Below are 48,875 nucleotides of genomic sequence, written 5' to 3' on the forward strand. Positions count from 1 at the left end.
CCCAAATCCTGAAGTGCCACTGCAGAACTGGCGACCGTCATTTCTGCTTTGCGCTCTGGTCTTAAACCAATCCAGGTGAGTTCTCCCTTAGGCAGCTGTGTGACAAAGCGGGAGAAAAGTCGTTGTTGACTGTTCATGGGAGTTGTCCTTTTGGTTGTCATGAGAAGCCGGGGACCGACATGCAACTGAGTGACTCGTGAATTAGCGACAGGCGAGGCTGTCCCAGGTAGCCTGATAAATATTCAGAATGCGCTGGGCTTCAGAGGCATTGTCGCCCAGAGTACGGCGTTGATAGTGCGTTATCAATTTTGTCAGGTAACGCTGATGAACTTCGTTACCTAAATCCCAGTGGCTGCCGGTTTTGGATACGGTGGGTAAACCGTCGGTTTGCGGGTTCCAGCGAGCGCCAATCACTTCATAATCCCGACCTTTTTCAGTCACCATGGTTTCGTGCAAAAGCGCAAAACCCTGGTCGGCCAGATATTCTCTTAAATCAAACTGGGTCGTGGCGGGACAGAATAAAAAGTCCAGAGGCTGATCTGGATGTCGAGGCAGTATTTTCCGCAGAATCTCGACGCTGTGTTCGCCGCCCACGCCGGCAATGATAACCAGATGACGCTGATCTTCGGAAAACCTGAGTTGACTGGCGTCGGCGGCCAGAGCTTGATAGCGTGCGGCAGGATAGCAAGTCAGTCTTTGCTGCAGGTCTGTGATCAGGTGTGGTACCTGATCGACAAAATGCACCTGCTCACATAGTCCTCTGGCGAGTATTTTGATGCCAAGGTATCCGTGGTCACAACAACAGTCCCAGATACTAGTGTATTGCCCGCTTTTCTGAGCAGCCTCAACCCACTGATAGAGCGACCTTAGTCGTGCGCCCAAATAGGGGAGTTTCGGCATGACGGTGTCAGAAGCGTTCGGTGGCAAGGGCATGGTGGGTTATCAGTCTTGGGGCCATATCTTGGAGGCGTTAGGTTGGCAGGAACCGGAAGTGGCGCCATCTTAAGGAATTTACCCGGCTTTCGCTACCCGTGTGGTGAACGGCTGAGTGCCTGCTGGTATAGTCGCTCAAGGATATGCACCAAAGGTGGTTATAACAGCTAAGGTTAAGGTTTACAGACAACATTCAACAATAACCACAGCTCAATAACGGTCAGGAAGGGGCGGAAAGGATGGCAGGAACAAGTTTACTGGCGCTGATCGATGACATAGCCAGCATGCTGGATGATATTTCAGCAATGACCAAAGTCACGGCAGGAAAAACCGCAGGTCTTCTCGGTGATGACCTTGCGTTGAACGCCAATCAACTGACCGGTGTCAGGGCAGAGCGTGAATTGCCCGTGGTTTGGGCTGTCGCCAAGGGATCCTTGATCAATAAGTGTATTTTGCTGCCATTGGCGTTTTTGATTTCAGCCTTTATTCCCTGGCTAATTCAGCCATTATTGATGTTGGGCGGTGCGTATCTTTGCTATGAAGGCGCTGAAAAAATATGGCACTGGCTAAGTCATCGTTCGAAGAAGGGAGAGCCTGAAGCCGTAGAGAATACTCCCAGGCCAAAGCTTACGATGTCTGCCGAAGAGTTGCTGATCTTCGAGAAAGACAAAATTAAAGGTGCCATCCGCACGGATTTTATTCTATCCGCAGAAATCATCGTTATTGCTCTGGGAACGGTGCAGGAGATGTCATTAATGGGGGCCGTGGTTGTGGTGTCCCTGATTGCTTTTTTGATGACCGCGGGTGTGTACAGTGTTGTCGCCGGTATTGTGAAGCTGGATGACTTGGGGTTGTACCTGATTCAGAAAACCGAAGCGGATGATTCGGTGTCTGATTATGTGGGACGAGGCATTCTTAATTTATGTCCCTGGTTAATGAAAACCCTGTCAATCGTAGGCACTCTGGCGATGTTTTTGGTGGGTGGTGGTATTTTAATGCATGGACTTCACCCAGTGGCTCACTTTTTTGAGCACTGGTTTGACGCGCATCAGGTCGCAGCCTGGTTGACGACCGTTGGGATGATGCTGGTATCGCTGATTTTTGGCTGGGTTCTGGGTACCGTTCTGGTCTGGATCATGGGTCTTTTCCAGCCGTCGGCCAAGCACTGATGAATATTAAGCACTGATTAACATCAATCACCGACTAAAGCAGGGCCAGTAATGGATATGACCTCATTCAGCGTTTCTCGATGTGCCGCAATCCTCTTGTGGAGTGTCGTGGCTGTTCCCTCTGGGGCCGAGACAACCTCTTTAACCAATAACGCTGACAGTATTGATCGCAAAACGGTCAGCAATAATGAACGTAACAACGATATGGAGAACCCTATTGTGAGCAACTCTAACGTGAATATAGACGCTATTAACCTGATGCATCCCGAGCCCACGACCTATACCAGTGGTCAGCCGACCAAGGAACAGCTCAAAGACATGTCTGATTCCGGTATCAGACATGTGATTAATCTGCGACCCGATTCAGAAATGGATTGGGATGAACGTCAGTATGTTGAATCGCTGGGGATGACTTATGCTGTGTTACCCATTGCCTCTCCGGCCGACCTCACGACCGATAACGCCGCTGCGCTGGATAAGCTACTGTCGCAGGCCGGGGATGAAATGGTGCTGGTGCACTGCGCCAGTGGCAATCGCGTGGGAGCGGTAATCGCCATACGCGAAGGCAAGTTAAAGAACGTGGGCCTGGAGCAGGCGATTGAGACCGGAAAGCAGTGGGGGTTGACCAAGATGGAGCCTCAAACTCGTGAGGCCCTCTCAGAAAATTAATAGTCAGAAAATTAATAGTCAGAAAAAAGAATGGTCAGAAAAAAGAATGATCGGAAAATTAACGGCCAGAGGATGGGTGTCAGCTGACGAGTGTCGGTAGCTGGGATTCCAGATAGTTTAGGCACCATTAAAAAAGGCAGGGGGATACTCCTGCCTTTTTTGCGTTAACCAGCCTGGTTTACACCAGCTTAAAGTTAATCCGTTTTTTATCCAGATCAACTCGGTCAATCAAGACCTCAACCGGCTGATTAAGAATAAAGCTTTGTTCTTCTCCTTTCAGCATCATACGCTCAGGGTCAAACTTGAAGGCCTTGGGATCCAGTTTCACAAAACCGTTAATGCCCCAGTCGTTCAGTTTTACGGTAACGCCTTGCGAGGTGACCCGAAAAACCGTGGCACTCAAAGTTTGCTCCGGATTTTGTTGCTTGAACTCCTCCACAAACAGGCAGTAGAGCCATTGTTCCAGATCTCGACTGGCAGCGCGGGTAGTACCGATGCGTGCCTGCATTTCGTTTAACGCTTCCTGTGTCGGAGCTTCAACTGCGTCTCCGCCTTGCAGGATTGCACGCAGGGCGCGGTGGTTGTAGAAATCGTTGTAGCGTCGGATCGGCGAGGTCACTGTGGCGTAATGTTGCATGGCCAGACCCAGATGCGGTGAGGCTTCAGTGGTCAGAACACCCGCTTGCAGCATCAGTCGGAAAGCCGCCAGTTGTGGAGCCGCCTCTGGGTTCTGATGCAAAGTTTTGATCAATTCGCGATAACCGTCGAGGCTGAGTAGATCCAGCTCGGCCAGTTCCGGAAAGTCTTCAGCGATAACTTTGCGGATATTGTCCAACCGCTCACTGCGGAATCCCTTGTGAGAAGAGTAAATGCCGCTGTTGGCGTGCTGAGCAAAGAAATCACCTGCCGAGCGGTTGGTTGCCAGCATCGACTCTTCCACAATCTGTTGCGCCAGATTCCGGCTTTGACGCTTGATCTCTGCAATGTGTTTTTGATCGTTCAATACCAGATCGTAGTCGTCCCGCTCTTCCATTTTGAGCATGTGTTCACTGCGGTAATTGTTCAGTGCCTGACTGCAGTCCAGCAGCGCTTTCAGTAGCTCGTGGCTGTCTGCGGGAACCGCATCGGTCTGATCCTGTTCCAGAAACGCGGCCACGTTTTCATAGCTGAGTTTGTGGGCTGAGCGGACAATGGCAAATTCAAACTGTGTACTTTCAATGGTGCCGTCTTTGCTGATTTGCATCTGGCACAACAGTGCAGGGCGGTCTTCGCCGGGCATCAGGGAATAGGCGTTGTGAGACAGCTCTTCCGGCAGCATGGTAATGGCCTGACCGGGCAGATAAGCCGTGTTAGCGCGTTTGTATGCGGCTTTGTCCAGTGCCGATCCCGAGGCAATGGAAGAGGTGGGGTCGGCAATGGCGACTTTCAGCAGCCATCCTTGATCGTTGGCCTCGACTGAGAGGGCGTCATCCATGTCTTTGGTGGTGGCAGAGTCGATGGTGACGAAGGGTTGATCCTGCAGTGTGGTGCGGGATTGGTAATCTGCCAGCGAGTCCAGGGATTGTTGACGGATGCTGTCCAGCTGGGCCTGTTCCTCTTTCGTCCAGCGGGTCGCTAAGTTGTGCTTGTGGCAGACGACCTTATGTTCGATACCGACATCACCGGGTTTGCCCAGGATTTCGACGACCTTGGCCTGTCCTTTGCCATCTTCAAAAGGGTGGCGAGTCAGGCGACACACCAGAAAATCGCCTTCCTGTGCTTTGTTGCGAGCTTTGGGGGGCAGAAATACCCAGCGATTCAGTTGTGGCATGTCGATGGCGATAAAGTGGCCTTTACCGCGTATCAGGTACTGACCGATCAGAACCTTGGTGGTGGAACTGATTAATTTGTCCAGCTCGACCTCAATCTTGTTGCTGTCCGGATTGTCTTTCTTTTCGGTGACACTCACTTCTACTCGATCACCGGGCAGGACACGTGCCATCTCATCAGGTGCCAGGAAGGCTTCTCTGCCATCGTCCAGCGTGACAAAGCCGAAACGCCCCTGGCTGCCGCGAACAGTGCCTTCGGCCAGGTTTTTATCGGAACGGATGGTTTCTTTAAGCTGGTTCAGTTGTGACAGAGCGTTCAGATCAAGCATGAGAGGGGAGCATCTTATGGGAGGTCGTAGTAAAACTCGCAGTTGGCGGGTCGCTAAGGCGGCCATAATAGCAAATTCACCCTGCAGATAAAGTGACAGGTTGATGCAATGGTGGCTAACAGGGCAGTTAATTTCTCCGGTACCGAGAAAGACCGGGTGTATCTTCGGTATAATCGCGGGTTACGAGTAAAGCCCAGAGGTCATTTTCAGGGCTATTTAACGCATACAGGACGGTTGTTACCCTTATGAAAATCCAAACCGCGATTACCCAAAAGTTAGAGCAGCATTTCTCCCCAGCCCATCTGGACGTGGTCAATGAAAGCCACATGCACAATGTACCGCCAGGTTCAGAGTCGCATTTTAAGGTTGTTCTGGTGAGTGAAAGCTTTGAAGGTTTACGTCAGGTCCCGCGCCATCAACAGGTGTACAAGGTATTGAGCGAGGAAATGGCAGGGGAAGTGCACGCACTGGCGCTGCATACCTACAGCCCCGAAGAGTGGCAGGCAACGGGGTTGGCACCTGATTCACCTCAATGTTTGGGTGGTTCCAAGGCCGATCGCTAAACCTGTTATGACGTCAATTGGTGGTGTTCAAAAAATCATCAGTTGGCTACAATGGCGCCCTTTTTGATGGCCAGCGTCAGATGCTGGCTGAATATCCTGATATTTTATCGATGTTGAGTTAGTTAGACGTTATGAGTCAGTTTGTTATTGCCGCCCTCTATAAGTTTGTCTCCCTGCCGGATTATCAGGAGATGCGAGATCCTTTGCTGGAGCACTGTCTGCAGGCGGGTGTGAAAGGGACGCTTCTGCTGGCCAGTGAGGGTGTCAACGGCACCATTGCAGGCAGTCGGGAAGGGATAGACAGCGTTCTAAGCTATCTGAAAGCTGACGAGCGTCTGGAAGGGCTGAGTCATAAAGAGTCCATTGACGAAGAAATGCCGTTTTACCGCATGAAGGTCAAACTCAAAAAAGAGATCGTCACAATGGGGGTAGAAGGCATCGATCCCCGCCGAGTGGTGGGGACCTATGTGGATCCCAAAGACTGGAATGATCTGATTTCCGATCCTGAGGTAGTCGTTGTAGACACCCGTAATGACTATGAATATGAGCTGGGCAGCTTTCAGGGAGCCCTCAACCCCAATACCAAGTCGTTTCGCGAGTTTCCTCAGTATGTGGCAGAGAATATGGACCCTGCCAAGCACAAGAAGGTGGCAATGTTCTGCACCGGTGGTATCCGTTGTGAAAAGTCCACGGCGTATATGAAAGAGCAGGGCTTCGAAGAGGTGTATCACCTGCACGGCGGTATTCTGCAATATCTGGAAGACGTGCCTGCCCAGGAAAGCCTGTGGGACGGTGAATGCTATGTGTTTGATAATCGTGTGAGTGTGGATCACAACCTGCAGCCAGGCACTTACGACCTCTGCCATGGTTGTCGTGAACCCATCACCGACGAGGACAAGCTCTCAGACAAGTACATCGAAGGGGTGACTTGCCCCCGTTGTCATGACACCCAAACTCCAGAGCAGCGGGCGCGTTTCATGGAGCGTCAAAAGCAGATTGAACTGGCGCGTCAGCGCAACGAAGTTCACATAGGTGCTTTACCTCCTGAGCGTCAGGTTTCAAAAAATTCAAAAGACTGATCGTTTTAACTTTCTACGACTTCAACTCTGTCCTGTCTCCTTTGTATGACTGTTCAAAGGAGACAGGATGATATTCAGATATACGGCCAGTTATCAGCATTGGCTCTAGTTAGCTTACCAGCTTGGTCATTGTGACCAGGGGTCTATCTTGTCCAGACTTGGGACGGGCTTCTCTGCTTCACGCATGTCACTGTGGGCTTGATCGCAAAAATGTCGCTGTCAGATGTTGGGGGCAGAGGGATTTGTTTATTATCGCGCCGCTTGAAGCTCAGATATGGCCATGAAACCGCAGGATCTTTCGGCTTTTCGAGGGATTTGAAGGGTATTCACTGTACTATCGTGCCACTTAGTGGTCTAATTCTCGCCAGAATCGTACAAATTAAGAAGCAGCTTTACGGGTCTAAGTGTTTTTATTGCCCCCGTATTTATAAAGCCTGTTGTGTTAAATGCTGTTATTAATTCTGTAGGTGTTACAGATTTAAGATGTAGAGCCGTAGTTGAGAAGTAATGAATTTAGAAGCCTGGACCGTTGATTTAAAGAGCCTGAGTGCTACCCATGAAAGTGGCTTTCGATTGGAGATAGAAGGCAACCCGAAAGACCCCAGTGCTGTTCATCCTGGCAAGTTCCCCAAGGGACTCACTAGTATTGAGCAAGTGCGACTGGTTCGTTTGGGGGTGGAAGCTATCACAAAAGAGGCTAAAAATAGCCGGTCAACCAGACCTGTGGTTAAGAAGCCCGCCTATATCCCGCCGGCGAACAAGCCGAAGCGTGCGACACTATCTCTGAAGAAAAAGTCCGAAGACTCCCCGCCTGCCTGATACGGCTGATGTGTGCCCCGTTGTTCAAGTTGTAAGACGCTTATCGAAGGTCATTAAAAAGGCGCAGATGCGCCTTTTGAGATGGCTCTTGTGTGAGCCGTTTTGGTTGATAAGTCTGTCTCGTTTTAAGAGCTCTGCCAGCCTCGAATTGAGAACTGTCTATCGATATACGACCTGACCTTTCATTAGCATGGTGGTCTGGTGGTCATCGACCAGCTTGAACAGGTTGTCAAACTTGTCTGCCGCAACGTCCGTTGGGCTTCCGCCGGCATCTACACTGTATGTCACACCGCTGATCAAAGACGTCAGCTCATCAGACACAGAATCCATTGCTTCGAAAATTGACGCTGTGGTGGCGTCGTCCAGAAACAATCGGTTTTGTTTGGTCTGGCTCAGGTATTGATCACACTCTTTTAGCCAGTCTTCACGTTGATCCAGGAACTTGCGGATATTATTCATACCACCGCGGTGCTGGCTGACCAGTTGCTTATCCCGGTAACTCTGAAGGCTTTTGATGGAAGAGGTAATAAAGTCCAGTTTGATGTCGTTACAGTATTTTTCATTTAGGTAGCTGGGGAATTCGCCATCTGCCATGGCGCTACCGGCCAGAAGCAGTACAAATGGGGCGAAAAGCATTTTGATTTTCATAATCGGCTGCCTGAATTGTTTTATGGTTATTAGTGCCGCACTGCTTAGATCCCTTCGCGGCAATTCACGCTACACCTGTGATATACGTCACGTTACTGTCGCATGTCAACACTGCGCTGGCATGAAGAAGCACATTCGGCCTAATTAGACCTCTTTTGGCTGTAAATGACTTTTCAGTCTAAAGTATCGGCAAACTGGTAGAGGGCATGGTGATTACTGACCAAAGACCTCTATCGGGTTGTCATTAAGGTGTTATGCAGTTGGCGATTTAAGTCAGGCAGGAGGCTTAAACCGGGTCTGGCCGTTTGTCTCCGAAGTGATTGAGAAGGGCGGGAATAAAGCGTTGGAATGTTCCGGTCATCAGAGCGAAGTCGGCGTCAAACTGCGCGGCTTTGTCACCATCGGCACTGTCCTGAGCCTCGCTGATGAGCTCTTCACCAAACTTTAGGCGTTTGATCGACAGGTCGTCTGCGAGCATATATTGCAGGCATTCATCCCAATTCAGAGCGAGTTTTACCGCTTGCTTGCCGGCATTCAGGTGAGGCTCAATTTCCTTGCCCAGCAAATCCTGCTTTTTACAGCGAACGATGCCGCCTTCTTCGCGCTGTTCCCGCAGCTCACATTCATCACCCAGCTCCAGATCTTCTGGCAGAGGTTCGCCTTTCAGCCAGCTGGTCATGACAACGGCGGGTGATTCGGTGACCTGAACAGGCACTACCGGCAGGCTGCCCAGGGTGTCGCGAAGTAGCTTCATCCATTCTTCGGCTTTTCCGTAGGATCCGCTGTCGATACACAGCCAGCCGTTTTTGATGTCGATATAACCAAACGTGCGGTGGGTTTTGGTGAAGGCCTGGGGTAGACAGTCGAAGATAATTTCTTCTTTAAGCGTCTCTTTTTCTTTGCGATAAACCCGGCGATCTTCTTTTGCTTCAATGATCTTAACTTTGTCTTCCACTTTCTCCCGAATCACGGAGGCAGGCAGAACTTTTTCTTCTTTGCGCGCGCACAGCATAAGACAGCCATTGGCGCTGTGGTAGAGCTCCTGACTGATGTCGCCCATGGGGCTTACCCAGCCGTAACGACTCGTTTCCTGACGACCACAAGGCGTGAAGGCCTGAGGTTGTAGTAACTCCGCAAGCTGTTCGACATCGGTTTCGAAAGGGCTGGTGAAACGGTATAGCAGAAGATTTTTAAACCACATAGATAACCTGTTTGAACATCTTGAAGGAGTGCGGAAAAAGGCCGCGCATTATGGCCTAGCCAGTAACTGACTACAACCAACCTTGCAGGTAAGTGGTGAGTGTTTGTGAAAGCTGTCGATAGACGAGGAGGCTGCTAAAAAATCACCAGAGAGGTGGTTTATTGATCGCCAGTCATGCCATGCTGATAAGCAGACCAGAGCCTCCATGCTTCTATAATTCTCTATTATTTATGGCTAGCTATTTTCTATCGCTAACCATTCAGAGCCTGACCGACCAGTGACCCCATCGCATCCGAAAGAGGCAGTTTAAGGGCTGCGGCGTGGCCGTCTTCTGACATTTTGTTCCAGGTTTTACGGATGATGTCGACGATTTTTTCATCGCTGTGTTGAGCGGCAAAGTCTTCCAGGTGATAGGTCAGAAACACCAGGCAGGCAATGTCTTCCAGAGTTTGAGCTTCCGAGTCGCGTTTAAGCTGTTTCTTTTGCAGTAGGCTTTTGGCGCGTTCTTGTTCGTCTTCACTGTAGCCACAATCGGCCATCAGTTCGGCGGTTAGCGTTGCGTGAAATTTAGCCAGTTCTGTGCGCCAGCGCTTGTAGCCCGGACGATCCATGGGGTAATCCCGGCGGGCAATGGCCCAGCGCTGGATATGCTGTGCACGACAGGCGATTTGCAGAATTTCGGAAGCGTCGGGCTGAAAAGACGCCAAACACTGTGACATACGTTGCCCATAGAGCCACTCTTTCGCTACAGATTGCCCCTGATGTTCTACAGTATTGGGATCTTGCTGATTTTTGTCATCAATGGCACTCAAAACCTGTTGTAAGCGATCATCTTGGGTCATGGATTTTCTCTGCCTGTTTTTGCCTGTAATCGGTAGCCAATGTATGACGACATGATAGGGAGTTTATAGATAATGGGTATTTTCGGACTTTTTGCATTAGTTGTAAAAGATTTAATCCAGATCAAGAACTTGCGCGGTTGATTCATGTGTAATGGCGCCAGTTCAGAAACAACATCCTACTGAGAGAGAATGAAACATGAAAAAGGCATTAATTGTATCCTTGGCTGCAGCAGTTTCTGCAATCACTTTTCCTGTCTGTGCCCAAACTTATCAGGCCGGTGATTGGGTTGTGCGTGCTGGTGCAACCGAGGTTGCTCCTGCTGAAAGTAGCTCCGCTTTAACACTTGATGGCACTGTTTTACCTGCACCACTCAGTGGGAACTTGAAGGTGGACGACGATACTCAGCTGGGTTTAACCGTTGAATATATGATTACCAATAATGTGGGTATTGAACTTCTGGCAGCAACGCCGTTTTCGCACACCGCAACTGTGACCAATGCGACGGCGCTTCAGGGGCTGGATGTGGCTGATATCAAACACCTGCCCCCCACTCTGAGTGCGGTGTACCACATTGATTTGGGCAATAATTTTCAACCTTATTTAGGCGTAGGCATCAACTACACGACTTTCTTTGATGAAGATACCACCAGTGCAGCGGATGCAACCTTTGCTACTTTGGGTTTGACCGGAGGTGATGTAGAAATGGATGACTCCTGGGGTGCATCGTTCCAAGTGGGTTTTGATTATCACTTGAATCAAAACTGGTTGGTAAACGCCTCAGTGCGCTGGATCGACATTGATTCGACCGCTACTATTAAGTTCGATAACGGTTCCGAGATTGAGTCGGATGTTGAGATTGATCCTTATGTCTATACGCTTTCTGTCGGCTATAAGTTTTAATTTGTGGTAGCACGTCAATCGGTGAAACTAGTGATTAAACAGTAGAACGAATAAACCCGGCGTTTGCCGGGTTTATTGCTAGATGGCTGAGCGATCAAAAGCTCGGTCTGATCAGACGATGGACTCAGCGTGAGCGATTCTTTTCAGTCCTTCCATATCTAAAATCTCAATATCTTTCTTATCAACACGTATCAGCTCGCTTTTTTGCAGACGCCCCAGAACCCGACTCACGGTTTCAATGGTTAGGCCCAGATAGTTGCCCATATCGGAGCGAGACATGGGTAGTTGGAAGGCGGTGGCTGAAAGTTGTCGGTGATGATTCCGCGTGGAAATACTCAGCAGTAAAGAGGCAATACGTTCGTCAGCGCTGTTTTTGCTGAGTAGTGTGATGAGTTGTTGATCAGAGGTGATCTCTTTGCTCATCAATTGGAAAAAGTGACGCTGCAGAGTAGGGAGCTTCAGACTCAAACCTTCCAGTTGCGAGAAGGGAATCTCACACACCGCCGAGGTTTCCAGCGCAATGGCGGAATTGGTGTGATGATTTTGAGCAAGGCCATCCATACCAAGAATCTCCCCGGGCAAATAGAAACCGGTGACCTGTTCCTGTCCGTCATTGGTGATATTCAATGCCTTGATGGAGCCGGATCTAACTGCGTAGACGGACTCAAACTGATCGCCAGATCGATAGAGGTATTCACCTTTTTGCAGCGGACGACCGCGTTGAATAATGTCATCAAGCTTATCGATATCATCGATATGCAGACTGATAGGAAGGCAGATGGCGCTCAGTCGGCAGTCACCACAGGACACCAGAGGGTTGTGGTGGCACTTTTTCTCGTTGCCGGAAGTTGTTGGAATTGTATTGCTCATAACATCAGCTCTGACAGGCTTACGCAGAATGACGGTTCTGCAAATTTGCCGATATTGTCCTACAGGGCTGGGGGTTAGGTAAAGAGGTCATACACCTAGTGTGAAGAATATACTCCAGCGTGGGGATCTTGAGCGCGCGCGCCGTAAAGCGTGTGCTGCGACGGGTCGCAATCAGGATTAGGGTATGCTGGTGTCAAATATTTGGCGGGTTAAGGGTTTTTCATCACCGCCACCAGAAAAACCAGGTGGCGACTTAATTGTCTGTTTCATCCATATTGCCGTTCTCATCTTTATGGCCATTCCTAACCGTTCGTGGGGTTAGTGACTTTTTTGCTTTTAGGTCTCCAGTGCCCTTGATTGGGTGAGGATGTGGCGACGCGATTACGTTCTTTCCAAATCTAAGGTTGATGGTTAAAGGATGTTTGGCTGAATTGTTGATGCAAGCCCATACACAATGCTGTTAATTGGAGAATGCCAAAGGTTGTCAATGTCAGAATATTATCCTTAATTTCAAACAGGGAATGGTTGGGATCAAAGTGCATCCTCGATATCAGTGAATTTAGCAGTTGAGCTAAATCCAGTTGGTAGCGTTGCTTGAAATAGCTCAGGTCCAGTTGATGGTGGCACAGCAGTTGGTTAATGGCCTGCTTAATGTGAGGATGGGTTGATTCAATCGTGTACTGATCAAAGTCGTGGACAAGATATTTGTCCAGTGCATCTGGATTTGTTGAGCGCAGGTTACCTATGGCACTGGCATTGCCCGGCCCTAGTCCTAGCGAATCACTGACATTCTGGCAATTGTAACCCAGCGAATTGCGCAGCAGGTGGTTTCTTTTTTGGGCACTTGCTAGCGGCGATTCAGGGCTGACAAAGTGATCATTGCCCAGCACCTCATACCCCAACTCGGTCAGGCTCCAAAACAACTTTTGAAAGCCGGTACTATCCGTGGCCGTAGACTTATTCACAGGGGTAAATACAATGCTGTCTGGTTTTCTTCCAATTTCCTGGAGGGCTTGATTCATAATGTCTGAAGGAGATATCGGTAGAGATTGCAGCTGGATTCCAAAATGTTGGAAATTAAACCCCTGAGCCAGTGATGAGCAGTATCGTAGTGCCTCGGCGTTTAATGATTCGTTTGGGGCGAAGATAAATTCAATTGCGTTAAACCCTAAACCTTTAAAGAGGGCCAGACGCTCTGCTTCGAGCTCGTTCATTTTAAAGGCTACGCAATAGAAGTTTCCCATGCTGTTACTGAGCTCAAACTGCCTGCCGAGGAAATACATTAACTGGGTTACGTCCGTATTATCGAGTAGGTTGTGAGGGATTTCCCACCTCAACCAGGGAGAGTGACGACCTTTGAACTCTCGCTGACGGTAGTTTATTTCCCGGAGTAGCCCATCCAGTAGAACTGGATTTGTTTGAGATTGCATTGAGGGCGTTGGCACAATGTTTCTCGGCGCAGAGAGGTACAACCCTAATGATGAGCGATTCAGAGTGCTCACCGTCGAGGCCGTTGAAGGGGCAGCTTTCACTTGATGATCACTCACGGAAGCTTCCCAGTGATAACTGGCCGGCAAGCAACTTTCTGAAATCGAAGACTCAGTTGAATAACACGGTTGTTGGCAGCATGCGGTCATAGAATCACCGAAAGGTAGCGGGTTGGTTAGAAAGTAGTCTATGCGGATGGAGGCTGGATCATCTTGATGCAGGTCAAGAGAGGTGGGGGTAACCCGGGTTGCTGGCACTTGAAACAGCTGATTTAATTGCGGTAGCGAGTCGTGGCAGAAACTCATGGCTATTCAGGCTTTACTACTGAGGTGTTTTGCCGCATGTTGGGCAGAGAAGTTGTTTTGGTTGGCGCGTGGTTTCTCTGCTGTTGACGTGAATCAACAGCAACTTCTTCAGATGGACTACACTACAAGTCACAAATTTACATTTAGGGAAGCCTATAAATATGTCTAAGCAGGATACATTGTTTGTAATTGTTGATCCTACCCAGAAAGAACACGCCGCTTTGGAGCGTGCAGTCATCACCTCTCGTTTGCGTGACGTCAGTCCCAAGCTGAAAGTTTTTGTCGCGGTGGACTCGGCGGCGGTTTCTCTGGATGCTGAAAATCCGGATCTATACCGAACCAGCGAGTGGTTTGAGAATCTTAAAAAGCCCATGATAGACGATGGGCTGGACTTCACTTTGGTCATTTGCTGGTCCACGCAGTGGCATGAAGCGGTTCTTCAGGCGGCTAAAAGGACCGAAGCGGATTTGATTCTAATGCCGGACTATTCCGCGAAGGAAACCCGCAATCGATTTAGTGATGCTAAATGGCAGGTGTTGCGCCACGCGACCTGCCCAGTACTGATCTGTCGCCCAGGAGCAGACAGTCAGCGCAAGGTGGTTTTGGCCGCTGTCAAAATGCAGGACACCTCTCCACAGTACACTGAGCTGTGCGATAAGATTATTGCCCGGGGTAAGTGGATGGCCGAGCGTTACAATGCTGACTTTCAGGTGGTGAATGCCTACGCGGATTCATTAAGCTACCCGGATCGCGGCAATATGGTGCGCAAGCTGGGTATCGATTCAGATAAGATCCATGTGCGTCAGGGGTCTCCCGACGAGGTGGTTGCGGATGTTGCGGAAGAGGTGGACGCAGACATTATCGTCGTCGGGACGCTGAAGCGTCGCGGTGTCATGTTGGCCATGCGGGGTAATACGTCTGAGCAGGTGATGGGGCGTGTGCGACAGGACATTATGACGCTTAACTAATTGATAGTTATAGAGCACAAAAAAAGAGGCATCGTGCCTCTTTTTTTGTTTGGGTTTTTACTTTCCGGTTATTAGCTCGGGAAAGAAAATTGCACACCCTCACGAACACCACTGGAAGGCCAGCGCTGAGTGATGGTTTTACGGTTGGTGTAAAAACGCACACCGTCAGGACCGTAAGCGCTCAGGTTACCAAACAGTGAACGCTTCCAGCCGCCGAAGCTGTGGTAAGACACCGGTACTGGCAGGGGAACGTTGATGCCAACCATGCCCACCAAAATGTTGTCGCTAAAGTAGCGAGCGGCTTCACCGTCACGGGTAAAAATACAGGTACCGTTGCCGTACTCGTGATCGTTGATCATTTGCATGGCCTCGTCCATGGTCTCTGCGCGCACGACCAGTAACACAGGGCCGAAGATCTCTTCGTCGTAGCACTTCATGCCTGGCTTGACGTTATCGATCAGGGTACCGCCAACAAAGAAACCGTTTTCAAAACCGGCAACTTGTGGATCACGACCGTCAACGACAATGGTAGCGCCTTGTTCTTCGGCACTATTGATGTAACCGTTGACCTTGTTTTTGTGCGCTTCAGTGATCACTGGGCCAAAGTCGTTATTGGCATTGTCGTAGGCACCGACTTTCAGGTCTTTCATGGCTTCGGTCATCTTCTCGATTAGGCTGTCCGCTGCCTCATCGCCCACGCAAACGGCAACCGACAGCGCCATGCAACGCTCACCGGAAGAGCCAAAGGCGGCGCCGGTCATAGCGGCTACGGCATTATCCATGTCGGCGTCCGGCATGATGATGGCGTGGTTTTTCGCTCCGCCCAGAGCCTGACAGCGTTTGCCGTTGGCGCTGGCCGTTGAGTAGACGTATTCAGCTATCGGTGTGGAACCCACAAAGCTGACGGCCTGTACGCGAGAATCGGTCAGCAGAGTATCTACCGCGATCTTGTCGCCGTTGACGACGTTGATGACGCCTTCTGGCAAACCGGCTTCCTGCAGCAGTTGAGCCACAAACAGAGTGGATGAAGGATCACGCTCCGAAGGCTTCAGAACAAACGTATTACCGCAGACAATCGCCAGTGGATACATCCACAGAGGCACCATGGCAGGGAAGTTAAACGGCGTAATACCGGCAACCACGCCCAGTGGCTGCATTTCGCTCCAGGAATCAATGCCTGGGCCTGCGTTGCGGCTGTGTTCACCTTTCAGCAGCTCAGGCGCGTAGCAGGCGTATTCGACGTTTTCGATACCGCGAGACAGTTCGCCCATGGCGTCGTGGGAAATCTTGCCGTGTTCTTCACCGATCATGGCGCAGATTTGTTCGGCGTGCTCTTCCAGCAACTGCTTAAAGCGAAACATCACTTTGGCGCGTTTAGCCGGAGGTGTATTGCGCCAGGCTGGGTAAGCAGCCTGTGCTGCAGCAATGGCTTCTTCGACGGTCTCTTTAGCAGCCAGAGCAACTTGTTTGGTGACTTCGCCCGTTGCTGGGTTAAAAACGTCTTGTGTGCGCTCAGCGGCTTCACTGAGAGTACCGTTGATCAGGTGTCCGACGATGCTCATAAATACCTCTTGCTTCATTCTGTTGATAACCCGCTGACGAATATGTCGGCGGGTATAACGGGTTATTGGATTTAACAAACTGCTTGGTTTTTATCCTTTGGCGACCTCATTGATACTGTCACCGAGGGCACTGACCAGAGTGTCGACTTCTTCTGGGCTGGAGATAAACGGCATGCCCAGTTGGATGGTGTCACCGCCGTAACGTACGTAATAACCCTTGTCCCACATTCTCATGGCAATTTGGAAAGGACGCAGCAAAGGTTCGCCTGGAACAGCCTCGATGGTGAGGCCGGCTGCCACACCGCAGTTGCGGATGTCAGTAATCAGCGGAGTGCCTTTGAGTTGATGCACGCGGTCTTCAAGAATCGTAGCCAGTTCAGCGGAGCGCTCAATCAGCTTCTCGTCTTCAAGAATATCCAGTGCCGCCAGCCCGGCAGCACAGGCGACCGGATGGGCGGAGTAGGTGTATCCGTGTGGCAGTTCAACGGCGTAATCCGGGCCGCCTTGCTCCATAAAGGTGTCGTAGATTTCTTGCTTGGCGATCACTGCGCCCATCGGCACGGCACCATTGGTGAGCTGCTTGGCGGTATTGATGATGTCCGGTGTGACACCAAATGCCTCGGCACCGGTTTTGGCACCCATACGGCCAAACGCGGTAATCACTTCATCAAAAATCAGCAGAATATTGTTCTGATCGCAAATCTCACGCAACCGCTTCAGGTAGCCTTTGGGGGGAGGCAGTACGCCGGCAGAACCGGCCATTGGCTCCACAATCACCGCAGCGATGTTGGAGGCGTCGTGCAGGGCAATCAGTTCCAGCAGCTCATTGGCTTGTTCGGCGCCTTCTTCTGGCATGCCTTTAACAAACTTGTTCTGCGGCAAAATTGTGTGCGGCAGATGGTCGGCATCCACAGCGTTGCCGAACAGAGCGCGGTTGCCGCCGATGCCACCGACGCTAATACCGCCGAAGTTCACACCGTGATAGCCCTTGGAGCGACCAATCAGCTTGGTTTTGGTGGGCAGGCCTTTTTTGCGCCAGTAGGCGCGGGCGATTTTCAGCGAGGTTTCGGCAGATTCGGATCCGGAACCGGTAAAAAACACACGGTTTAGGCCCGCAGGCATGAAATCGGTGATGCGGTTGGCCAGCTCAAAGGCTTTGGTGTGGCTGAATTGGAACGCCGGGGCGTAATCCAGTGTGGTCAGCTGCTTGCTGACGGCTTCCGCAATTTCAGGGCGACAGTGACCGGCACCACAGGTCCACAGACCGGACAGACCATCAAATATCTGGCGGCCATCAGCACTGGTGTAATAACAGCCTTGTGCACCAGTAATAATGCGTGGATCTTTCTTGAACTGGCGATTGCCGCTGAAGGCAATCCAGTGTGAGTCCAGCTGTTCTGGGCTCAAACCTGCAAACTTGTCGCTCATGATGGTATCTCCGGATGAGGATCGAATCAGTGTGATTTAACTCAATTTGGAGGGAGTCTAGTAGAGATATTAAGTTTCATAAATTGCATATTATCTATCTTTAGTTTCATCATTGTGAAACATTATGAGGTGGCGTAAAGTACCTTTTCTAACCGACTGGGTGTATCACTGACAGGAATCGCGCTATGGGGCGTAAACAAACGGCTTTACTAGGGCAATTGAGCGACATTGACCTGCGTTTGCTACGGGTGTTCCGGGCTGTGGCAGAGGCGGGGGGCTTTTCCGCTGCTGAGCTGGAGCTGAATGTCGGGCGTTCCACTATCAGCCGTCATATTAAGGATTTGGAGGTTCGTCTCGGCGTGAGCTTATGCCGCCGTGGACGGGGCGGTTTTGCCCTGACGGATGAAGGCCGGCAAATCTATCAGGCAACTTTGCGTCTGCTGGGATCTCTGGATGCCTTCCGGGGGGAGGTGGCGGACGTACACAAGCGCATGACAGGGCATATCTCCATCGCGCTGTTTGATAAGACGGCTACCAATCCGGATGCCCATATTGACGATGCCTTGCGGCGTTTTGATGAACTGGCTCCAGAAGTGAGTCTGGACATCCATATCGAGCCTATTAACGAGATCGAACGGGGGGTGATGGAAGGGCATTTTAATCTGGGGGTGATTCCTGCTCACCGGAGTTCACCCAGTTTGGCTTATCAGCACCTGTTCTACGAGCAAATGTATTTGTACTGCGGCTACCGCCATCCGCTGTTTGATCTTCCGGAAATCAACCTTACGGACGACGATATCCGCAATTCCAAATACGCAGGGTTGGGTCATCACTCACCGAATATGGAGGTGGGAAATCGTTTGGGATTGCAGCGTGATGTGACTGTGAACGATCAGGAAGCAATCGTTCATTGTCTACAGTCTGGTCGATACATCGGCTATTTGCCGGACCATTATGCGGATACTTTCCTGAGGCAGGGCAGTATTCGGGCCATCGGGGCAGAGAAGTACCAGTACCGCTGTGACTTTGTGGCCATTCACAGGCTTTCTCCCAAGCCTTCCAGAATTGTCGCCACCATGCTGGAGTGCCTGCTGGAGGCTCACGGCCAGTCTGTTTGATTCGTATTTCCTGTTTCTTCATGTTCTTGTGCGACTGCTCAGCTGTTTTTGTCTTCGAAATCATCTAAAAACTAGCCTTTTAGGGCGATTCATTCTTAAAAAACTGCGGTTAGGTATGGCTTTGAAGAGGTAAAACCTTCAAGGCTGTCATAAGCTTGAAATAAAAGAAGTTAGGAGTTATCTCATGCCATTTCCTTTCAAGTTTATCAGTTCATTGCAGCGTAAGAGTCGCAGGGTATGACTCTTCGGGAGCAAGAGAAGCAGCAACAACAAAAGCAGAGACAGATTGTACAAAACAGCGAACAGCGAAAACCTTCTTCGCAAGAGAGCCTGAAACCTCAGGACGATCTAAAACAACAACACGATATTATTGCCAGTCTGCCACCGCATCTGCGTCCTTTTGCTGCCCTGCAGTACTACGAACGGTACACGCCACGAGATCAGGCAGTGTGGCGATTTTTACTGCATCAACTGCGGGAAAATCTGACGCGTTCTGCAGAATCGACCTACCTCGAAGGCCTGGAAAAAACCGGCATTAATCCGGACTATATCCCTCGTATTGAAGAAATGAACGCCTGCCTGAATAAGCTGGGTTGGCGAGCGGTGGTTGTTGATGGTTTTGTGCCTCCCGCCATTTTTATGGAGTTTCAAGCTCATCGTGTGCTGGCGATTGCAGTGGATATGCGCTCCATTGAGCATATGCTGTATACCCCGGCGCCGGACATTGTGCATGAGTCAGCCGGACACGCACCGTTTATTATCGATGTGGATTACGCGGAATTTCTGCAGCGTTTTGGTGAGCTGGGTATGCGTGCGGTTGCCAGTAAAGGCGACTTAAACGTCTATGAGGCGATTCGTTCACTTTCAATCCTCAAAGAAAACCCCCGTTCCACGTCAACCCAGATCAATGCTTCTGAGCGGGCACTTCAAGAGGCGATTGACGCGAACTATCCGCCTTCGGAAGCCGCACTCTTGTCACGCCTTCATTGGTGGACCGTTGAGTATGGGTTGGTGGGGGCTCCGGATGATTACCGTATTTTTGGTGCAGGTTTGTTGTCATCACTGGGCGAAAGCATGAACTGCCTGGATGATGATAAGGTCACCAAATTGCCTCTGACGGTGGATGCTGTAAACATCGAGTACGACATTACCCGTGAGCAACCGCAGCTGTTTGTGACTCGCAACTGCCGGCATTTAAGTCAGGTTCTGGAAGAGTTTGGACGGCAGATGTGCGTTAACCAGGGCGGGGCAGATTCTGTATGGCAGGCGATAGACGCGCAGACCATTAATACTGCGGTTACCAACGCCGGTGTCGAAATCAGTGGTTTGTTTACGGAAGTGCTGACGGATGCGGTGGGCAATATTACCTATCTCAAAACCACCGGACCCACACAATTGGCGTATCAGCAAACAGAATTGCCCGGACACGGTACGCAAGCACATGAAGCGGGTTTTGGCTGTCCGATTGGTCGGCTGCAAACTATGGAGCGGTGTTTGTCATCCTACACCGTGGATGAGTTAAAGCAGCATGGGATCAGCCAAGACTCTTGGGTTCAGCTGGATTTTCTCTCTGGGGTGCGGGTGAGTGGGCGTTTAACCCAGCTTCTGCGCAGGGATCAGAAAAATCTGGTGTTTACCTTTGAGGAGTGCACGGTCACCGGTATTGATGGCGAAGTTTTATTTGATCCCTCATGGGGTGTGTTTGATATGGCCGTGGGAGCAGAGGTGGTATCTGTTTATGGCGGCTCTGCAGACAAGGATACGTTCCCGATGTTTCATTCCGCATCAGCATTGCAGGGGACGGCAGATGCAGATCCGGAACCAGGTTCCTATTACGAAGGATTGCAGCGGTTGTTTTCTTTTTATGAAAATATTCGGAATTTTCGCGAGGCTTTTCCGGTTGATGGCGGTCGGCAGCGGGTAGAAGAGTGGATTCTGAGGCTGCAGTCCTGCGATCGGGGTGAATGGTTAATGGTATTTGAAGTACTGGAATTGGCTCTGATGTATGAGGTGGACGATGAGCTGTGTCAGGTGCTCATCGACCGTTTGGTGCAAATGGAATGTCAGGGATGTGACAATCAGAAACGTCTGATTCAGTACGGTTTAAAACGGCTGCGCACTCAATTTTCGGATTCGGCGTAAGCTTTGCGTACTTCCTCTGCAATGATATTAACCCCTTGTTTTACGATTGTACCGCCTTGAGCGTAAGACACGCGGATGCATTCGTGTTTGTGTCTCCAGTCGTCATCAATACCGATAAAGAAGTTGTGGCCTGGCACGACCAGGACCCCGCGTTTCTTCAGGCGTTCATAGAGCTCCTGGCTGCTGATCGGCAAACCATCGAACCACAGCCACAGGAAGATAGCGCCTTCGGGCTTGTGTATGTGGTAGGGCAGATCGCCGAGCGATTCCTGAAACCATTGCACGGTTTGTTGTGATCCTTCACGGTAGAAGGGCGCCACGTGGTTTTGCGACAGGGTAAGAATCTCTCCGGTACGAAACAGCTCTTTGGCCAGTGCGGGGCCCAGCGTTCCGCAAGCCAGGTTCACAATGGTATTGGCATTGGTATAGGCGTGAATGATTTCTTCGTTGGCAATTACGATACCTGTGCGGACGCCGGGAAGTCCAAGTTTCGACAGACTCAGTGCCAGAATCGTGTTTTCGTTCCAGTGGGGTTTGGCCTCGGTGAAAATAATACCCGGGAAGGGAACGCCATAGGCTCCATCGATAATAAATGGAATGTCGTGGGCTATCGCAATCTCGTCCAGATGTGCAATTTCTTCATCGGTGAGCACATTGCCAGTAGGGTTGGTGGGGCGAGACACGCACAGAGCCGCCGTGGTTTCATCCGGTTGCAGTTGAGAAAAGTCCACGTGATATTTGAACAGATGGTCGTCCAGCAGTTCGATACTGGGGCGAGTCGCACTGAAAAAGTTGTCGCTCAGGCCGACATCGCCATAGCCCAGATATTCCGGAGCCAGCGGCAAGTGAATTGAGCGCTGGCTACCATCAGCCATAGTCCCCGCAAACATATTGTAAAGGACGAAGAAGGCGGATTGGCTGCCATTGGAGACGGCAATGTTATTGGCGGTGATTGACCAGCCAAATTGCTTGTTCAGAAATGCGGCCAGTTGCTCCAGAAATTCCCGATCACCCTGTGGTGACTGATAGATGCCAAACAGACTGTGCCGCTGTTGAGGGTCGGCCATAATACTTTCCAGCCGCTGCTGAAAAATCGATTCGACTTCTGGTAGCCGACCGGGATTGCCGCCTCCCATAAAAATCATGTCGGGGTTCTCATTCAGAGCGGATCCCAGATCGTCCATCAATTCGACGATGCCTGAGTTTCCCGCGAACTTTTGTCCGAATGCTGACAGTTTCATGACTTTTACCCCTAAAGCTCGAAGCCCCTATTGTAACACGATGGGCCATCACGCCAGTAAATTGTGCGCGATTTGCCCTTTTGCGGCCCAACGGATTAGTCTACTCTCACATGTGAAATACACCCTGTTTTCCAGAGAGGATTACACGTTATGCCTCAGCAAGATCTGCGTGTCAGTGTGGTGCAGCACTCACTGGCGTGGCAAGACCCGGAAGCTAACCGCTCCCGTTTTGGCGAGATGATTCTGAATGACACCAAAGATTCCGATCTGGTGGTGTTGCCAGAGATGTTTACCGCAGGCTTTAGCATGGATTCCAAGAAGGTCGCGGAGCCGGCAAAGGGCGATACTCTGGTTTGGATGGAAGAGATGGCGCGGACTACGGGTGCCGTGATCACCGGCAGCTATGCCGTCGCTGACGAAGAGGGTGGTTTGCCCTATAACCGCCTGGTGTGGATGCGCCCAGACGGTAGCTATGAAACCTACAATAAACGCCATTTGTTTCGCATGGCGGGAGAAGATAGCCGCTATCAGGCGGGCGGTGAGCGCATCATCACCGAGCTCAAAGGGTGGCGTGTGTGCCCGCTGATTTGTTACGACCTGCGTTTTCCGGTCTGGTGTCGCAATCGCAACGATTATGATCTGTTGGTGTTTGTGGCTAATTGGCCGGCTGCGCGTGCTTTTCCGTGGACGCAATTGTTAAAAGCCCGTGCCATTGAAAATCTGGCCTGTGTTGTGGGTGTCAACCGGGTGGGTGAGGATGGTAATGGCCACGCTTATTCCGGCGACAGTATTGTGCTGGATGCGAAAGGCAAGGCGCTGGTGGTGCCTGGTTCCGACCGGGGGGTGTTCAGTGCAACCTTGTCTGCCGATGAGTTGAACGCTTTCAGAGAGAAGTTTCCGGCGCATCTGGATGCGGACGACTTTGAGTTGTTGTGAGCTTATGAGCCTGCAAGAGGGTGAAGATAGGTAGATTCCCTTAGGGTATCGAGTACAATACGCGCGCTTGAATGGTCTTTGAGCTTTACCGTTGGAATGGCGTTTGAGCCTTACCGTCGAAATAGCTTACCGTCGAAATAGATAGAAACAGAGATAGAGAGAACTACCATGTCTGGATTACTGCCTGATATCGACCCTGAAGGGTTGCTGGAATATTCCGTTGTATTTACTGATCGCTCCCTGAATCATATGTCGCAGGCTTTTCAGCAAGTGATGCGTGATATCTCGGGCACCTTAAAAAGCGTCTATAACGCGGAAGCGGTTGCAGTGGTTCCCGGTGGCGGAACTTACGGAATGGAAGCGGTCGCAAGGCAGTTTGCAACTAATCAGAAGTGTCTGGTAATCCGCAATGGCTGGTTCAGTTTCCGCTGGAGCCAGATTTTGGAGATGGGGCAGATCAGCTCTGATGTTCGGGTGTTAAAAGCTGCACCGGTGAGCGACAGTCCGCAGGCTGCTTTTGCACCGGCACCGATTGAAACGGTTGTGCAGACCATTGCCGATGAGAAACCTCAGGTTGTCTTCGCGCCTCACGTAGAGACGGCATCCGGTATGTTGTTGCCAGATGACTACATCAAAGCCATGGCGGATGCGGTACATGCTGTAGGTGGCTTGTTTGTCCTGGATTGTATTGCCTCGGGTACCTTGTGGGTTGATATGAAAGCGCTGGGGGTGGATATCTTGATCAGCGCCCCGCAGAAAGGTTGGAGTGCATCCCCTTGCGCGGGTCTGGTGATGTTGGGCGAAGAAGCCCTGAAGCGTATTGAGTCGACCACCAGCACCAGTTTTGCCTGCGATCTGAAGAAGTGGCTGCAAATCATGCAGGCCTATGAAAATGGTGGTCATGCTTACCACGCTACTATGCCTACTGATGCGCTGACCAAGTTTCGTGACACCATGAAAGAATCTGAAGCTCTGGGGTTCGATAACCTCAAGCAGCAACAAATCGAACTCGGTCGCCGTGTGCGCGAACTGCTGTCCGAGAAGGGGTTTAACAGTGTGGCCGCCAAGGGGTTTGCAGCGCCGGGCGTGGTGGTCAGTTACACTGCTGAAGCCGATATCCACACGGGCAAAGCGTTTCTGGCCCAGGGATTACAGGTCGCCGCAGGTGTGCCTTTGCAGTGCGATGAGCCTGCGGACTACCAAACTTTCCGTATCGGTCTGTTTGGTCTGGATAAGTTGGGTAACATTGATCGTACGGTCGCCTATCTGGACGAAGCACTGTCCAAAGTGTAAGCCGGATAAACAACACTAGAAGATGATCTGAGTGCCAAAAAGCCTCCTCCTGAGAGATCGGGAGGGGGCTTTTTTCGTTTTTGCGGGTCTGACCTCTCGATAGCAGGCCTGCGGGAGAAATTGTTAGCTATAGTTCAGCATATGAAGCGGAAAAAAGCAGCTTATATGTCTGATAGAGTCGAACCTGAAAGAGCCGAAAAAGCCCCATTACACACAGATCCCCGTTTTGTCTTTGATCGTGACGAGAGGGAAACCTTCCACAGCCTGTTTCACGGTGATAGCCCTCTGGCGCAAGCTCGCCAAACGGTTAATGCCTATTATCGCAAAGATGAAGTTGAAGTGGTCAGGCGCCTGTTGGATGGGTGTGCGATGGACGAGCAGTCGCGCATTCGCATTGAAGCGCAGGCGCGTCACTGGGTAGAAAATATTCGTGAATCGTCTTCTCTCAGTGCCCATGTGGATGAATTTCTCAACGAGTTTTCCCTGTCTACCGATGAGGGCGTGGCGCTTATGTGCCTGGCTGAAGCCTTATTGCGAGTTCCGGATGACTACACCATAGACCGTTTAATACACGACAAATTGTCTCGCGGAAACTGGTCTGAGCATCTGGGGCAGCGGGACTCTTTTTTTGTCAACGTATCCACCTGGGGACTTTTGTTAACCGGTAAGTTTACCGATTACATTGCGCCTGACGAGACGGATACAAAGGGAAGAAGCGGTCAGCACAGTAGCTTTTGGCATCACACATTAACCACAACGCTACGACGTATGGGGGCTCCTGTCATTCGTGCCGCTTTGCGTACCGCCATGCAGGTCATGGGGTCGCACTTTGTAATGGGTAAGGACATGGCCGATGCGTTGAAGCGCTCAAAGCATCAGGAACTTAAAGGATATCGCTACTCCTACGATATGCTGGGGGAGGGTGCTCGTTGTCAGAAAGATGCGGATCGCTATTTGCAACGTTACCAAGATGCGATTGAGATGTTGGGGCAGGATGAATCGGACAATAGCAGTTACGATGGCGTGAACCCCGTGGCCAGTGCCGGAATCTCCGTCAAATTGTCAGCGTTACACCCGCGCTATCAGTGGTCGCAACGCGCCCGGGTTGTACAGTCTCTGGTTCCAAAATTAAAGCAACTCGCGTTGCAGGCGAAGACCCATAACATAGGTTTGACCGTCGATGCCGAAGAGGCAAGCCGTCTGGAGCTTTCTCTGGATATTTTTGAGCAGGTTGCGAAGGATCCCGATCTGGAAAGCTGGGAGGGATTGGGGCTGGCGGTACAGGCTTATCAAAAGCGGGCACTGGTGTTGATTGACTGGGTGCAAATTCTGGCGAAACAGTTAGAGCGAAAAATTGTTGTACGTTTGGTAAAGGGAGCTTATTGGGATTCCGAAATTAAATGGTCTCAGGTAGAAGGGCAGACTGATTACCCTGTGTTCACCCGCAAAGCCGCAACGGATGTATCCTATCAGGCTTGTGCGCTCAAGCTTTTATCTTATCGTGATTTTTTGTACCCACAGTTTGCGACTCATAACGCGTATACCGTGGCAACGATTTTAGAAATGGACAGTTCCTTATCCGAATCAGCTGAAAAGACCTCACCCAACAGCCTGTACCGCTCAGGTTATGAGTTTCAGCGATTGCACGGTATGGGTGAAAGCCTTTATGAGCAAGTGATGAAATCCGAATCAGTTCCCTGTCGGGTCTATGCTCCTGTAGGTGAGCATGCGGACTTGTTGGCGTATCTGGTTCGGCGCTTACTGGAAAATGGCGCAAACAGTTCCTTTGTTAATCGTCTTTTGAATTCCCATGTGTCGGTGGATACTCTACTGGAGGATCCCCTGAAATCTCTGTCGGCACGTCCCGAGTTGCGACACCCCGATATCCCTTTGCCAGAAAACTTATACCGTTTTAAATCCTTGTCAGGTAGCAGAAAGAATTCACAGGGTCTTGATTTGAGTGATGCATCGACTCTCTTTCAGTTGGAGGAAGATCTGCAGCAATGGTGGCAAGATAAGGCCGCGGGCAGCCGCTATCACACCAGAGTCATGCCTGATGACAGTGACACCATTGATAATAAACTGGCATTGGCGCAACAAGCTTTTCAGGAATGGTCGAAAACCCCGGTGAAGAAGCGTGCACAACTCTTTCGTCAATTGGCTGATGTTTTCGAGAAAGAATGCACCAGTTTGATAGGGCTTTGCATTCAGGAGGCAGGTAAAACCATCGATGATGGTGTCGCCGAGGTGCGAGAGGCCGTTGATTTTTGTCGATACTATGCGGATCAGGCAGAAGACTTGACGACAGATTCGGATGTTGAAGCCAGGGGCGTAATGCTGTGTATCAGTCCGTGGAACTTTCCTCTTGCGATTTTTACTGGGCAGGTTTCGGCTGCACTGGTCGTGGGAAATACGGTGCTGGCAAAACCGGCAGAGCAAACGCGCAAGATAGCGTTAAGAGTTGCTGAGCTAATGGAGCAGTGCGGTTTTCCGAGGGATATTTTCCAGATTATCATCGCTCCAGGCAAGCTGGTTGGAGAACAGTTGCTACCGGATGAAAGAATTCAGGGGGTTATGTTTACCGGATCAACGGCAACCGGACATACACTGTCCCATGCCTTGGCTAATCGTTCGGATACAGGCATTCCACTGATTGCAGAAACTGGAGGCCAGAATGCGATGATCGTAGATTCCACGGCCTTGCCTGAGCAGGTGGTGGACGATGTGATTATGTCGGGATTTCGCAGTGCGGGGCAGCGCTGTTCATCTTTGCGTGTACTGTTTCTGCAGGACGATATCGCCGACTCCATGATCTCAATGCTCTGCGGCGCCATGGAAGAATTAACCATCGGCAATCCTGCATTATTGTCGACGGATATTGGTCCGGTAATTGACGAGAATGCCAAGAAAAAAATCCTGATGCACTGTGGATATTTAGACAGTCTTTATGAAGATGGTCTTACGCAGCAATCACAGCATTTAGACTCGGCGGACGAATCTAGCAGGGGACGCCCTGATATGGGTGTGAATCCCGATACACAGGTATGGGCGAAATTGCACTTCCGTTGTTCTGTCCCAGAGGGTCTTGAAGGCACATTTGTGGCGCCGCATCTGTATGAAATTTCAGACTTGTCGGTGCTGTCTGAGGAAGTGTTTGGTCCTGTGGTGCATGTGATCCGTTATGCAGCAAAAGACCTGGACAGGGTGATCGATCAAATCAATGGTCTGGGGTACGGTCTGACATTAGGTGTCCATTCCCGCATTGAATCGGTTGCGGAGCATATCGCCGATAAAGCCCGAGTTGGGAATGTTTATATCAATCGAAATATGATTGGCGCGGTGGTGGGCGTGCAGCCATTTGGCGGTAGAGGTCTTTCCGGAACCGGTCCAAAAGCCGGAGGGCCACAATACCTTGGGCGTCTGGTGCAGTTTTCGTCGAATCCCATCGACGAAGATCGGGAAAATCATTTAAAAGAAAACCATGAGTTGGGTGCTGTCTGCGTAGAGAATGCTCACGTGGCACCGCGCCTCTCTGCTTTTCGCGCCTGCATCCGCAACTGGCAGAGTCATCAGCAACGGGATCCCTGGTTGCAGTCTTTATTGAATGATGCCTTGCCAGAGCTACGTCAGTTGAATGCCTTGGTAGGGTGCGGTTGCCTCAACCCGACGCTGTTGCCAGGGCCTGCGGGTGAAATCAATCAATTGGTACTGGAGCCCAGAGGCAGGGTAGTTGTGGTACTGGCAGAGCATGGCAGTGTCAAAGAGGCTCTGTTGAGCGCCATGAGTGCGCTTTTAGTGGGGTGTGATGTGACGGTTCTTGCGGATACGGAATATCAGTCCCGACTTGAGACCCTGTTTGCGTATTGGGGTGAGTGTTCAGACAATGATTCTGCTGAAAACGACGGTGAGCACGATAGTTCAGACAATGAGTCATCAGAAACTGTCACATTACCTGCTCTACAGCTAGAGCCGTTGTCGGATCTGCAACCCGTGTGTATGAATTCGGATGTTAAAGCCGTTATGTTGAGCGGCCCTGCATCGCTGGAGAAATCCATAGAGCAATGGTTGGCGCAACGAGAAACCGGCATAGTGGCTTTGATTGGCTGTGAGCCGATAGAGCAGAGGTTGCTTCGACTTACTGAAGAAAAAACCATCAGTATTAATGTTTCGGCGGTGGGTGGTGATACGTCGTTGATGTCGCTGTCTTAGTCCCGGATCCGGTGCCAAGGGGGAGTCTATGGCGAAGCATCTGGCCCAATTGTCAGCTCCTGTTGTTTTAAGGGGGTGTGTCTGAGGCGAACCTGATAAATGTCCACGCGCAGGGCAGTTTTTGATGTCAAACGTGGCCTCAGAGCCCGTTTTCCTATACCCTTGCACCCCTTGAATTCAGTGGCCTCAGAAGTATTTTCCTGTTATGCGTCGTCAGGACTTTTATTATCAACTCCCCGACGAGCTGATTGCTCGTCAACCTGCCCCGGAGCGCCGGGGCAGTCGTTTGTTACGTCTGGATGGTGAGACTGGTTCAATCCAGCACGGTCAGTTTCCGGATCTTCTCAACTGGTTAAAGCCCGGTGACCTGATGGTGTTTAACAATACCCGGGTGATTCCTGCACGGGTATTTGGGCAAAAGCCCACCGGTGGTCAGGTTGAAGTGCTGGTGGAGCGTGTCATTGATAGCCACCGCGTGCTGGCTCACACCCGCGCCAGTAAGTCACCGAAAATCGGTACTCCGATTATTCTGGAAGACGGCACTGAGTTGATGGTGGCGGGGCGTCATGAGGCCTTGTTTGAGCTGAAGTTTCCCCAGGATCAGCCCGTTCTGGACGTGCTGGAGCGCATTGGTCATATGCCGTTGCCGCCCTATATTGATCGCGATGATGTGGATGATGACCGCGAGCGGTATCAGACGGTCTACAGCGATCAGAGCAAAAAAGGAGCCGTCGCGGCCCCCACAGCTGGTTTGCACTTTGATGATCAGCTGTTAGAACAGTTAAAAAGCCGAGGCATTCGTATTGCTTTTGTGACCTTGCACGTCGGGGCGGGGACTTTTCAGCCAGTACGGGTCGATAACATCAAAGAGCATCAGATGCACAGCGAGATCATGGAACTGGATGCCGAGGTCTGTGATTTGGTGAAAGAAACCAAGGCGGCTGGCGGCCGGGTGATTGCTGTGGGTACCACCAGTGTTCGCTGCCTGGAAACCGCTGCCCAAAATGGCGAGCTGAGCCCGTATCAGGGCGAAACCAACATCTTTATCTATCCTAGTTATCAATATCAGGTCGTGGATGCGCTGGTGACAAACTTCCACCTGCCAGAATCCACCCTGTTGATGCTCGTCTCTGCGTTTGCAGGCTATCGCAATACCATGGCGGCCTACGACGAGGCGGTTGCTGAACGCTATCGCTTCTTTAGTTATGGCGATGCCATGTTTATTACCCGCAATCCCAACGCTACCACTGAGGAAATCTGTCGTGAGTGAGGTTGACGTTAACGCATCCGAAGGGAATTCACCTTGCGGGGATTCGCCTTCAGCTCAGCGCGAGTGTTTCATGAATTTCGAGCTGGATACCACCGAAGGCAAGGCTCGACGTGGTCGTTTGAAGTTTCCGCGCGGGGTTGTGGAAACTCCGGCTTTTATGCCGGTGGGAACCTATGGCACGGTGAAAGGCATGTTGCCCCGGGATATCGAAGAGATTGGTGCCGATATCATTCTTGGCAATACCTTCCATCTGATGCTGCGTCCGGGCACCGAAGTGGTAAAAGCCCACGGCGACCTGCACGATTTTATGCAATGGCAGGGGCCGATACTCACCGATTCTGGTGGCTTTCAGGTGTTCAGCCTGGGGAAGATGCGCAAGATCACCGAGCAGGGCGTGACGTTTCAGTCTCCCATTAATGGCAGCAAAGTTGAGCTCAATCCTGAGATCGCCATGCAGGTTCAGCGGGATCTGGGCTCAGACATTGTCATGATCTTTGATGAGTGCACGCCGTACCCGGCAAGTGAAAAAGAAGCCCGTGATTCGATGGAGCTGTCCCTGCGCTGGGCCAAGCGCAGTAAAGACGCACATGGCGACAGCCCCTCGGCACTGTTTGGCATTGTGCAGGGTGGGATGTACGAGCATTTACGCACCGAATCGCTGCAGGGACTCAGTGAGATTGATTTTGACGGCTACGCGATTGGTGGGTTGTCCGTCGGCGAACCGAAAGAAGACATGATCCGGGTGCTGGATCATTTAACGCAAGAGATGCCGGCGGATAAGCCCCGTTACCTGATGGGTGTTGGCAAGCCAGCCGATATCGTGGAAGCTGTGCGCCGCGGTATTGATATGTTCGATTGCGTGATGCCGACAAGAAATGCCCGAAATGGTCATTTGTTCACCAGTGAAGGTGTAATCAAAATCCGCAATGCCAAGCATCGTCATGATACCGGGCCGCTGGATGCGGAGTGCGATTGCCACACCTGCAGTAATTTCAGCCGCAGCTATCTGCATCATTTGGACAAGTGTGGTGAAATTCTCGGTGCTCAGTTGAATACCATTCACAACCTGCGTTTTTATCAGAATGTGATGTCTAGCCTGCGTTCAGCGATTGCCGAACATCGGTTGGATGATTATTTACAGGAATTTTACGGCAAGCAGGGATTAGAAGTCCCGTCTCTGTAATTTAAAGGTACTTCCTCTGTATTATTAAAAGTACTACCTCTGTAACGGTAGGGCTGTAAAAGTAAGTGACCGGGTAAAGCATTGTAAATTTCAAAGCTGCCCATATGTCTTGGTAATCCGACTGTATAAAGTGTCGGGTTTATCAAAATAATAGAACACAATTCAGACAAGCTAGACTCAAATCGCCATTTGGAACTTCATATGTTGAATCGTTACCCTTTATGGAAATACCTGCTGATTCTGGTCATCGCCGCAATTGGTGTGATCTACGCAGCGCCCAATTTGTATGAACCTGATCCCGCTGTGCAGATCTCTGGCCAGTCCGGAGCAACCGTGATTGATGAGCGCACGCTCAGCATGGTGACCAAAGCGTTGGATGAGGCGGGCATTGAATATTTTGGTGAAGAGTCCAACGGCAAGAGCGCTTTGTTGCGTCTGGAGAACCTGGATCAACAGCTGTCTGCCAAGAAAGCCATCCAGCAGAAGCTGGGTTACAACTACGTTGTCGCTCTGAACCTGGCACCAACCACACCTGAATGGTTGCGTAGCTTTGGTGCCGAGCCGATGAAACTGGGTCTGGATCTGGCCGGTGGTGTTCACTTTTTGTTGGAGGTGGACACCAAATCAGCGATTGCCAAGCGTCTTGAGTCCACCGTCAGCGAGATGAAAAGCAAGCTGCGAACCGAGAAGATCCGTTACCAGTCAGTTCGCCTTTCGGACGACAACGTGATTACCGCGTCTTTCAAAACCGCTGACTTGCGTGACCGTGCGAGCAGTGAAATCCGTTCTGAGTTCCCCAATCTCACCCGTGAGAGCGTTGATGAGTCCAATCGCTTTTTGGTGAAGTTGGCCATGTCTGAACAGGCAATTGGTGAAATTGAAGACTATGCCGTCAGCCAGAACTTAACCACCTTGCGCAATCGTGTGAATGAATTGGGTGTTTCTGAGCCCATCGTGCAGCGTCAGGGCAGAAATCGTATTGTGGTGGAGTTGCCGGGTGTACAAGATACTGCGGAAGCCAAGCGTGTTATTGGTAAAACAGCGAATTTGGAGTTCCGTCTGGAGGCCAAACCTTCTGAGTTGGTAACCCGTAAAGAAGCGTTCCCGTTCCGCAGCGAGCTGGATCAGCGCCGCTTTGGTGATGCCTTCTTGGAAAAGAAGCTGATTATCTCTGGTGATCATGTGGCGAACGCCAAATCCAGTTTTGATAGCCAGACCAGTCAGCCCCAGGTGAACATCACTCTGGACAGTTTTGGTGGTACCAAAATGCACCGTTCGACCCGCAGTAATGTTGGCCGTCGTATGGGTGTGCTGTTCATCGAATACAAGACCAAGATGGACTATGAAGTCGATGAGTCGGGTGAGCAAATTGCTATTCCAACCCAGATCATTGAGAAGAAAATCATCAGCCTGGCGACCATTCAGAGTGCGCTGGGTGTTCAGTTCCGAATTACCGGTCTGGATAACACGGCGGAAGCCTCGGAACTGGCACTGCTGCTGAGAGCCGGTGCTTTGGCGGCACCGATGTACTTCGTGGAAGAGCGAACCATTGGTCCGTCATTGGGGGCTGAAAATATTGGTGTCGGTGTGAAATCGGCTCAAATCGGCCTGGCGCTGGTTCTGGTGTTCATGCTGCTGTATTACCGGGTCTTTGGTTTGGCGGCAAACGTTGCGCTGGCACTGAACATCGTTTTGTTGATCGCGTGTATGTCGATTCTGGGCGCTACACTAACACTGCCGGGTATTGCGGGTATTGTCTTAACCGTGGGTATGGCGGTGGATGCCAACGTGCTGATTTTCTCGAGGATTAAGGAAGAGATTGCCAATGGGTTACCGCCGCAGTCGGCCATTAACTCGGGTTTCGATAGAGCCTTTACTACCATTCTCGATGCCAATATCACGACGCTGATCGTCGCGGTGATCCTGTATGCCATTGGCTCCGGACCGGTTCAGGGGTTCGCCGTGACCTTATCCATCGGTATTCTGACTTCCATGTTTACCGCAATTATGGGAACTCGTGCACTGGTTAACCTGATTTATGGCGGTCGTCGTAAAGTCGAGAAGTTGTGGATTTAAGCAAGGTAGTTGCCGGCCACTGTTTTTACAGTTGCTGCATATTTTAGAACCAGATTCATGATGCCGCCTCGGCGGCACTCAAACGGATACAGAGAAGATGTCAAAAGAAGCGAAAATTTATAACTTCATGGGACGGCGCAAGCTGGCAGCTGGCTTTTCTATTGTCATGTTGCTTGTGGCGCTGGGCTCGCTGGCGATTAACGGTTTGCAGTTCGGTCTGGATTTTACCGGCGGTACTCAAATCGAAGTGGGCTATGAAAAGCCTGCCAACCTACAGGATATCCGCGACCGCTTGGAAACCGCAGGGTTTGAAGGGGCAGTGGTGGTGTTCTTCGGTGAAGAAACCGATGTCCTGATCCGATTACAGCGTGCGGTTGATCCAGGGTTGGGAGATGAAATTCTGGCCGCCCTCAAAAAAGACACCGCATCTAATATGAGTGTTCGTCGGGTTGAATTTGTAGGGCCTCAAGTCGGTGAGGAGCTGAAGAATGACGGCGGTATTGGCATGTTGTTCGCTCTGGCTGTGGTCATGTTGTATGTAGCCATGCGCTTCCAGTACAAGTTCTCGGTAGGCGCCGTGGCCGCCCTGATCCATGACGTCATCATTGTCCTTGGCGTTTTCTCAGTGCTCCATCTGGACTTCGATTTAACCGTATTGGCCGCCGTGTTGGCGGTGATTGGCTATTCATTGAATGATACCATTGTTGTGTTTGACCGAATTCGTGAAAACTTTCGCAAGTTACGCGGTGAGACTCCGACAGAAGTCATTAATGGTTCATTAACCCAAACCCTGGATCGAACCTTGATCACATCAGGGACGACGATCATGGTTTTGCTTGCGTTGTTTTATTTTGGTGGTGAGATGATCCATGGCTTCGCGACAGCATTGCTGATTGGTATCTTTGTCGGTACCTACTCATCGATTTATGTGGCCAGTAATGTGCTCCTGAGTATGAACATTTCCAAAGAGGATTTGATGCCTCCTGTGAAAGAAGGAGAGGATCTGGACGAAGTGCCCTGATCCACCTGTGTTGATTTCTCTCCGATCCTGAGCGCCTTTGCCCAGGATCCTGAAACGCTCCTCTACAGGGGCGTTTTTTGTTTGTGCTCTAGTCATTCAGCTTCTGATCTTGTCTTACCATTCCTTAAGTCTTCCTGCTTTTCTCTGCCGCTCTTTTGGGCATTCTTTTCTTGTTGGTGTCAGTCATTTCACGCTTTGAGTGCATCGCGAGTGTGGTGGTGTGTTTTGGGGGGGGGCACCGGATGCTTCGTGCTGCAGACGTGGTGAGATCCACTATGTCCGTAATGGTGCGTTTTTAGGGAGCGCTTTTAGTTTTAATGGCTCAGCGGAATTCAATGTCTGGGTGAGTTGCTCTTAAAGCCTCTGATTATCGCGGTTTTTCAGTGCCCACAATAAAAATTTATCAGGGGTTTTTGTGGTGCATGGCAAAGCGTCAAATTAGAGCATGGTTCTATTTTGGGGCGGCGAGTACATATAAACCCTGAAAAACGGCCTGTTTTTTTGGCACGCCCTTTGCTATTTAAATAACAGTTAAGAGTTATACGAGTTAACAGTTAAGAATAACTGTAAGAGTAGAATAAATATAACGTTTCACTCCAGGCGAAACCCGTCTCAGTCGGGCAGTGAGAAACTGAGATTACCTTTTAGATTTATGGAGAAATGTTATGAAGTTTTATTCCAGACGTGTCATTAAGCCCACGGATTTAAACCCTTCCAATGTGCTGTTTGGCGGTGCGCTGTTGAGCTGGATTGATGAAGAAGCTGCTATTTTTGCGGCCTGCCAAATGAAAACTCAGCGTCTGGTCACCAAGTTTATTTCTGAAATTAATTTCACCAGCTCTGCCAGAAGCGGAGATGTGATTGAGTTTGGTCTGTCAGTAGCGCACGTCGGGCGGACATCATTAACTGTGAAGTGTGTTGTACGTAATAAGGTGACACACGAGTCGATCATTGAAATCGACAAGATGGTCTTTGTGGCAATGAGCGAAGATGGCGTACCTGAGCCTCACGGCGCTACCACTGAAGCGGCTGTTGCGGCCTAGAAACTTATTCTCTGAGCTTGCGCCCTGTTCGCAGGGCCCTTTTTTTAAGAATTTAGCTGTGTGTGGTGAGGTTAGCCAGGCACAGGAAACCGACTCTCTCCGAGCTTGTGGCCCTGCAGACAGCAGGGCTTTTTTTTGTCGGTCATTTGGGGGAGAGCAGTTTCGGCGGTTATCAGATTTTGCCCATGTGTTTGCCGACGATTTGGAGGAGAGGCTTAAAGACTTTGGGGGGAGCGCAAACAATGTTGCCGCTATCCATCGAGGTATTGCCGCCTTTAAAGTCGCTCACGAGTCCGCCAGCTTCTTTCACCAGCAGAATTCCTGCAGCCACATCCCACGCTTGCAAGTTCATTTCCCAGAAGCCATCAAACCGGCCAGCAGCCACATAGGCCAGGTCCAGTGACGCTGCACCAGGGCGGCGAATACCGGCAGTTTGACCGGCTATTTCTTGCAGGGCTGCGAGATAAGGTGTGATGTTTTCAAAGGCGTAGCCGTTGAAGGGAATGCCGGTGCCAATCAGTGCACCACCCAGGCCGCGACGTTCGGAAACACGAATACGGCGGCCGTTTAAGGCAGCACCTTTACCGCGGCTGGCAGTAAACTCTTCACGGGACATGGGGTTTAATACCACGGCGTGTTCGATCTGCCCCTTGTAAAGACAGGCGATGGATACGGCAAAGTGGGGGATGCCGTGCAGGAAGTTGGTGGTGCCGTCGAGAGGGTCGATGATCCACTCGTAGTCTGCACCCTTGCCGCTACCGGCGCTGTGCCCTGTTTCCTCACCCCAAATGGCGTGATCGGGAAACGCTTTACGCAGATGGTAAATCACTTCTTTTTCGGCAGCTTTGTCCACTTCAGAGACAAAGTCGTTGCGGCCTTTTTCTTCGAAGGCAACAACATCAACACGTTCCAGAGCGCGCTCAATGAGCTCGCCAGCCTTGCGTGCAGCACGCAGGGCGATATTCAGCATGGGTTCCATAGGGCACCAACCGTTAACGGCAATCAATGTGAAAGAGCAGACACCGCAAGATCGCAGCGCCTCAAAAAGGGGGCGGAAGTATAACAGTCTGTTCGAACTGTGAATATACCCGCCGGGCGCTAACTTCGGGATTTGCGCGTCTCACTGCAATATCTGGCTATTAGGATAGAAGGCAATTTGTTAAACTGCGCGCCTTTTTCCCTGAGCTATTACCTCTGACCCACGATTTCGCTGATAATTTGGATTAAACATGTCCGACGCGCTGCTGCAAAAGATACGAATTGTACTGGTGAACACCAGTCACCCTGGCAACATTGGCGGTGCTGCACGCGCCATGAAGAATATGGGCTTGTCCCAGCTTTATCTGGTGGAGCCCAAGGAGTACCCGGCGGATAAAGCCGTTTGGCGCGCCGCAAACGCTCAGGATGTTCTTGAGGGTGCCATTGTTGTGGATACGCTGGAAGAGGCTGTTTCCGGTTGCGGGCTTGTGGTTGGTACCAGTGCCCGCGAGCGCCGTATTCCCTGGCCGTTGGTCACGCCTCGAGAGTGTGGTGATCGGGCGGTGGCAGAGGCTCAGCAGCACGATGTGGCTATCGTGTTTGGCCGTGAAGACCGCGGTTTAACCAACGAAGAGCTGCACAAGTGCAATTATCACGTCCATATCCCTTCAAACCCGGATTACAGCTCGCTTAATTTGTCTTCGGCGGTGCAGGTACTCGCCTACGAGGTGCGCATGTCCTGGTTGGCCCTGAAAGAGGGCAAGGCCGTGCACTTTGATGACTGGGATCAGCCGCCTGTCCAGCACCAGGAGCTTGAGCATTACTACGAGCACCTTCAGGCCACTCTGGAGCGGCTTGGCTTTCTTGAGCCTGGCAACCCCCGGCAGACCATGACTCGCCTGCGACGCTTATACAGCCGTATTCGTATGGATAAAATGGAACTGAGCATCCTCAGAGGCGTGCTGACTTCAGTTCAGAATTACATCTTCCATACCGACAACAAAATCAAAGCCCTGACAGACGCCGAAAAGAAGGAAGATTAACCTCTTTTTCTGTCCTCAAGTAATACCATACTAAATTAGTAGGTTATATACTTGACCAAAGAGGTTGGTTTTTACATAATTCGCGCCCTGAAAAGCCCACAGGATAGGTCTATGCGTCTTACAACCAAAGGTCGATACGCTGTCACTGCCATGCTGGATTTGGCCCTCAATGCTGAGAAAGGCCCGATCAGCCTGGCGGATATCTCCAAACGTCAGGAGATTTCCCTGTCGTATCTGGAGCAATTGTTCTCCAAATTACGTCAGCAAGCTCTGGTGGGCAGTGTTCGTGGGCCGGGTGGTGGCTACAAGCTGAGTCGCGAAGCACAAGACATTTCTGTGGCTGAAATTATTGACGCGGTGAACGAGTCCATTGATGCCACCAACTGTGGTGGCGTGGGCAACTGTCAGCATGGTCAGGTGTGCCTCACTCACTATCTATGGTGTGACTTGAGTGATCAGATACACGATTTTCTCAGCGGTATCAGCCTCGCCAGTCTGGTAGCTCGTCAGGAGGTGCGCGAAGTGTCTGATCGCCAGAATACGGAGCAAAAACTGCAGCTCATCGCAGCAGGGGAAATGTGAGTCTCATGAAAGCCCCGATTTACCTGGATTACGCTGCCACAACGCCGGTTGATCCTGCTGTCGCAGAGGCCATGGGTGCATGTCTGACTATGGATGGCACTTTTGCTAATCCGGCATCACGTTCCCATGTCTACGGCTGGCAGGCGGAAGAGAAGGTCGAAATCGCCCGCAGTCAGGTGGCTGATTTATTGAGTTGCGATCCCCGAGAAATCGTTTGGACCAGCGGCGCAACCGAGTCCAACAATCTGGCCTTGAAAGGCGTGTTTGAAAAAGTGGACTTCCGCGGACACTTAATTACCTCTCTCTCAGAGCATAAAGCGGTGGTTGATCCGGCTCGCTGGCTGGAAGAGCGAGGAGTGGCCGTGACCTGGTTAACTCCCGACAGTTCTGGTGTGATTGATGCAGAACAAGTGAGGGCGGCGTTGCGGCCCGATACTCGCCTGGTCAGCTTGATGCAGGTGAATAACGAAACGGGTGCCGTTACAGCCATTGCTGATATTGGTGAAATCTGCCGGCTAGCCAGTGAAGGACAGGAGCACGATGTCCTGTTGCACGTGGATGCGGCGCAATCGGCTGGCAAATTGCCCGTCGATGTCAGCCAGCTGAAAGTGGATTTTCTCAGTTTGTCTGCCCACAAGTTCTACGGCCCCAAGGGCGTCGGCGCTCTGTATGTTCGCCGCAAAGTGCAGCCGCAGCTGGCGCCGGTTACCCACGGCGGCGGGCACGAGCGGGGCATGCGCTCCGGCACTTTGCCGACTCACCAGTTAGTTGGAATGGGTGAAGCGGCAAGAATGGCGCGCGAGCAGCTGCCTGACGATATGTCTCGCCTCGCAGAGTTGCGCGATCGCCTGTGGGATGGAATTGCAGATTTGCCGGGCGTCCGCCGGAATGGTTCGGTAGAGCAGGTCAGTCCGGTACACCTTAATGTGTGTTTTGCCGGAGTCGATGGCGAGGCGTTGCAGTTGTCCTTGCGTGAGTTGGCAGTATCTTCCGGCTCCGCCTGCACATCAGCCAGTATCGAGCCATCGTATGTATTAAAAGCCATGGGGCTGAGTGACAGTGATGCACACAGTTCCATTCGTTTTTCGCTGGGAAGGTTTACCACCGAGCAAGAGGTGGAGAGAGCCATTGCCCATATCCGTGAGGTGATTACTCAACTGCACGGCAGTTGACGATTGCAGCGGTAGCAACATTTGAATTCAGCCAGCGGGCAGGAACCGTCCGGATGGCCAAAAATTTAAAACGCCGTTTAAAGAGCGTTGCCTGTGACACATGGATGTCATAACCGTGAATAGCGAGTTAAAGCATGACTGAGCAAATTGAAAAAGCGCTACAGCGTGAGTATGAGGCCGGTTTTATTTCGGATATCGAATCCGATACGTTTGAGCCGGGTCTGAACGAAGACATTATTCGCCGTATCTCCGCGATGAAAGAAGAGCCGGAGTGGATGCTGGAGTGGCGATTGAAAGCCTACCGTAGCTGGCTGGAAATGGACGAGCCAGAGTGGGCTCACGTTCATTATCCGAAAATCGATTTTCAGTCGATATCCTATTACTCCGCGCCGAAAAGCATGAAGGATAAGCCTCAGTCTCTGGACGAAGTGGATCCTGAGTTGCTGAAAACCTATGAAAAGCTCGGTATTCCGCTGCACGAGCAGATGATGCTGGCGGGCGTGGCCGTGGATGCGGTATTTGATTCGGTTTCTGTTGTTACGACTTTCCGTGACAAGCTGGAAGAAGCGGGCGTGATTTTTTGTCCTATCAGCGAAGCGGTGCACAAGTACCCTGAGCTGCTGAAAAAGTATTTAGGCAGTGTTGTACCGCAGCGTGACAACTACTACGCGGCGTTGAATTGTGCGGTATTCACCGACGGTTCTTTCGTGTACATCCCCAAGGGCACGAAATGCCCGATGGAATTGTCCACTTATTTCCGCATCAACGAACAGAACACCGGTCAGTTTGAGCGGACATTGATTGTTGCTGACGAAGGCAGTCAGGTCAGTTATCTGGAAGGTTGTACGGCACCACAGCGCGATGAAAACCAATTGCACGCTGCAGTGGTTGAACTGGTGGCGCTGGATGACGCTGAGATTAAATATTCAACCGTCCAGAACTGGTATCCCGGTGATGAAAACGGCAAGGGCGGCATCTATAACTTTGTGACCAAGCGCGGTATCTGCCACACCAACGCCAAAATCTCCTGGACTCAGGTAGAGACCGGTTCGGCAGTGACCTGGAAATACCCAAGCTGCATCCTGAAAGGGGATAACAGCATAGGTGAATTCTATTCGGTGGCTCTGACCCGTGGTGCGCAGCAAGCGGATACTGGGACCAAGATGATCCACCTGGGCAAAAATACCCGTTCTACGATCATCTCCAAAGGGATTTCCGCCGGTAAGAGCAACAACAGTTACCGCGGTCTGGTGCGTATGAATCCAGGAGCCGAGGGAGCCCGTAACTTTACCCAGTGCGATTCTTTGCTGATTGGTGACAAGTGCGGTGCACACACTTTCCCGTATGTGGAAAGCCGCAACCCTACGGCGATCGTCGAGCACGAAGCGACCACATCTAAGGTCTCTGACGACCAAATGTTTTTGTGTCAGCAGCGCGGTATTGATCCCGAGAAAGCCGTATCAATGATTGTGAATGGTTTCTGTAAAGAAGTTTTCAAAGAGTTACCTATGGAATTTGCCGTGGAAGCGGGCAAGTTGCTGGAGATCAGTCTGGAAGGCTCGGTGGGCTAAACCTGCCGTCATCCTGTTTGCGAACAAAAGACTGATTTACACGGTTAATGAGGAATTAAAGATTATGTTGTCCATTAAAAACCTGCACGCCAGTGTTGAAGAAAAAAACATTCTGAAAGGACTGGAGCTGGAGATTAAACCCGGCGAAGTTCACGCCATCATGGGACCCAATGGTGCCGGTAAAAGTACGCTCGGTTATGTGCTGACTGGTCGTGAAGGCTACAGCGTAGAGCAGGGTGGTGCCGAGCTGGACGGCGTCGATCTGTTGGATCTTGATGCGGAAGAGCGCGCCCGCGCCGGTTTGTTCCTGGCGTTTCAGTATCCGGTGGAAATTCCCGGCGTCAGCAATCTGGAATTCCTGAAGGCGTCTGTGGATGCAGTTCGTGAAGCTCGTGGCGAAGAAGCGCTGAGCTCTAAAGACTTCCTGAAAATGGCTCGTGAAGCCAGTAAGCAGGTCAATTTACCTGCGGATTTCCTGAAGCGTGGTGTGAACGAAGGATTCTCGGGCGGCGAGAAAAAGCGCAACGAAATCCTTCAGATGCTGTTGCTGAAGCCGAAACTGTGCATCCTGGATGAGTCCGACTCCGGTCTGGATATTGATGCGTTGCAAGTTGTGGCTGAAGGCGTAAACAGTCAGCGCTCACCGGATCGTAGCTTTATTGTGGTAACTCATTATCAGCGTCTGCTGGACTTCATCAAACCGGATTATGTTCACGTGCTGTCCGAGGGAAAAATCGTGAAAAGCGGCGACTACTCGCTGGCGCATGAGTTGGAGCGCGAAGGTTATGCCTGGTTGAAAGACCAGCCCACAGCCGATGAAGTGGCAGAGGGGTAAACCATGAGTAATTGGTTAGAAGGAGCCGTCACACGCGCCGAATTGGTGAGTGATTGGCTAGCGCCGCAGCGACAGACATCGTTGGCATTGTTGCGTGAAGCACAGTGGCCAACCCGCAAAACGGAAGCCTGGAAGTATCTGCCGATCAATGTTTGGGATCGCACAGAATTACTGGCTGAAGCGGATGCTGCTTCAGATGCTGCGGTAGAGACTATAGAAGGCCTGAACAGTCTGGATCTGGTGTTTGTGAATGGCAAGCTGGAGTCCTCGTTGAGTGGAGATTTGCCCGCTGGTCTGACTGTTGTGTCCTTGGCGGATGCGTCGGCCGACGCACAGGCTTGGGCGCGTGAGACCTTCACAGCCGTGAAGCCCGAGCGTCACCTGTTTGGTTTGGTGAATGACGTGCTGGCAACTCAGGGTGTACTGATTGATGTTGCTGACGATGCCGTCATTGAACAGCCTGTCCGAATTGTCAACGTACTGACACAGGGCCATGAGTCACACACCCGTGTGCTGGTTCGTCTGGGCAAAAACGCCAAAGCCTCAGTGGTAGAGCAGTTTGTGGGTAATCAACGCAGCAAGAATACCGGATTTGCGGAATACAAAATCGGAGAGAGTGCTTACCTGGAGCATTATCGCTTTGCGTTGCAAACCGGAGAGTCACTGAGTATTGGTGGCAGCCACTTTGAGCTGGCAACTCGCGCGGAGCTGAACAGCAGTCTGGTGGGATTTGGCAGCACCTTGCAGCGTATCGACGTGGACGTAACCCACGCCGGTGAACACGCGTTTGCCAAGTTGAATGCGATCTATCTCTTGGATGGTAAAGAGCTGTTTGATTTGCACAGTACCATTGAGCATGCAGTGCCAAACGGCACCACCGAAGAAAATGTACGCGGTATTGTGGCGGATAATTCCCGGGCGGTGTTTAATGGTCGAATTCATATCCACCGTGACGCTCAAAAAACGCTGGCCGAGCTGAACAATCGCAACCTGTTGATGTCAGATCGTGCAGAGATTGATACCAAGCCTGAGTTGGAAATTTACGCGGACGATGTTCGTTGTGCTCACGGTGCTACTGTTGCGCAGATTGATAAAAAGGCGCTGTATTACATGCAGACCCGAGGGGTCAGCCGTTCTCAGGCGCAGATCATGCTGAACTTTGGTTTTATCAATGAGTTGGTGGATCAGATGCCTAATGAGGCGTTGGCAGAATGGTTGCGCCCACAATTGCGCGATCGATTTGCCAATATGGAAGTGAAGTGATGGGAGGTCAAATGACGTTTGACGTAGCAGAGTTACGCAAGCAGTTCCCCATCTTGTCGCGAGAGGTTGATGGCAAACCTCTGGTGTATCTCGATAATGCGGCGACCACGCAAAAGCCGCAGTGCGTGATTGATTCGATCGTGGATTACTACACCACTTGCAATTCCAATGTGCACCGTGGTGCTCACCGTCTGGCTGACGAAGCCACTCAGCGCTACGAGGGCGCCCGCGATATCGTTGCTCAGTTTATTAATGCTCAGGCGCGCGAAGAGGTGATCTGGACCAGTGGTACCACCGAGGCGATTAATATCGTGTCCAACGGTATCGGTCAGATCCTTAAAGCGGGCGATGAAGTCGTCGTCACTGAAATGGAGCACCACGCCAATATCGTCACTTGGCAGCAAGCCTGTAAGCGATCAGGAGCCACGTTAAAAGTGGCACCGGTTAATGATCTGGGTGAGCTGGATGTGGCCGCGTTTGAAGCACTGCTGACGTCCAATACCAAGATGGTGGCGTTCCCGCAGGTGTCCAACTCACTGGGTACGATTAACCCGGTTAAAGAATTAACGGCCAAAGCCAAAGCCGTTGGTGCCTGGGTGTTGATCGATGGTGCGCAGGGCGTTGCTCATGGTCCAGTCGATGTACAGGATCTGGGTTGTGACTTTTATGCGTTTTCCGGCCATAAATTGTTTGGTCCTACCGGTATCGGCGTTTTGTGGGGCAAGGCTTCACTGTTGGCGGAGTGGCCTGTATGGCAGACCGGTGGCGAAATGATTTCGGAAGTGACTTATCAGGACGCTCAGTGGAATGTCTTGCCGTATCGCCTGGAGGCGGGCACTCCCCATATCGCGGGTGTGATCGGTCTGGGGGAGGCAATCCGCTGGTTTTCCCAGCTGGATATGGACGCTCTCAAAGCACACGAGAAAGCCTTGATGGATAGTGCCACTGCTCAGGCAGAAGCGTTTGAAGGCCTGACGATTATAGGCCAGGCTCGTGAAAAAACCGGTGTCTTGAGCTTTCTGATGGACGGCGGTCACCCGGCGGATATCGGCTTCCTGCTGGATCGACAGGGCATCGCCATTCGTACCGGGCATCACTGTGCAGAGCCGCTTATGACTCGTCTGGGTGTGCCGGGCACTGCGCGAGCTTCGTTCTCCATATACAACACTCTCGAAGAAGTGGATGCGCTGTTCGAGGCATTAAAAAAGGTCAGAATGATGCTGGCCTGATCCGGTTCGCCGGAAGCATGTAAAGTAAGAAAAGTAAGAAAGGAAATCCCACCATAGGGTGGGTGTCGTTGATGATAAATGTGGCCATAAGTGTCGGCTATGAACGCTGACCAAGAGGTTGAAAAATGACAGACATGAAAACACCAGAGATCTTTGATCCCAACGCGCCAGCGGTCACCATGACTGACGCTGCGATACGTCATTTTGAAAAGAAACTGGGAACTCAGGAAGGCAAAATTATCCGTTTGAGTACGGAAACCAGTGGCTGTACGGGCTATGCCTACGTGCTGGATTTTGCGGATGGGCCCGAAGAGGGGGATGAAGTCTTGGCCCCCAGTGACAAGATAACCCTGTCCGTGGCACCTGATGCCGTGAATATTCTGCGCGGCACCCAAATTGATTTGGTGGTCGAAGGCATTAATCAGGTCGTGAAGTTTAATAACCCCAACGTTGTGGCTGAATGTGGCTGTGGCGAAAGCTTTAGTGTGAGCTGATATGCAGCAAAGTATGGTGGTGACCCGTCGGGATTGCCCTGCGAGGCGTGTTCCGACTGGCGAGCCGGCGGTCCTGAAAGAGGGCCAGTTCCTCACAATCAATCAAAGTCTGGGCGGTAATTTTACGGTTACCTGGCAGGGCAACATGTTCCGCATTGATGGAACCGATGCTGACGCCATTGGTCAGGAAGTAGAATTGCCTGATTTCAGCGACGATGGCAGTGGCAAGATCAATGAAGATCAACTGTGGGCTGCGCTGGATTCAATTTACGACCCCGAAATCCCCATCAGTCTGGTGGAGCTGGGCCTGATTTACGGAGTCGATGTGGATCAGGACAGCGGCAAGGTTGATGTCCGTATGACCCTGACTGCACCTGGGTGCGGCATGGGGCCTGTACTGGTGGGCGACGTCGAATATCGCGTAGGCAAGGTGCCTAATGTCAAAGACGTGTCTGTCGAGCTGGTCTTTGATCCCCCCTGGTCCAGGGACATGATGACCGAAGAGGCTCAGCTGGAAGCCGGTTTGTTTTTCTAGCACCTATTAGTATCCATTTAGCGCCTGAAAGTTGAAATATTGATTGAAAACAGAGGTTTAGCAGAGAATATGGCATTGCCAACCACCGACGAAATCCTGGATGACCTGTCGTTTTTTGACGACTGGGAAGAGCGTTACAAGTACATCATTGACCTGGGAAAAGACCTGCCAGAGATGGAAGAGTCGCTGAGAACCCCGGAGCGCTTGGTGAAAGGCTGCCAGAGTAATGTCTGGATTGAGGTTGATCGTGAAGAGGATCGCCTGCAGTTTGTGGTGGATAGCGACGCGGTGATTGTACGCGGCTTGCTGGCTGTCGTTATGGCGGCTTACAACGACAAAACCCCCTCTGAAATCACCGGATTTGATGTTGATGATTATTTTCAGACGCTGGATCTGGAACGTCATCTGAGTCCGACTCGCGGCAATGGCCTGAAGTCTATTGTGGCGCGGATTCAAACTATTGCCCAAGCCTCTCAGGCTTCTGCGGGCTGAAAATCCGCACTTAAGTCTGGGCTTCGCCGCTCCTGTATGGCGGCTGGTTCCTTTCTGTCGGGCAGGGTGGCCTGCACTGTCCCGAAACCCCCATTTTTGTTGGGGATTTCGTATTAAATTCATGGATTTACGCGTATAATTCGCGCGTTTTGTGATTCGGGAAGTGCATTCTGCTGTTTTTGTGGCCGGATATGCCTTCCGAGCTTTAAGTGCCTCCATCCGGAGGTGATTTTATTTACTCTATTTCGACTGTTTCGGAGACCCAAATGGCCGTTGAACGTACCCTGTCCATCATCAAACCTGACGCTGTTGCCAAAAACGCAATCGGTGAAATCGCAGCTCGCTTCGAAAAAGCCGGCCTGAACATTGTGGCGATGAAAATGCTGCAACTGGACGATGAAAAAGCAGGCGGTTTTTACGCTGAGCACAAAGAGCGTCCTTTCTTCGCTGATCTGGTTGGTTTTATGACCTCCGGCCCTGTTGTTGTACAGGTTCTGGAAGGCGAAAACGCCATTGCTGCTAACCGTGATCTGATGGGTGCTACCAACCCGAAAGAAGCGGCTGCTGGCACTATCCGTGCTGACTTCGCAGAGACCATCGATGCTAACGCTGTTCACGGTTCTGACTCTCCTGAGTCTGCTGCTCGTGAAATCGCATACTTCTTCGCCGAAGGCGAAATTTGCCCACGTTAATTCGTTGGTAATACCCATTTGGTGAATGATTCAGGTAATCAACCATGACAGATTCTGTTACTGCGACAGCCAAGACTGAAGTCAGCACGGACGCGAACAAGACGGAAGAGAAAGTAAATCTGCTGGGCCTTTCGCAGGCCAAGCTGGAAGCCTTCTTTGAGTCTATTGGCGAGAAAAAATTTCGTGCGACTCAAGTGCTGAAGTGGATTCACCAAATGGGCGTTGATGATTTCGACAATATGACGAACATCAGCAAAGCCCTCCGCGAAAAGCTCAAGCGTATTGCGGAGGTGCGTCCACCGGAAGTGATTCAGCAACTGGATTCTGCCGATGGCACGCGTAAATTCCTGATCAAAGTGACGGGCGGCAGTGCCGTAGAAACCGTTCTGATTCCCGATGGGGAACGAGGCACCTTGTGTGTGTCTTCTCAGGTGGGCTGCTCTCTGGATTGCAGCTTCTGTTCGACCGGCAAGCAGGGCTTTAACCGCGATCTGACCGCAGCCGAGATTATCGGTCAAGTGTGGTTGGCGGCGAAATCCTACGGTCAATTTGGCGAAGATCGCCCGCGTATCATTACCAATGTGGTGATGATGGGGATGGGTGAGCCGCTATTGAATTTTGATAACGTTGTCGATTCCATGAATCTGATGATGCACGACAACTGTTATGGATTGTCCAAGCGACGTGTGACCCTGAGCACTTCGGGTGTGGTGCCCGCACTGGATCGTCTTGGGCAATACACCGATGCGTGTCTGGCAGTTTCTCTGCACGCACCGAACGATGAGCTGCGCAACGAACTTGTGCCCATCAACAAAAAGTACCCAATAGCCATGTTGCTGGACTCCGCCAAGCGCTATATCGACGGTTTGCCAGACAATCGCCGCAAAATGACGATTGAGTACACGCTGATTAATCAGGTGAATGATAGACCGCATCATGCCCATGAGCTGGTGCAGTTGCTGAAAGAGATCCCTGTCAAAATCAATCTGATTCCGTTCAATCCCTTTGATCAATCCGATTACCGTCGGGTGAGTAACAACGCTTTGCGTACCTTTCAGGATATTCTGATCAAGGCGGGCTTTACCACTACTGTGCGCACAACTCGTGGTGATGATATTGATGCGGCCTGCGGACAGCTGGCCGGTGCTGTGAACGATCGAACCAAGCGCAGCGAACGCTATCGCAACCAGCAGGCCCTGGCGGCCGAGGAAGCAGTACGCATTGTCAATCAATGAGGGTTGTTAACTCGTGAAGTTTGCACGGGTTTACCTTGTCGCCTGATATATCATAATAACGATACGATTCACGAGGACAGGTTAGATACCTACAGGCCATTTTATGAAGATGTTGAGTGATACGGGGTTTACCACATTTCTACGCAAGAGCGTGACGGTTGCTCTGATTGTGTTATTGGCTGGTTGTGTCACCACCACAAACTCTACACAACCCAAGCCAGATCTTGATCAGGCAGAGAAGACCCACATCCAGGCAGGGCTGGGTTATCTGCGTCAGGGCGACAAGAAGTCTGCCCGTCGCCATTTTCAAAAAGCGCTAAAGATCAATAAGAGTTCTGAAGGTGCCTATAACGGCCTGGCGTACCTTTATTGGATGGAAGGCAACACAGAGCTGGCTGAAGAGAATTTTGAGAAAGCATTAGCCATCGACCCTGAGTTCTCACAGGCTCGAAACAATTACGGTACTTTTTTGTATAGCCAGCAGCGTTATAAAGCCGCGGAAGAGCAATTTGAAAAAGTCAGTCAGGATTACAGCTACGATAATCGCTATGTGGGATTGCTGAATCTGGGCCGAACTAAGGTACAGCTAGGTAAGCCGGATGAAGCGGTTACGGCTCTGAAACAGGTTGTGGGCATCAACAATCAGGTCGCAGCCCCTTATCTGGAGCTGGCAGATATCTATTTTGAGAAAAAAGATTACACCGTGGCTCGTCATTATCTTGAGCAATACGGCAAGCGTGCCCGGCAGACGCCGCGCAGTTTGTGGTTGGGTATTCGTATCGAACGAATCTTTGGCAATAAAGACAAGGAAGCCAGTTACGCACTGGCGTTGAAAAATCTGCACCCATACTCGCCTGAATACCTGGAATACAAGAAATCGATCAGTGAGTGAGGTGACAGTGAGTGAGGTGACATAATTTATGGCATCAGATTACGACGACATGACTACGGCCGAACAATCTCCCGGCAGTCAGTTAAAGGCTCTGCGGGAAGCAGCAGGGTTCAGCCTGACGTATGTGGCAGAGCAAATGCGTCTGTCAGAGACCTATATCTCCTATCTGGAGCAGGATGACTTTAATAAACTGCCCACCGAGCCTTTTGTCATAGGCTATTATCGCGCTTACGCTCGCATATTGAATGTTGCTCCTGAGGGATTGATTGAGTCTTACCGAGCTGACCGTCAACAACATACAGACAGTGCCGAGTTTGCTTCCGATCATGAGGGGCACGAACGGGATTATTCTTCAAAAGCATACAAACCCTTAAAGCCGGGTGAGCAGGGCGGGAAAACGAAAAAGTCTGATAATCGCCTGTACGCGATTATTTCTCTCTTGCTGGTTGTGACCTGGATTGTGGTATCTCTTTTATCGGAAAATGAAGGGCAACCAGAGGTTTCAGAGGCCGTAGAGAACGCCCAGACTGAGCAGCTACCGCCCCGTGACGCTGATCAGACCTCCGAATCTCCAGCAGTTGTGACGGATGTAGAGCTCTCTCTAGCCGTAGCTGACGATAGCTCAAGCCCCATTGAAAGCGATGACAGTGATCCAGAGAGCCAATCGTCTCAGGTCATTGGGACTGCAGAGACTGAAATCGCGGATTCTAAAACGGCTCAGATAAACAGTGAGGCAGTTGAACGTGTC

Annotated in this window: 42 protein-coding genes; 31 read left to right on the top strand and 11 right to left on the bottom strand. The window is 51.1% G+C overall.

Annotated features, from left to right (window positions below; all coding sequences use genetic code 11):
• Positions 1 to 201: 201 nt before the first annotated feature.
• Positions 202 to 933, bottom strand: coding sequence for a tRNA (adenine(22)-N(1))-methyltransferase TrmK (locus tag ACTG33_RS02385; protein WP_439133579.1), 732 nt, complete (start codon positions 931 to 933; stop codon positions 202 to 204).
• 239 nt (positions 934 to 1,172) lie between these two features.
• On the opposite strand from ACTG33_RS02385, the gene ACTG33_RS02390 reads away from it, so the two are divergent.
• Positions 1,173 to 2,102 carry a DUF808 domain-containing protein gene (locus tag ACTG33_RS02390; RefSeq protein ID WP_439133580.1) on the top strand — a complete coding sequence of 310 codons (930 nt, stop codon included), beginning with the start codon at positions 1,173 to 1,175 and terminating at the stop codon, positions 2,100 to 2,102.
• 108 nt (positions 2,103 to 2,210) lie between these two features.
• A complete protein-coding gene (locus ACTG33_RS02395) occupies positions 2,211 to 2,771 on the top strand; it encodes a phosphatase domain-containing protein (RefSeq protein WP_439133581.1) in 561 nt (186 codons plus the stop codon).
• A 178-nt stretch (positions 2,772 to 2,949) separates the two neighbouring features.
• Here ACTG33_RS02395 and ACTG33_RS02400 read toward each other — a convergent pair whose 3' ends face one another.
• Positions 2,950 to 4,908 carry a VacB/RNase II family 3'-5' exoribonuclease gene (locus ACTG33_RS02400; protein WP_439133582.1) on the bottom strand — a complete coding sequence of 653 codons (1,959 nt, stop codon included), beginning with the start codon at positions 4,906 to 4,908 and terminating at the stop codon, positions 2,950 to 2,952.
• A 245-nt stretch (positions 4,909 to 5,153) separates the two neighbouring features.
• Here ACTG33_RS02400 and ACTG33_RS02405 point away from each other — a divergent pair, with 245 nt between their 5' ends.
• The 3 genes from ACTG33_RS02405 to ACTG33_RS02415 all read left to right on the top strand — a co-directional run bounded on the left by ACTG33_RS02405 (position 5,154) and on the right by ACTG33_RS02415 (position 7,369).
• Complete coding sequence (locus tag ACTG33_RS02405; RefSeq protein WP_439133583.1) at positions 5,154 to 5,471, top strand: BolA family protein; 318 nt, start codon at positions 5,154 to 5,156, stop codon at positions 5,469 to 5,471.
• A 131-nt stretch (positions 5,472 to 5,602) separates the two neighbouring features.
• Complete coding sequence (trhO, locus tag ACTG33_RS02410) at positions 5,603 to 6,550, top strand: oxygen-dependent tRNA uridine(34) hydroxylase TrhO (RefSeq protein WP_439133584.1); 948 nt, start codon at positions 5,603 to 5,605, stop codon at positions 6,548 to 6,550.
• Between the two features lie 507 nt (positions 6,551 to 7,057).
• Positions 7,058 to 7,369: a hypothetical protein gene (locus ACTG33_RS02415; protein ID WP_439133585.1), complete on the top strand. Its 312-nt coding sequence runs from the start codon at positions 7,058 to 7,060 to the stop codon at positions 7,367 to 7,369.
• 159 nt (positions 7,370 to 7,528) lie between these two features.
• On the opposite strand, the gene ACTG33_RS02420 is transcribed toward ACTG33_RS02415, so the two are convergent.
• The 3 genes from ACTG33_RS02420 to ACTG33_RS02430 form a co-directional block, all read right to left on the bottom strand.
• Positions 7,529 to 8,017, bottom strand: a complete 489-nt coding sequence (locus ACTG33_RS02420; protein WP_439133586.1) for a hypothetical protein — start codon at positions 8,015 to 8,017, stop codon at positions 7,529 to 7,531.
• A gap of 286 nt (positions 8,018 to 8,303) precedes the next feature.
• Positions 8,304 to 9,218 carry a recombination-associated protein RdgC gene (gene rdgC, locus ACTG33_RS02425; RefSeq protein WP_439133587.1) on the bottom strand — a complete coding sequence of 305 codons (915 nt, stop codon included), beginning with the start codon at positions 9,216 to 9,218 and terminating at the stop codon, positions 8,304 to 8,306.
• Between the two features lie 251 nt (positions 9,219 to 9,469).
• Entirely contained in the window at positions 9,470 to 10,060 is a 591-nt protein-coding gene (locus ACTG33_RS02430) for a DUF4202 domain-containing protein (RefSeq protein WP_439133588.1), read from the bottom strand.
• Positions 10,061 to 10,256: 196 nt separating this feature from the next.
• Between ACTG33_RS02430 and ACTG33_RS02435 the strand changes: the two genes are divergently transcribed.
• The gene (locus ACTG33_RS02435; protein WP_439133589.1) at positions 10,257 to 10,961 is read left to right on the top strand and encodes an OmpW/AlkL family protein; all 705 of its coding nucleotides are present in this window, start codon (positions 10,257 to 10,259) and stop codon (positions 10,959 to 10,961) included.
• A 111-nt stretch (positions 10,962 to 11,072) separates the two neighbouring features.
• Here ACTG33_RS02435 and fnr read toward each other — a convergent pair whose 3' ends face one another.
• Positions 11,073 to 11,831, bottom strand: a complete 759-nt coding sequence (fnr, locus tag ACTG33_RS02440; protein ID WP_439133590.1) for a fumarate/nitrate reduction transcriptional regulator Fnr — start codon at positions 11,829 to 11,831, stop codon at positions 11,073 to 11,075.
• A gap of 398 nt (positions 11,832 to 12,229) precedes the next feature.
• A complete protein-coding gene (locus ACTG33_RS02445) occupies positions 12,230 to 13,075 on the bottom strand; it encodes a hypothetical protein (RefSeq protein WP_439133591.1) in 846 nt (281 codons plus the stop codon).
• A 710-nt stretch (positions 13,076 to 13,785) separates the two neighbouring features.
• Here ACTG33_RS02445 and ACTG33_RS02450 point away from each other — a divergent pair.
• Positions 13,786 to 14,592: a universal stress protein gene (locus ACTG33_RS02450; protein WP_439133592.1), complete on the top strand. Its 807-nt coding sequence runs from the start codon at positions 13,786 to 13,788 to the stop codon at positions 14,590 to 14,592.
• Positions 14,593 to 14,663: 71 nt separating this feature from the next.
• Here the strand turns inward: ACTG33_RS02450 and ACTG33_RS02455 are convergent, their stop codons facing one another.
• Positions 14,664 to 16,154, bottom strand: a complete 1,491-nt coding sequence (locus tag ACTG33_RS02455; protein WP_439133593.1) for a CoA-acylating methylmalonate-semialdehyde dehydrogenase — start codon at positions 16,152 to 16,154, stop codon at positions 14,664 to 14,666.
• Positions 16,155 to 16,244: 90 nt separating this feature from the next.
• Positions 16,245 to 17,582, bottom strand: a complete 1,338-nt coding sequence (locus tag ACTG33_RS02460) for an aspartate aminotransferase family protein (protein ID WP_439133594.1) — start codon at positions 17,580 to 17,582, stop codon at positions 16,245 to 16,247.
• Between the two features lie 185 nt (positions 17,583 to 17,767).
• On the opposite strand from ACTG33_RS02460, the gene ACTG33_RS02465 reads away from it, so the two are divergent.
• On the top strand, positions 17,768 to 18,700 hold the full coding sequence (locus ACTG33_RS02465) for a LysR family transcriptional regulator (RefSeq protein WP_439133595.1): 933 nt from the start codon (positions 17,768 to 17,770) through the stop codon (positions 18,698 to 18,700).
• Between the two features lie 237 nt (positions 18,701 to 18,937).
• Positions 18,938 to 20,842, top strand: coding sequence for an aromatic amino acid hydroxylase (locus ACTG33_RS02470; protein WP_439133596.1), 1,905 nt, complete (start codon positions 18,938 to 18,940; stop codon positions 20,840 to 20,842).
• On the opposite strand, the gene ACTG33_RS02475 is transcribed toward ACTG33_RS02470, so the two are convergent.
• The gene (locus ACTG33_RS02475; protein ID WP_439133597.1) at positions 20,821 to 22,083 is read right to left on the bottom strand and encodes a valine--pyruvate transaminase; all 1,263 of its coding nucleotides are present in this window, start codon (positions 22,081 to 22,083) and stop codon (positions 20,821 to 20,823) included. The two genes, ACTG33_RS02470 and ACTG33_RS02475, sit on opposite strands and share 22 nt — an antisense overlap.
• Before the next feature lie 150 nt (positions 22,084 to 22,233).
• Between ACTG33_RS02475 and ACTG33_RS02480 the strand changes: the two genes are divergently transcribed.
• The 8 genes from ACTG33_RS02480 to ACTG33_RS02515 all read left to right on the top strand — a co-directional run bounded on the left by ACTG33_RS02480 (position 22,234) and on the right by ACTG33_RS02515 (position 35,114).
• The gene (locus tag ACTG33_RS02480; RefSeq protein ID WP_439133598.1) at positions 22,234 to 23,019 is read left to right on the top strand and encodes an amidohydrolase; all 786 of its coding nucleotides are present in this window, start codon (positions 22,234 to 22,236) and stop codon (positions 23,017 to 23,019) included.
• Between the two features lie 168 nt (positions 23,020 to 23,187).
• Positions 23,188 to 24,312 carry an aminotransferase class V-fold PLP-dependent enzyme gene (locus tag ACTG33_RS02485; RefSeq protein WP_439133599.1) on the top strand — a complete coding sequence of 375 codons (1,125 nt, stop codon included), beginning with the start codon at positions 23,188 to 23,190 and terminating at the stop codon, positions 24,310 to 24,312.
• A 165-nt stretch (positions 24,313 to 24,477) separates the two neighbouring features.
• Positions 24,478 to 28,521 carry a bifunctional proline dehydrogenase/L-glutamate gamma-semialdehyde dehydrogenase PutA gene (putA, locus tag ACTG33_RS02490; RefSeq protein ID WP_439133600.1) on the top strand — a complete coding sequence of 1,348 codons (4,044 nt, stop codon included), beginning with the start codon at positions 24,478 to 24,480 and terminating at the stop codon, positions 28,519 to 28,521.
• A gap of 205 nt (positions 28,522 to 28,726) precedes the next feature.
• Positions 28,727 to 29,791: a tRNA preQ1(34) S-adenosylmethionine ribosyltransferase-isomerase QueA gene (gene queA / locus ACTG33_RS02495; protein ID WP_439133601.1), complete on the top strand. Its 1,065-nt coding sequence runs from the start codon at positions 28,727 to 28,729 to the stop codon at positions 29,789 to 29,791.
• A gap of 70 nt (positions 29,792 to 29,861) precedes the next feature.
• On the top strand, positions 29,862 to 30,974 hold the full coding sequence (tgt, locus tag ACTG33_RS02500) for a tRNA guanosine(34) transglycosylase Tgt (protein ID WP_439133621.1): 1,113 nt from the start codon (positions 29,862 to 29,864) through the stop codon (positions 30,972 to 30,974).
• A gap of 201 nt (positions 30,975 to 31,175) precedes the next feature.
• On the top strand, positions 31,176 to 33,050 hold the full coding sequence (secD, locus tag ACTG33_RS02505; protein ID WP_439133602.1) for a protein translocase subunit SecD: 1,875 nt from the start codon (positions 31,176 to 31,178) through the stop codon (positions 33,048 to 33,050).
• A gap of 97 nt (positions 33,051 to 33,147) precedes the next feature.
• Entirely contained in the window at positions 33,148 to 34,071 is a 924-nt protein-coding gene (gene secF, locus ACTG33_RS02510) for a protein translocase subunit SecF (RefSeq protein WP_439133603.1), read from the top strand.
• Positions 34,072 to 34,736: 665 nt separating this feature from the next.
• Entirely contained in the window at positions 34,737 to 35,114 is a 378-nt protein-coding gene (locus ACTG33_RS02515) for an acyl-CoA thioesterase (protein ID WP_439133604.1), read from the top strand.
• Positions 35,115 to 35,286: 172 nt separating this feature from the next.
• On the opposite strand, the gene ACTG33_RS02520 is transcribed toward ACTG33_RS02515, so the two are convergent.
• A complete protein-coding gene (locus ACTG33_RS02520) occupies positions 35,287 to 36,093 on the bottom strand; it encodes an inositol monophosphatase family protein (protein ID WP_439133605.1) in 807 nt (268 codons plus the stop codon).
• Positions 36,094 to 36,343: 250 nt separating this feature from the next.
• Between ACTG33_RS02520 and trmJ the strand changes: the two genes are divergently transcribed.
• The 14 genes from trmJ to ACTG33_RS02590 all read left to right on the top strand — a co-directional run.
• On the top strand, positions 36,344 to 37,135 hold the full coding sequence (gene trmJ, locus ACTG33_RS02525) for a tRNA (cytosine(32)/uridine(32)-2'-O)-methyltransferase TrmJ (RefSeq protein WP_439133606.1): 792 nt from the start codon (positions 36,344 to 36,346) through the stop codon (positions 37,133 to 37,135).
• Between the two features lie 111 nt (positions 37,136 to 37,246).
• On the top strand, positions 37,247 to 37,717 hold the full coding sequence (iscR, locus tag ACTG33_RS02530) for a Fe-S cluster assembly transcriptional regulator IscR (protein WP_439133607.1): 471 nt from the start codon (positions 37,247 to 37,249) through the stop codon (positions 37,715 to 37,717).
• A 5-nt stretch (positions 37,718 to 37,722) separates the two neighbouring features.
• The gene (locus tag ACTG33_RS02535; RefSeq protein WP_439133608.1) at positions 37,723 to 38,889 is read left to right on the top strand and encodes an IscS subfamily cysteine desulfurase; all 1,167 of its coding nucleotides are present in this window, start codon (positions 37,723 to 37,725) and stop codon (positions 38,887 to 38,889) included.
• Positions 38,890 to 39,023: 134 nt separating this feature from the next.
• Positions 39,024 to 40,460, top strand: a complete 1,437-nt coding sequence (gene sufB, locus ACTG33_RS02540; protein ID WP_439133609.1) for a Fe-S cluster assembly protein SufB — start codon at positions 39,024 to 39,026, stop codon at positions 40,458 to 40,460.
• Between the two features lie 64 nt (positions 40,461 to 40,524).
• Complete coding sequence (gene sufC / locus ACTG33_RS02545) at positions 40,525 to 41,295, top strand: Fe-S cluster assembly ATPase SufC (RefSeq protein ID WP_439133610.1); 771 nt, start codon at positions 40,525 to 40,527, stop codon at positions 41,293 to 41,295.
• A gap of 3 nt (positions 41,296 to 41,298) precedes the next feature.
• Positions 41,299 to 42,558 carry a Fe-S cluster assembly protein SufD gene (gene sufD, locus ACTG33_RS02550; RefSeq protein WP_439133611.1) on the top strand — a complete coding sequence of 420 codons (1,260 nt, stop codon included), beginning with the start codon at positions 41,299 to 41,301 and terminating at the stop codon, positions 42,556 to 42,558.
• Positions 42,559 to 42,569: 11 nt separating this feature from the next.
• Positions 42,570 to 43,787, top strand: coding sequence for an aminotransferase class V-fold PLP-dependent enzyme (locus ACTG33_RS02555; RefSeq protein WP_439133612.1), 1,218 nt, complete (start codon positions 42,570 to 42,572; stop codon positions 43,785 to 43,787).
• Positions 43,788 to 43,912: 125 nt separating this feature from the next.
• Positions 43,913 to 44,281 carry a HesB/IscA family protein gene (locus ACTG33_RS02560; RefSeq protein ID WP_439133613.1) on the top strand — a complete coding sequence of 123 codons (369 nt, stop codon included), beginning with the start codon at positions 43,913 to 43,915 and terminating at the stop codon, positions 44,279 to 44,281.
• 1 nt (position 44,282) lies between these two features.
• Positions 44,283 to 44,816 carry a putative Fe-S cluster assembly protein SufT gene (sufT, locus tag ACTG33_RS02565; RefSeq protein ID WP_439133614.1) on the top strand — a complete coding sequence of 178 codons (534 nt, stop codon included), beginning with the start codon at positions 44,283 to 44,285 and terminating at the stop codon, positions 44,814 to 44,816.
• 69 nt (positions 44,817 to 44,885) lie between these two features.
• The gene (locus tag ACTG33_RS02570; protein ID WP_439133615.1) at positions 44,886 to 45,308 is read left to right on the top strand and encodes a SufE family protein; all 423 of its coding nucleotides are present in this window, start codon (positions 44,886 to 44,888) and stop codon (positions 45,306 to 45,308) included.
• A 266-nt stretch (positions 45,309 to 45,574) separates the two neighbouring features.
• The gene (gene ndk, locus ACTG33_RS02575) at positions 45,575 to 46,000 is read left to right on the top strand and encodes a nucleoside-diphosphate kinase (RefSeq protein ID WP_439133617.1); all 426 of its coding nucleotides are present in this window, start codon (positions 45,575 to 45,577) and stop codon (positions 45,998 to 46,000) included.
• 44 nt (positions 46,001 to 46,044) lie between these two features.
• On the top strand, positions 46,045 to 47,235 hold the full coding sequence (gene rlmN / locus ACTG33_RS02580) for a 23S rRNA (adenine(2503)-C(2))-methyltransferase RlmN (protein ID WP_439133618.1): 1,191 nt from the start codon (positions 46,045 to 46,047) through the stop codon (positions 47,233 to 47,235).
• Between the two features lie 103 nt (positions 47,236 to 47,338).
• Positions 47,339 to 48,127 carry a type IV pilus biogenesis/stability protein PilW gene (gene pilW / locus ACTG33_RS02585; RefSeq protein ID WP_439133619.1) on the top strand — a complete coding sequence of 263 codons (789 nt, stop codon included), beginning with the start codon at positions 47,339 to 47,341 and terminating at the stop codon, positions 48,125 to 48,127.
• 28 nt (positions 48,128 to 48,155) lie between these two features.
• The coding region (locus ACTG33_RS02590; protein WP_439133620.1) for a helix-turn-helix domain-containing protein at positions 48,156 to 48,875 on the top strand (720 nt) is incomplete at its 3' end.

Origin of the sequence: Pseudomaricurvus sp., assembly GCF_965662505.1 — a bacterium.
GTDB lineage: Bacteria > Pseudomonadota > Gammaproteobacteria > Pseudomonadales > Cellvibrionaceae > Pseudomaricurvus.

Coding starts and splice junctions, on each gene's coding strand:
- ACTG33_RS02385 (WP_439133579.1), bottom strand. CDS start 933: ATGCCCTTGCCACCGAACGCTTCTGACACCGTCATGCCGAAACTCCCC.
- ACTG33_RS02390 (WP_439133580.1), top strand. CDS start 1,173: ATGGCAGGAACAAGTTTACTGGCGCTGATCGATGACATAGCCAGCATG.
- ACTG33_RS02400 (WP_439133582.1), bottom strand. CDS start 4,908: ATGCTTGATCTGAACGCTCTGTCACAACTGAACCAGCTTAAAGAAACC.
- ACTG33_RS02405 (WP_439133583.1), top strand. CDS start 5,154: ATGAAAATCCAAACCGCGATTACCCAAAAGTTAGAGCAGCATTTCTCC.
- trhO (WP_439133584.1), top strand. CDS start 5,603: ATGAGTCAGTTTGTTATTGCCGCCCTCTATAAGTTTGTCTCCCTGCCG.
- ACTG33_RS02415 (WP_439133585.1), top strand. CDS start 7,058: ATGAATTTAGAAGCCTGGACCGTTGATTTAAAGAGCCTGAGTGCTACC.
- ACTG33_RS02420 (WP_439133586.1), bottom strand. CDS start 8,017: ATGAAAATCAAAATGCTTTTCGCCCCATTTGTACTGCTTCTGGCCGGT.
- rdgC (WP_439133587.1), bottom strand. CDS start 9,218: ATGTGGTTTAAAAATCTTCTGCTATACCGTTTCACCAGCCCTTTCGAA.
- ACTG33_RS02430 (WP_439133588.1), bottom strand. CDS start 10,060: ATGACCCAAGATGATCGCTTACAACAGGTTTTGAGTGCCATTGATGAC.
- ACTG33_RS02435 (WP_439133589.1), top strand. CDS start 10,257: ATGAAAAAGGCATTAATTGTATCCTTGGCTGCAGCAGTTTCTGCAATC.
- fnr (WP_439133590.1), bottom strand. CDS start 11,831: ATGAGCAATACAATTCCAACAACTTCCGGCAACGAGAAAAAGTGCCAC.
- ACTG33_RS02445 (WP_439133591.1), bottom strand. CDS start 13,075: ATGGGAAACTTCTATTGCGTAGCCTTTAAAATGAACGAGCTCGAAGCA.
- ACTG33_RS02450 (WP_439133592.1), top strand. CDS start 13,786: ATGTCTAAGCAGGATACATTGTTTGTAATTGTTGATCCTACCCAGAAA.
- ACTG33_RS02455 (WP_439133593.1), bottom strand. CDS start 16,154: ATGAGCATCGTCGGACACCTGATCAACGGTACTCTCAGTGAAGCCGCT.
- ACTG33_RS02460 (WP_439133594.1), bottom strand. CDS start 17,582: ATGAGCGACAAGTTTGCAGGTTTGAGCCCAGAACAGCTGGACTCACAC.
- ACTG33_RS02465 (WP_439133595.1), top strand. CDS start 17,768: ATGGGGCGTAAACAAACGGCTTTACTAGGGCAATTGAGCGACATTGAC.
- ACTG33_RS02470 (WP_439133596.1), top strand. CDS start 18,938: ATGACTCTTCGGGAGCAAGAGAAGCAGCAACAACAAAAGCAGAGACAG.
- ACTG33_RS02475 (WP_439133597.1), bottom strand. CDS start 22,083: ATGAAACTGTCAGCATTCGGACAAAAGTTCGCGGGAAACTCAGGCATC.
- ACTG33_RS02480 (WP_439133598.1), top strand. CDS start 22,234: ATGCCTCAGCAAGATCTGCGTGTCAGTGTGGTGCAGCACTCACTGGCG.
- ACTG33_RS02485 (WP_439133599.1), top strand. CDS start 23,188: ATGTCTGGATTACTGCCTGATATCGACCCTGAAGGGTTGCTGGAATAT.
- putA (WP_439133600.1), top strand. CDS start 24,478: ATGTCTGATAGAGTCGAACCTGAAAGAGCCGAAAAAGCCCCATTACAC.
- queA (WP_439133601.1), top strand. CDS start 28,727: ATGCGTCGTCAGGACTTTTATTATCAACTCCCCGACGAGCTGATTGCT.
- tgt (WP_439133621.1), top strand. CDS start 29,862: ATGAATTTCGAGCTGGATACCACCGAAGGCAAGGCTCGACGTGGTCGT.
- secD (WP_439133602.1), top strand. CDS start 31,176: ATGTTGAATCGTTACCCTTTATGGAAATACCTGCTGATTCTGGTCATC.
- secF (WP_439133603.1), top strand. CDS start 33,148: ATGTCAAAAGAAGCGAAAATTTATAACTTCATGGGACGGCGCAAGCTG.
- ACTG33_RS02515 (WP_439133604.1), top strand. CDS start 34,737: ATGAAGTTTTATTCCAGACGTGTCATTAAGCCCACGGATTTAAACCCT.
- ACTG33_RS02520 (WP_439133605.1), bottom strand. CDS start 36,093: ATGGAACCCATGCTGAATATCGCCCTGCGTGCTGCACGCAAGGCTGGC.
- trmJ (WP_439133606.1), top strand. CDS start 36,344: ATGTCCGACGCGCTGCTGCAAAAGATACGAATTGTACTGGTGAACACC.
- iscR (WP_439133607.1), top strand. CDS start 37,247: ATGCGTCTTACAACCAAAGGTCGATACGCTGTCACTGCCATGCTGGAT.
- ACTG33_RS02535 (WP_439133608.1), top strand. CDS start 37,723: ATGAAAGCCCCGATTTACCTGGATTACGCTGCCACAACGCCGGTTGAT.
- sufB (WP_439133609.1), top strand. CDS start 39,024: ATGACTGAGCAAATTGAAAAAGCGCTACAGCGTGAGTATGAGGCCGGT.
- sufC (WP_439133610.1), top strand. CDS start 40,525: ATGTTGTCCATTAAAAACCTGCACGCCAGTGTTGAAGAAAAAAACATT.
- sufD (WP_439133611.1), top strand. CDS start 41,299: ATGAGTAATTGGTTAGAAGGAGCCGTCACACGCGCCGAATTGGTGAGT.
- ACTG33_RS02555 (WP_439133612.1), top strand. CDS start 42,570: ATGACGTTTGACGTAGCAGAGTTACGCAAGCAGTTCCCCATCTTGTCG.
- ACTG33_RS02560 (WP_439133613.1), top strand. CDS start 43,913: ATGACAGACATGAAAACACCAGAGATCTTTGATCCCAACGCGCCAGCG.
- sufT (WP_439133614.1), top strand. CDS start 44,283: ATGCAGCAAAGTATGGTGGTGACCCGTCGGGATTGCCCTGCGAGGCGT.
- ACTG33_RS02570 (WP_439133615.1), top strand. CDS start 44,886: ATGGCATTGCCAACCACCGACGAAATCCTGGATGACCTGTCGTTTTTT.
- ndk (WP_439133617.1), top strand. CDS start 45,575: ATGGCCGTTGAACGTACCCTGTCCATCATCAAACCTGACGCTGTTGCC.
- rlmN (WP_439133618.1), top strand. CDS start 46,045: ATGACAGATTCTGTTACTGCGACAGCCAAGACTGAAGTCAGCACGGAC.
- pilW (WP_439133619.1), top strand. CDS start 47,339: ATGAAGATGTTGAGTGATACGGGGTTTACCACATTTCTACGCAAGAGC.